Origin of the sequence: Acidovorax delafieldii (genome assembly GCF_007993815.1) — a bacterium.
GTDB lineage: Bacteria > Pseudomonadota > Gammaproteobacteria > Burkholderiales > Burkholderiaceae_C > Acidovorax > Acidovorax delafieldii.
Genome location: NZ_VJWE01000011.1, coordinates 1,405,020 through 1,447,170, shown reverse-complemented (window position 1 = coordinate 1,447,170; position 42,151 = coordinate 1,405,020). Strand labels below are relative to the sequence as shown.

At 66.1% G+C, this 42,151-nt stretch carries 41 protein-coding genes; 14 read left to right on the top strand and 27 right to left on the bottom strand.

Annotated elements, in window-relative coordinates; genetic code table 11:
* Window positions 1-7: 7 nt before the first annotated feature.
* The 3 genes from ATF69_RS09375 to holA form a co-directional block, all read right to left on the bottom strand.
* Entirely contained in the window at window positions 8-976 is a 969-nt protein-coding gene (locus ATF69_RS09375) for an IS1595 family transposase (protein WP_099729449.1), read from the bottom strand.
* Window positions 977-1,082: 106 nt separating this feature from the next.
* Window positions 1,083-2,456, bottom strand: a complete 1,374-nt coding sequence (locus tag ATF69_RS09370) for an NAD(P)/FAD-dependent oxidoreductase (protein WP_244303683.1) — start codon at window positions 2,454-2,456, stop codon at window positions 1,083-1,085.
* Entirely contained in the window at window positions 2,429-3,484 is a 1,056-nt protein-coding gene (gene holA / locus ATF69_RS09365) for a DNA polymerase III subunit delta (protein ID WP_146870698.1), read from the bottom strand. The genes ATF69_RS09370 and holA overlap by 28 nt, the downstream gene beginning before the upstream one ends.
* Window positions 3,485-3,671: 187 nt before the next feature.
* On the opposite strand from holA, the gene rocF reads away from it, so the two are divergent.
* The gene (gene rocF / locus ATF69_RS09360) at window positions 3,672-4,649 is read left to right on the top strand and encodes an arginase (protein WP_146870697.1); all 978 of its coding nucleotides are present in this window, start codon (window positions 3,672-3,674) and stop codon (window positions 4,647-4,649) included.
* Window positions 4,650-4,784: 135 nt separating this feature from the next.
* On the opposite strand, the gene ATF69_RS09355 is transcribed toward rocF, so the two are convergent.
* From ATF69_RS09355 to ATF69_RS09330, 6 genes are all read right to left on the bottom strand, one after another.
* A complete protein-coding gene (locus tag ATF69_RS09355; protein ID WP_056068079.1) occupies window positions 4,785-5,282 on the bottom strand; it encodes an LPS-assembly lipoprotein LptE in 498 nt (165 codons plus the stop codon).
* 4 nt (window positions 5,283-5,286) lie between these two features.
* Window positions 5,287-7,980: a leucine--tRNA ligase gene (leuS, locus tag ATF69_RS09350; protein ID WP_146870696.1), complete on the bottom strand. Its 2,694-nt coding sequence runs from the start codon at window positions 7,978-7,980 to the stop codon at window positions 5,287-5,289.
* Window positions 7,981-8,079: 99 nt separating this feature from the next.
* Window positions 8,080-8,532, bottom strand: a complete 453-nt coding sequence (locus ATF69_RS09345; RefSeq protein WP_108498735.1) for an ExbD/TolR family protein — start codon at window positions 8,530-8,532, stop codon at window positions 8,080-8,082.
* A gap of 23 nt (window positions 8,533-8,555) precedes the next feature.
* Window positions 8,556-9,236 carry a MotA/TolQ/ExbB proton channel family protein gene (locus ATF69_RS09340; protein ID WP_108498734.1) on the bottom strand — a complete coding sequence of 227 codons (681 nt, stop codon included), beginning with the start codon at window positions 9,234-9,236 and terminating at the stop codon, window positions 8,556-8,558.
* Between the two features lie 13 nt (window positions 9,237-9,249).
* Window positions 9,250-10,089: a 4-hydroxy-tetrahydrodipicolinate reductase gene (dapB, locus tag ATF69_RS09335; protein WP_146870695.1), complete on the bottom strand. Its 840-nt coding sequence runs from the start codon at window positions 10,087-10,089 to the stop codon at window positions 9,250-9,252.
* A gap of 63 nt (window positions 10,090-10,152) precedes the next feature.
* On the bottom strand, window positions 10,153-10,716 hold the full coding sequence (locus tag ATF69_RS09330; protein ID WP_146870694.1) for an outer membrane protein assembly factor BamE: 564 nt from the start codon (window positions 10,714-10,716) through the stop codon (window positions 10,153-10,155).
* An 89-nt stretch (window positions 10,717-10,805) separates the two neighbouring features.
* Here ATF69_RS09330 and fur point away from each other — a divergent pair, with 89 nt between their 5' ends.
* On the top strand, window positions 10,806-11,222 hold the full coding sequence (gene fur / locus ATF69_RS09325; protein ID WP_056068069.1) for a ferric iron uptake transcriptional regulator: 417 nt from the start codon (window positions 10,806-10,808) through the stop codon (window positions 11,220-11,222).
* Window positions 11,223-11,341: 119 nt separating this feature from the next.
* On the opposite strand, the gene hprK is transcribed toward fur, so the two are convergent.
* The 4 genes from hprK to ATF69_RS09305 form a co-directional block, all read right to left on the bottom strand.
* On the bottom strand, window positions 11,342-12,298 hold the full coding sequence (gene hprK, locus ATF69_RS09320; RefSeq protein WP_056068067.1) for an HPr(Ser) kinase/phosphatase: 957 nt from the start codon (window positions 12,296-12,298) through the stop codon (window positions 11,342-11,344).
* A 44-nt stretch (window positions 12,299-12,342) separates the two neighbouring features.
* Entirely contained in the window at window positions 12,343-12,810 is a 468-nt protein-coding gene (locus ATF69_RS09315) for a PTS sugar transporter subunit IIA (protein ID WP_056068066.1), read from the bottom strand.
* Between the two features lie 113 nt (window positions 12,811-12,923).
* Window positions 12,924-13,259: a ribosome hibernation-promoting factor, HPF/YfiA family gene (gene hpf, locus ATF69_RS09310; RefSeq protein WP_015016131.1), complete on the bottom strand. Its 336-nt coding sequence runs from the start codon at window positions 13,257-13,259 to the stop codon at window positions 12,924-12,926.
* Window positions 13,260-13,502: 243 nt separating this feature from the next.
* Window positions 13,503-14,732, bottom strand: coding sequence for an MFS transporter (locus ATF69_RS09305; protein WP_146870693.1), 1,230 nt, complete (start codon window positions 14,730-14,732; stop codon window positions 13,503-13,505).
* Window positions 14,733-14,952: 220 nt separating this feature from the next.
* On the opposite strand from ATF69_RS09305, the gene ATF69_RS09300 reads away from it, so the two are divergent.
* Window positions 14,953-15,873, top strand: coding sequence for a phosphoribosylaminoimidazolesuccinocarboxamide synthase (locus tag ATF69_RS09300; RefSeq protein ID WP_146870692.1), 921 nt, complete (start codon window positions 14,953-14,955; stop codon window positions 15,871-15,873).
* Window positions 15,874-15,948: 75 nt separating this feature from the next.
* Here ATF69_RS09300 and trxA read toward each other — a convergent pair whose 3' ends face one another.
* Entirely contained in the window at window positions 15,949-16,857 is a 909-nt protein-coding gene (gene trxA, locus ATF69_RS09295) for a thioredoxin (RefSeq protein WP_146870691.1), read from the bottom strand.
* Window positions 16,858-17,013: 156 nt separating this feature from the next.
* Here trxA and purE point away from each other — a divergent pair, with 156 nt between their 5' ends.
* The 4 genes from purE (at window position 17,014) to ATF69_RS09275 (ending at window position 20,734) form a co-directional block, all read left to right on the top strand.
* Window positions 17,014-17,508: a 5-(carboxyamino)imidazole ribonucleotide mutase gene (purE, locus tag ATF69_RS09290; protein WP_055395445.1), complete on the top strand. Its 495-nt coding sequence runs from the start codon at window positions 17,014-17,016 to the stop codon at window positions 17,506-17,508.
* Window positions 17,505-18,674 (top strand): 5-(carboxyamino)imidazole ribonucleotide synthase, encoded by a 1,170-nt coding sequence (locus ATF69_RS09285; RefSeq protein ID WP_056068058.1) that lies wholly within the window; start codon window positions 17,505-17,507, stop codon window positions 18,672-18,674. Before purE ends, ATF69_RS09285 begins: the two co-directional genes overlap by 4 nt.
* Before the next feature lie 14 nt (window positions 18,675-18,688).
* Window positions 18,689-19,705: an L-threonylcarbamoyladenylate synthase gene (locus ATF69_RS09280; RefSeq protein ID WP_146870690.1), complete on the top strand. Its 1,017-nt coding sequence runs from the start codon at window positions 18,689-18,691 to the stop codon at window positions 19,703-19,705.
* 75 nt (window positions 19,706-19,780) lie between these two features.
* Window positions 19,781-20,734, top strand: a complete 954-nt coding sequence (locus ATF69_RS09275) for an SGNH/GDSL hydrolase family protein (RefSeq protein ID WP_146870689.1) — start codon at window positions 19,781-19,783, stop codon at window positions 20,732-20,734.
* An 85-nt stretch (window positions 20,735-20,819) separates the two neighbouring features.
* Here the strand turns inward: ATF69_RS09275 and ATF69_RS09270 are convergent, their stop codons facing one another.
* The 5 genes from ATF69_RS09270 to dacB all read right to left on the bottom strand — a co-directional run bounded on the left by ATF69_RS09270 (window position 20,820) and on the right by dacB (window position 26,048).
* On the bottom strand, window positions 20,820-21,506 hold the full coding sequence (locus ATF69_RS09270; RefSeq protein ID WP_208758706.1) for an OmpW/AlkL family protein: 687 nt from the start codon (window positions 21,504-21,506) through the stop codon (window positions 20,820-20,822).
* A 25-nt stretch (window positions 21,507-21,531) separates the two neighbouring features.
* Window positions 21,532-22,674, bottom strand: coding sequence for an SGNH/GDSL hydrolase family protein (locus ATF69_RS09265; RefSeq protein ID WP_146870688.1), 1,143 nt, complete (start codon window positions 22,672-22,674; stop codon window positions 21,532-21,534).
* 165 nt (window positions 22,675-22,839) lie between these two features.
* Complete coding sequence (locus tag ATF69_RS09260; protein ID WP_146870687.1) at window positions 22,840-24,138, bottom strand: lipase family protein; 1,299 nt, start codon at window positions 24,136-24,138, stop codon at window positions 22,840-22,842.
* Between the two features lie 133 nt (window positions 24,139-24,271).
* Window positions 24,272-24,541: a SemiSWEET transporter gene (locus ATF69_RS09255; RefSeq protein WP_015016142.1), complete on the bottom strand. Its 270-nt coding sequence runs from the start codon at window positions 24,539-24,541 to the stop codon at window positions 24,272-24,274.
* Between the two features lie 31 nt (window positions 24,542-24,572).
* The gene (dacB, locus tag ATF69_RS09250) at window positions 24,573-26,048 is read right to left on the bottom strand and encodes a D-alanyl-D-alanine carboxypeptidase/D-alanyl-D-alanine endopeptidase (RefSeq protein WP_146870686.1); all 1,476 of its coding nucleotides are present in this window, start codon (window positions 26,046-26,048) and stop codon (window positions 24,573-24,575) included.
* A 90-nt stretch (window positions 26,049-26,138) separates the two neighbouring features.
* Here dacB and ATF69_RS09245 point away from each other — a divergent pair, with 90 nt between their 5' ends.
* The 5 genes from ATF69_RS09245 to corA all read left to right on the top strand — a co-directional run bounded on the left by ATF69_RS09245 (window position 26,139) and on the right by corA (window position 30,459).
* On the top strand, window positions 26,139-27,119 hold the full coding sequence (locus ATF69_RS09245) for a DMT family transporter (RefSeq protein ID WP_146870685.1): 981 nt from the start codon (window positions 26,139-26,141) through the stop codon (window positions 27,117-27,119).
* 46 nt (window positions 27,120-27,165) lie between these two features.
* Complete coding sequence (gene tsaB, locus ATF69_RS09240) at window positions 27,166-27,879, top strand: tRNA (adenosine(37)-N6)-threonylcarbamoyltransferase complex dimerization subunit type 1 TsaB (RefSeq protein WP_146870684.1); 714 nt, start codon at window positions 27,166-27,168, stop codon at window positions 27,877-27,879.
* A 21-nt stretch (window positions 27,880-27,900) separates the two neighbouring features.
* Window positions 27,901-28,401, top strand: coding sequence for a ribosomal protein S18-alanine N-acetyltransferase (rimI, locus tag ATF69_RS09235; RefSeq protein WP_146870683.1), 501 nt, complete (start codon window positions 27,901-27,903; stop codon window positions 28,399-28,401).
* A gap of 54 nt (window positions 28,402-28,455) precedes the next feature.
* Entirely contained in the window at window positions 28,456-29,250 is a 795-nt protein-coding gene (locus ATF69_RS09230; protein ID WP_146870682.1) for a uracil-DNA glycosylase family protein, read from the top strand.
* A gap of 222 nt (window positions 29,251-29,472) precedes the next feature.
* Window positions 29,473-30,459, top strand: coding sequence for a magnesium/cobalt transporter CorA (gene corA / locus ATF69_RS09225; RefSeq protein ID WP_015016148.1), 987 nt, complete (start codon window positions 29,473-29,475; stop codon window positions 30,457-30,459).
* A 194-nt stretch (window positions 30,460-30,653) separates the two neighbouring features.
* Here the strand turns inward: corA and ATF69_RS09220 are convergent, their stop codons facing one another.
* From ATF69_RS09220 to ATF69_RS09185, 8 genes are all read right to left on the bottom strand, one after another.
* On the bottom strand, window positions 30,654-31,406 hold the full coding sequence (locus tag ATF69_RS09220; protein ID WP_146870681.1) for a 5'-methylthioadenosine/adenosylhomocysteine nucleosidase: 753 nt from the start codon (window positions 31,404-31,406) through the stop codon (window positions 30,654-30,656).
* 118 nt (window positions 31,407-31,524) lie between these two features.
* A complete protein-coding gene (locus ATF69_RS09215) occupies window positions 31,525-33,204 on the bottom strand; it encodes a long-chain-fatty-acid--CoA ligase (protein ID WP_056068036.1) in 1,680 nt (559 codons plus the stop codon).
* 94 nt (window positions 33,205-33,298) lie between these two features.
* Window positions 33,299-34,711, bottom strand: a complete 1,413-nt coding sequence (pntB, locus tag ATF69_RS09210; RefSeq protein ID WP_099731870.1) for a Re/Si-specific NAD(P)(+) transhydrogenase subunit beta — start codon at window positions 34,709-34,711, stop codon at window positions 33,299-33,301.
* 35 nt (window positions 34,712-34,746) lie between these two features.
* Window positions 34,747-36,345 carry a Re/Si-specific NAD(P)(+) transhydrogenase subunit alpha gene (locus tag ATF69_RS09205; protein WP_146870680.1) on the bottom strand — a complete coding sequence of 533 codons (1,599 nt, stop codon included), beginning with the start codon at window positions 36,343-36,345 and terminating at the stop codon, window positions 34,747-34,749.
* 63 nt (window positions 36,346-36,408) lie between these two features.
* Window positions 36,409-37,134 carry a hypothetical protein gene (locus tag ATF69_RS09200; protein ID WP_056743039.1) on the bottom strand — a complete coding sequence of 242 codons (726 nt, stop codon included), beginning with the start codon at window positions 37,132-37,134 and terminating at the stop codon, window positions 36,409-36,411.
* Between the two features lie 317 nt (window positions 37,135-37,451).
* Window positions 37,452-38,516 (bottom strand): class II fructose-bisphosphate aldolase, encoded by a 1,065-nt coding sequence (gene fba, locus ATF69_RS09195; protein ID WP_099731867.1) that lies wholly within the window; start codon window positions 38,514-38,516, stop codon window positions 37,452-37,454.
* A 91-nt stretch (window positions 38,517-38,607) separates the two neighbouring features.
* Complete coding sequence (locus tag ATF69_RS09190) at window positions 38,608-39,999, bottom strand: histidine kinase dimerization/phospho-acceptor domain-containing protein (protein WP_146870679.1); 1,392 nt, start codon at window positions 39,997-39,999, stop codon at window positions 38,608-38,610.
* Complete coding sequence (locus ATF69_RS09185) at window positions 39,996-40,700, bottom strand: response regulator (protein ID WP_056743258.1); 705 nt, start codon at window positions 40,698-40,700, stop codon at window positions 39,996-39,998. Before ATF69_RS09185 ends, ATF69_RS09190 begins: the two co-directional genes overlap by 4 nt.
* Before the next feature lie 92 nt (window positions 40,701-40,792).
* Between ATF69_RS09185 and ATF69_RS09180 the strand changes: the two genes are divergently transcribed.
* A complete protein-coding gene (locus tag ATF69_RS09180) occupies window positions 40,793-41,554 on the top strand; it encodes a phosphatase PAP2 family protein (RefSeq protein ID WP_082564866.1) in 762 nt (253 codons plus the stop codon).
* Complete coding sequence (locus ATF69_RS09175; RefSeq protein ID WP_146870678.1) at window positions 41,547-42,110, top strand: phosphatase PAP2 family protein; 564 nt, start codon at window positions 41,547-41,549, stop codon at window positions 42,108-42,110. Before ATF69_RS09180 ends, ATF69_RS09175 begins: the two co-directional genes overlap by 8 nt.
* The last annotated feature ends 41 nt before the right edge of the window (window positions 42,111-42,151 follow it).

Below are 42,151 nucleotides of genomic sequence, written 5' to 3'. Positions count from 1 at the left end.
GGCTCTTCTAGCGAATGCTAGTGACGCCTTGACTCCCCATAGCCGCCTCCAGCACCAGTGCGGGCTGCGGCCCCATGGGGCCTGATCGGTCCAACATCCTGAACCAGCCCAGGTACGAATCAAGGTATTTCGTTGCAACGCCCTTGAAGCGCTGCATCCACCCGCGCAGCCTGCTGACATAGGCATTGACGTTTTGAACATGCCAGGGGCCTCTCACACGCCTACCCCGGCTCACGTTCACCGCCTGGTGCTGCACGCCCAGGGCCCGCGCAGCGCTGGCCAGTGTGACGCTGCCGTCGGTGCATAGGATGGTGTCTGGTGGCAGCAAGGGTTTGAGTGCAGTTTGCACACTCACCGCTTGGTTCGTCTGCAGGATGAGGTTGGCCGTTGCTCCGGCCCGGTCTCGCGCCATCAGCACCGGGGTGTATTCCAAGCCCTTGCAGCCAGCCAGCGCCTTACCGCCGCGTCGGCGAGGACGACGCAGCAAGCCTCTGTGTCCCTTGCAGGAGGCCAGGAAGTAAGACTCATCGGCCTCGGCGATGCCCACAAGCTGGCGTGCCTGCACGCTCTTGGGGCAGGCCAGGAAGCGGTGGCGCCAGCGAAAGGCGGTGCTTTGCGCCACACCCAGGCGCAGGGCCACCTGGTTGAGTGAGAGTCCTTCGCTCAAGACCTGCGCCTGGCCCATCCACTTATCCCGCAGATGCAGGCGTGCCAGCGGTGTTCCAGTCAAGGCGTTGAAGGTGCGCGCGCACTGGCGGCACTTGAAGCGTTGCAGCCCGTTGGCCGAGCCATTCTTGACAAGCTGCGGGCTGCCGCAGTGCGGACAGGTTCGGTGGGCGCTGCCATGTGCTTCTACAACGGCGATGGCTTGACTGTGATCGAGCAGCGCCTGCAGGCAGCTTGCCAGTTGCTGGCGCTGGTGGTGCGTCAGCTGGGGCAGGCTGTGGATCAAGCGCGTCATCTGTTGCTGTCGCATGGCCTTCTCCTGGGGCAGACGCAAGCGCGTCATGCTGGGGAGATGGGGGCGTAGCGCTACGGTTAAAGACTCATCACTAGCATTCGCTAGAAGAGCCCAAAAATAATCAAACCTCCGCCCGCCCCAACCACTTCTCCCGCGCAATATACGCCCGCACCCCCAGCCCCATGAACGGCTGCGGCGGCATGCGCGTCGGCCCACCCAAAGCCAAGGCATGCGCCAACAACGGATGGTCCTGCCCCAGCGCCAAATCCGCTGCCAAAGCCCCCAGCGCAGTGAACTTCACCACCCCCGCCCCATTGCACCCCGCCACGCCATGCACCTGCGGGGCCAGCCGCCCCCAGCGCGGTGCGCCATTGCGGGTGATGGCAATCGAGCCTTCCCAGAAATGCTCCAACGCCACATCACCCAGCTGCGGAAAACGCGCCGCAAACACGGCCGCATGCTCGCGCCGCACGCGCTCGCGCACCGCAGGCCTGACGCGGAACTGCGGCGCATATTCAAAGCCCTGGCGCACCAGAATGCGGTGGTCGTCCGTGTAGCGCAGCGTGGCCCCCGTGACGGCGCTGGCGGGCGTCACGCCCCAGCCCTCGGGCGCGCCCAGGCGGCTGCGCTGCTCGGGCGTGAGTGGCGCCGTGAGCGAGCCAAAGGTGACCAGCGGAAACGTCTCCGCTCCCCAGGCGCTGCCGAACAGCCCCAGCTGCTGCGCAAACCCATTGGCCGCCAGCAACAGTTGCGGCGCACGCACACGGCCCTGCGGGGTGTGCGCCACCACCTTGCAGCCTGACAGGTCCAGCCGCTGCACCGGCGTTTGCTCGTACAGGATGACGTTGGCGGGCAGCGCATCGGCCAGGCCCCGGCACAGCGCGGCGGGATTGAGCAGCACGGTGCCCGGCGTGTAGAGCCCGGCGGCAAAGTAGCGGGTGCCCAGGCGCGCGGCCAGGGCGCTGCGGTCCAGCAGCTCGTGCGGCGCACCCAGGGCGCGCAGCTCCTGCACATGGTGCTGCAGCGTGCGCTCGGCAGCAGGCGACACGGCGCAGTGGTACTTGCCTGCGCGGCGCCATTGGCAGTCGATGCGGTGCTGCCCTACCAGTTGCTCAAGCTCACTCAAACCAGCCGTGAGCAACGCCTGGTAGTGCGCGGCCTGTCGCAGTTCTTCGAGCGAGCTGCCGATGTTGTGCGGCACATCAATAGCAAAGCCCGAGTTGCGGCCCGATGCGTTGTTGCCCACGGTGCCTGCATCCACCACCACGATGTGGGCGTGGGGGCGCAGCTCGGCCAGGCGGCGCGCGGCGGCCAGGCCCGCAAAGCCCGCGCCCAGCACCAGCCAATAGGCCTGCACATCGCCCAACAGCGCAGGGCGCGGCGTGCGCGGGGGCAGGATGGCGGACCAGCCGTTGGTGGCGTCGTCGTTGGGCAGGCGCAAAGGCGGGGAGGCAGCAGCGGCCGCCATCACCGTGCCGCGCTGGTCAGGCGGCACAGCTGAAAGGCCAGGCGCTGCAGGGCCTGCCAGCCGTCTTGCGGCCAGTCGGGCTGCTTGAGGCCTTTGACGATGCCATCCACCGTGTGGGCCGACTGCAGCAAGCGCGCCAGGGCGGCGTCGCTGGCCTTGGGCAGGATGCGTTCAAACAGCCGCTCCTTGGGGCCCCAGATGCGGTTTTCGCGCAGCGCCATGGGCAAGGGGCGGCCGGCGTTCATCGCGTCTTTCACGCGCTTGAGGGCGCGGATGTCTTCGGCCAGCGCCCAGTGCACCAGCACTTCGGCTTCGCCCTCGGCCTGCAGGCCATCCAGCATGCGCTGCACGCGGGCCGTCTGCCCGGCCAGCACCGACTCTGACAGCTTGAACACGTCATAGCGCGCCACGTTGAGCACGGCGGCTTCGACCTGGGCTTGGGTCAGTTCACCCGCCGGGTGCAACAACGCCAGTTTCTGGATCTCCTGGTGCGCGGCCAGCAGGTTGCCTTCCACGCGATCGGCAAAAAACTGCAGGGTGCGCTGGCCTTCCTCCCCCGCGACCACACGCTGGCCCTGCGCGGCCAGGCGCGCTGCGATCCACTGTGGCAGTTGGCCGCGCTCGATGGGGTCGATCTGAATCGACGTGCCGTTACCCTCCAGCGCGGCAAACCAGGCACCGGTTTTGGTGGCTTTATCGAGGCGCGGCAGCATGACCATGGTGAGGGTGCTGTCGTTACCCCGGGCCGATTCGGCGATCTGCTGCAGCGCCACGCTGCCGTCCTTGCCGGGCTTGCCCGAGGGAATACGGATCTCGACGATCTGCTTGTCGGCAAAAAGGCTGAGTGACCCGCCGGCCGCCAGCACCGCACTCCAGTCGAAATGGGCACCGGCCACGGTGTAGCTGCTGCGCTCGGTGTAGCCCTGGGTGCGGGCGGTGGCGCGGATGGCGTCGGCCGCCTCTTGCTGGAGCAAGGGCTCGTCGCCATGCAGGACATAAAGCGGCGACAGGCCCCGTTGAAGATGCTGAGAGAGTTGGGCCAGGGCGACTTGCATGCGGCAAAGTTTATCGCCTGGGCAGACCCGGCATTGCGCAAATTGCCAGCGTATGCCCTCACAGTGCACAAGAGAGGTCACGAACCGATCAGCTGCGGCGCTGTTCATTGGCGCCCAAAGCCCTGAGAATTCCCCCGGGCGCCCGCGCCCTTCCCGCTCACTGCCAAACCCAGAAAGTCAGACCGCCATGCCCCCCACCGCCCTGCGCAGCGCCCAGCCCACCAGCCTGATCGGCGCCCCCACCGACATCGGCGCCGGCGCACGCGGCGCCTCCATGGGGCCCGAGGCCTTGCGTGTGGCCGGCCTGCAGGCGGCGCTGGAGTCCCACGGGCTGCAGGTGTTTGACCGGGGCAACCTGAGTGGCCCCGCCAACCCGTGGCAGCCACCCGTAGACGGCTACCGCCACCTGCCCGAGGTGGTGGAATGGAACCAGCGCGTGTTCGACGCGGTGTATGCAGAACTGCAGCTGGGCCACCTGCCCGTCCTGCTGGGTGGCGACCACTGCCTGGGCCTGGGCAGCATCAGCGCCGTGGCCCGCCATTGCGCGGAGGTGGGCAAAAAACTGCGGGTGCTGTGGCTCGATGCCCATGCCGACTTCAACACCAGTGCACTGACCCCCAGCGGCAATGTGCATGGCATGCCCGTGGCCTGCCTGTGCGGTTTCGGCCCCGAGGCGCTGACCGGGCTGGCCCGCATGCCGGGCGGTGGCCCGGCTCTGCACCCCTCGCAGATCCGGCAGATCGGCATCCGCAGCGTGGACGCGGGCGAAAAGCGTTTTGTGCACGAGCAGGGCCTGGAGGTGTTCGACATGCGCTACATCGACGAGGTGGGCATGCGCCAGACCATGCAGCAAGCGCTGGCCGGTCTGGATGCACACACCCACCTGCATGTGAGCTTTGATGTGGACTTTCTGGACCCCGACATTGCCCCCGGGGTGGGCACCACGGTGCCCGGTGGCCCCACTTACCGCGAGGCGCAGTTGTGCATGGAGATGATTGCCGACAGCGGGCGCCTGGCATCTCTGGACATTGTGGAACTGAACCCCGCACTGGATGTGCGCAACCGCACGGCCGTGCTGGCGGTGGACCTGGTGGAGTCGCTGTTTGGCAAGAGCACGCTCATGCGCGTGCCCTCGCACGGCCAGGGGCCGACGCTGAGCGCGTGAGCGCCTGAGCGCGCATATTCTTAGAGCAGCTCACAAAACTCAGCGAAGCGGCCATGGCCAGGCGTTTCGCCGCAGGCAGCACGACTAGTACGACAAGGCGAGACAACGACGCCAGGGGAGTTCTGTGAGCTGTTCTTAGCGCTTGGCTGCTGCGAGCCGGCGCATGAGCTGCTGCACCAGGTCGGTCCGCATGTCGCGGTAGAGCAGCGCCTCTTCGGCCTCCTTGGCCAGCGCAATGGTTTCGTTGTAGCTGATGTCGCGCTGCTGCAGCAGCTCGGTGTCCGGGATCAGCTCCACGCCGGTGGGCGTGCGCAGGCGGAACTTGATACGCAAGCGCAGTTGCAGCTCGCGCACCTGTCCCGACGCATTGAGGCCCACCACCACACGCTCCTGCTGCTCCTGCAGCAGATCGAAGATGGCCTCTGCCGTCGGCATGCTGGCCGGGTCGCGCAGCAGTTTGAGCTGGCTGCCCGATCCGTCGAGTGTGCGCTGCAGCTCACGCGCCAGCGGCGAGCTGGCAGGGGCCGCGATGTAGAGCGAGCCAAACCCGAACTCCGGCACGCCACGCAGCCGGAATCCGCAGGCAGACAACAGGGCCACCGGGGCCAGACTGAGCAGTGTGCGTTTGTTCATGGGGTCAGACCACCACGTTCACCAGGCGACCTGGCACCACGATCACGCGTTTCGGATGAGCACCTGCGGCCTGGGCCACAAAGGCCTCGCTGGCCAGCGCAATGCGCTCGATCTCGGCCTTGTCGGCCTGGGCGGGTACATGGATGGATCCGCGCAGCTTGCCGTTGACCTGCAGCATGAGTTCGATCTCGTCCTGCACCAGCGCACCGGCATCCACCTGCGGCCAGGGCGCATCGAGCAGGTCGCCCAGCGCACCGGCGTAGCCCAGGCCCGTCCACAGGCTGTGGGCGATGTGGGGTGTGGCGGGGTACAGGCAGCGCAGCAGGATGCCAAAGCCTTCGATCAGCGCCACCTGGGCACCGGCCGAGTCCATGGCCTTGAAATCTTCGAGCGCGTTGATCATCTTCATCGCGCCGGAGACCACGGTGTTGTACTGCATGCGCTGGTAGTCGTAGTCCACCTGCTTGAGCACGTTGTGGATCTCCAGGCGCAGGGCCTTGGCGTCCTTGCCAAACTGCACGTCCTGCAGGCTGCTGGCACCGGCCACGCTGGCCATGGCAGCCTCGCGGTCGATGGCCGAGAGCTTGAGGCCGAAGTTCCACACCCGGCGCAGGAAGCGGTAGCTGCCTTCCACCGCCGCGTCGTTCCACTCCAGCGTGGCCTCGGGCGGGGCAGTGAACATGGTGTACAGGCGGGCGGTGTCGGCGCCGTACTTCTCGATCAGGTCCTGCGGGTCCACGCCATTGTTCTTGGACTTGGACATGGTGCCCACGCCCTCGTAGTCGATGGGCGTGCCCACGGGCAACATACCGTCGCCGCTGGTGGCTTCGTTCTTCAGCTTGGCGCCGATGATCTTGCCGCCTTCGTCCAGCACGTGCTCCACATCGTGCGGCCAGAAGTAGTCCTTGCCGCCCTTGGCGGTGCGGCGGCTGTAGATGTGGTTGAGCACCATGCCCTGCGTGAGCAGCTTGGTGAAGGGCTCATCGACCTTGACCAGGCCCAGGTCGCGCATGACCTTGGTCCAGAAGCGGGCGTACAGCAAGTGCAGGATGGCGTGCTCGATGCCGCCGATGTACTGGTCCATCGGCATCCAGTAATCGGCGCCGCCAGCGACCATGGCTTCACTGTTCTTTGGGTCGCAGTACCGCATGAAGTACCACGAGCTGTCCACGAACGTGTCCATGGTGTCCGTCTCGCGGCGGGCAGCCTTGCCACACACGGGGCAGGTCACGCCCGCGTGGAAGCCTTCGTGCTTGTGCAGCGGGTTGCCCGAGCCGTCGGGGATGCAATCTTGCGGCAGCACCACGGGCAGGTCTTTTTCGGGCACGGGCACGGCGCCGTGTTCGTCGCAGTGGATGATCGGGATCGGCGTGCCCCAGTAGCGCTGGCGGCTCACGCCCCAGTCGCGCAGGCGCCAGGTGGTCTTCTTCTCGCCCAGGCCCTTTTGCTCCAGCGCGTGGGCCACGGCGTTCACGGCTTCCTTGTACGACAGGCCACTGAAGCTGTCGGAGTTGATGGTCACGCCGCGTTGCTTGTCGCCGTACCAGTCCTGCCACTGGTGGTAGTTGAACGTTTCGCCGTCCACCAACACTACTTGCTTGATCTCGATGCCGTACTTCAGGGCGAACGCGAAGTCGCGCTCGTCGTGGGCGGGCACGCCCATCACGGCGCCGTCGCCATAGCCCATCAGCACGTAGTTGCCGACCCAGACCTCGACCTTTTCGTCGGTGAGCGGGTGCGTGACGAACAGGCCCGTGGGCACGCCCTTTTTCTCTTGCGTGGCCAGCTCGGCTTCGGTGGTGCCGCCGCTCTTGCATTCTTCGATGAAGGCCTTGAGCGCGGGGTTGGTCTTGGCGGCATGGGCGGCCAGCGGATGCTCGGGCGCCACGGCGCAGAAGGTCACGCCCATGATGGTGTCGGCGCGCGTGGTGAACACGTACATCTTGCCGTCGCCGATGAGCGCGCCGTCGTCGCCGGCAATGTCGTGCGTGAACGCAAAACGCACGCCTTCGCTCTTGCCGATCCAGTTTTCCTGCATCAGCTTCACACGCTCGGGCCAGCCGGGCAGCTTGTCGCCGGTCACAAAGCCCAGCAGCTCTTCGGCGTAGTCGGTGATCTTGAGGTAGTAGCCAGGGATTTCGCGCTTTTCCACGGTGGCGCCGGTGCGCCAGCCCTTGCCGTCAATCACCTGCTCGTTGGCCAGCACGGTCTGGTCCACGGGGTCCCAGTTCACGACCTGGGTCTTGCGGTAGGCAATGCCCTTGTCCAGCATCTTCAAAAACAGCCACTGGTTCCACTTGTAGTACTCGGGGTCGCAGGTGGCGACTTCGCGGCTCCAGTCGATGGCCAGGCCCATGGCCTGCATCTGCTTTTTCATGTACGCGATGTTTTCGTACGTCCACTTGGCCGGTGGCACGCCGTTCTTGAGCGCCGCGTTTTCGGCTGGCAGGCCGAAGGCGTCCCAGCCCATGGGCATCAACACGTTGTAGCCATTCATGCGCAGATAGCGCGTGAGCATGTCGTTGATGGTGTAGTTGCGCACGTGGCCCATGTGCAGCTTGCCGCTGGGGTAGGGCAGCATGGAGCAGGCGTAGAACTTCTTCTTGCTCGTGTCTTCCGTCACGCGGTAGGCGTCGGTGGCGGTCCAGTGGTCGTGCGCCGCGCGTTCGACGTCTTGGGGAGAGTATTTGTCTTGCATGGGGGCTCGGGGGTGAGAGAAGAGTGCAGCCGCAGGGCCGCGCTGCAGGGATTTTAGGCGGTCAGGGACTGGCACCGGCGTGCCAGCAGCCGGGGTGGGTCAGCGGGACGGGGCTGGAGACGCAGGCGACACAGGATTCGCCGCAGGTTCGGCCACAAATCCGATGCGCTGCAGCCCAGCCAGGTGGGCCGCGCCCATGACTTCGACCACGCGGCCATAGGGCACGGCAGCGTCGGCGCGCAGTTGCACCTCGGTGTCGGGGCGCTCGGCGCCAATGCGGCGCAGGCGCTCGGCCAGCGCAGCCTGCGACAGGGGCTGGTCATCCAGAAACGCCTGGCCCGAGGCATCGACCACCAGCGTGACGAATTGCGGGGCCGTGCCGGGCGTGGCGCCTTCGGTGCGCGGCAGGTCCAGCCGGATGGAGCTGGCCAGCAGCGGTGCCGTGAGGATGAAGATGACCACCAGCACCAGCATTACGTCCACCAGCGGCGTCATGTTGATGTCGCTCATGGGCTGCGGCCCGGTGGTGCGTTCAAGTCTTCCGAAGGCCATGGCGCGGTCAAGCTTCCTGGAGCTCAGGGCCGAGGATCGGCGGGGACAGAGGTGTCAATGATCAGCTCTCGCAGATCGCGCGCAAACCCTTCCAGGTCAGCCTCAATGCGACCGAGCAAGCGGCCAAATACGTTGTAGGCCAGCACGGCAGGGATTGCCACGGCCAGCCCAGCCGCCGTCATGACCAGGGCCTCGCCCACCGGGCCGGAAACGCGATCAATGGTGATCTGCCCCGCGCCTGCCATGGCGGTGAGCGCATGGTATATGCCCCACACGGTGCCCAGCAGCCCCACAAAAGGCGCCGTGGAGCCCACCGTGGCCAGCAGCACCTGGCCAAACTGCAGGCGTCCCAGCACATCGTGCAGGGCATCGCGCAGCACCCGCGTGAGCCGCTGCGACAGGCTGCCAGCCGTGGCCAGCGTGGACTGGGCCATGCTGTCGTGATTCGCTATCAAATTTGCAGCAACCACCAAAGGAAGCACTAGCGCATCCCGGTCAAAAGACTGCAAACGTTGCTGCGCGAGGGCCAGCGAGGGCGCCTGCCAGAACGCGGCCGTGCAACGGGCCACGTCGGCACTGGCGCGGCGCATGAGCCGCAGCTTCCACACAATGACCACCCAGCTTGCCACCGACATGGCCAGCAAGACCAGTGCCGCACTTTGCGTCACGGCATCGCCCTGGCGCCACCAGTGGAGCGCGTCCATGGGAGTCGGCGGATCAGTGCAAGCCCAGCACGTCGAACATGTCGAACATGCCAGTCTTGTGGGCCGCCAGGAAGCGCACGGCGCGCAAGGCGCCCTGCGCGTACGTGGCGCGGCTGGAGGACTTGTGCGTGACCTCGATGCGCTCGCCGATGCCCGCAAACAGCACGGTGTGGTCGCCCACGATGTCGCCACCACGGATGGCAGCAAAGCCGATGCTGGAGGGGTCGCGCTCGCCCGTCACGCCTTCGCGGGCGTACACGGCGCAGTCCTTGAGGTCGCGGCCCAGGGCCTCGGCAATCACCTCGCCCATCTTGAGCGCGGTGCCCGAGGGTGCATCGACCTTGTGGCGGTGGTGGGCTTCGATGATTTCGATGTCGTACCCCGTGGCCATGGCCTTGGCGGCCATTTGCAGCAGCTTGAGCGTGACGTTCACACCCACGCTCATGTTGGGCGAGAACATGATGGCGGTGCGCTGTGCGTAGGCGTCGAGTTCGGCCTTTTGTGCATCGGTGAAACCGGTGGTGCCGATGACGGCCTTCACGCCCAGCTGGCTGCACACGGCCATGTGGGCCAGCGTGCCCTCGGGGCGGGTGAAGTCAATGAGCACCTCGGCGTTCTTCAGGCCAGCCGCCAAGTCGGCCGTGATGGCCACACCGCTGGCATAGCCCAGAAAGGCCGTGGCGTCCGAACCGATGGCCGGGCTGGCGGCCACATCCAGTGCACCGGCCAGCACGCAGTCGTCGCTGGCGCGGATGGCCTCGATCAGCATGCGGCCCATGCGGCCCGAAGCCCCGGCGACGGCTACACGGAGGGGGGATGCCGCGGGAGCCGCAGGCGAAGAAGTCGCGGTCATGAAAAGGTCCTGTTCATAGATAGGGCAGCCAGCGCACCGGGCTCACTGCCAGGGCCGCAAGGTTCAGCGCGCGGGCGCTTCGAGCGGCGGGTAACTGGTGGCGGCAGGCAATGCCGACGGTGTGGCCGCTGCTGGCGCGGGGCGCTCCTTGACCGGGTACTTGGCCAGTTGCTCCGGCGTGGCTTCCAACGCCGGCACCTTGCCCTTGGCACCGTCGCGCGCACCCAGCGTGGCGACGAACTCGGTCTCGGTCGGCATTTCATCGCCTTCGGATCGCTCCAGGGCATCGCCCTTGAAGAACACGGTCAGCTTGCGGGTCTGAATCTCTTCGCCAGGGCGTTTGAGCGTGAACACGTACTCCCAGCGGTCCGCATGGAACAGGCTGGTGACCAGCGGCGTCCCGAGAATCTCGCGCACTTGCTGGCGGCTCATGCCGGGCTGCAGGGCTTCGACCTGCTCGCGGGACACGAAATTGCCCTGCACCACGTCCACCCGGTAGGGCTTGACGATGTTGGCGATGCGGCTGCTGGCGCCATCCAGACTGCCGCAACCGGTCAGGGCGGCCATGCTGGCACCGATCAACACAACCAGGCCCAGACGGGCGCTGTAACGGGCTTGGACGGGCATGGGTAAAAGGCCAAAGGATATGATCGTCCCATTGTAGCGGCAGCCCCTCCGGACCCTGAGCCGGTTGCCCGCCCCCGAAAGAGCCAGCCATGACCAATATCGACGAACTCAAAAGCACGGGACTCAAGGCCACACTGCCCCGACTGAAGATTCTGGAGATTTTCCAGAAGGGAGCGCAGCGCCACATGACGGCCGAAGACGTGTTCCGCGTGCTGCTGGAAGAGCGCTCGGACATCGGCCTGGCCACCGTGTACCGGGTGCTCACACAATTCGAGCAGGCCGGCATCCTGATCCGCAGCAATTTCGAGAGCGGCAAGGCGGTGTACGAGCTCAACGAAGGGCAACACCACGACCACTTCATCTGCACTTCGTGTGGCAAGGTGGAAGAGTTTTACGACCCCGAGATCGAAAAGCGGCAGCACGCTGTGGCCAAAGCCAAGGGCTGGCTGGTGCAGGACCACACCATGGCCCTGTACGGGCAGTGCGCCGACTGCGCTAAGAAATGACTCTCCCCTGAGCCACCTTCGGCGTCTTCCCACCGAGGGGGACGCTCCCGGCGCGGCGCGGCGGCCCTAGCGCGACAGCGCTGGTATGGGCCGCGCCAGTTTTGGTGGCCTGAGCGCCGCTAGCCGCCCGTATCGCGCTCCATGGCACGGCGATGGCGTTCGACAAACTCTTGGTAGGTGTCGATGCCGCGCAGTTGCAGGATGGTGTTGCGCACGGCGGCCTCGACCAGCACGGCGATGTTGCGGCCGGCGACCACCTGGATCACGACCTTGAGCACCGGCACGCCCAACACGTCCTGCGTAAGCGGCTCGTAGGGCAGACGCTCGTAGTCACGCTCCAGCGTCTCCTTACGCACCAGGTGCACGATGAGCTTGAGGCGCATCTTGCGGCGCACCGCCGTCTCGCCAAAGATGGCGCGGATATCGAGCAGGCCGATGCCGCGCACTTCCAGCAGGTTTTGCAGCAGCTCGGGGCACTTGCCCTCGATGGTCGTCTGGTTGATGCGGAACAAATCCACGGCATCGTCGGCCACCAGACCGTTGCCACGCGAGATCAGCTCCAGGCCCAGCTCGCTCTTGCCCAGGCCCGACTCGCCGGTGATCATCACGCCCAGGCCCAGAATATCCATGAACACACCGTGCATCGTGGTGCGGTCAGCGAAGTGCTTGGACAGGTAGGCGCGCAGCACGTCGATGACAAACGCCGACGACTCGTGCGTGGAAAACATCGGAATCTGCGCACGCTCGCACATCGACACCAGCGCGTCGGGTGCGGTCTGGTTGTCGGCCAGCACCAGAACGGGGGGCTCCAGCGTCACGATACGGGCGATGCGGCGCTTGCAATCGTCAGGGGAGGCGTTGCTCAGGTACGCAATCTCGCGCTCGCCGAGGATCTGGACCCGGTACGGATGGATGTAGTTGAGATAGCCGACCAAATCGGCGCCGGAACGTGCGGAGCGCACGGCCACTTCGTCAAAACGGCGCTCGGAGGCTCCGAGACCTGCCACCCACTCCCACTTCAGGGGGCCGCGAAATTCCTCGAAAAGAACGTCGGCGCTGACAACATTGGGCTTCACGGCAGGTCAGTCAGGGTGATCAGCGCAGGCGGCGGGGAAAGCACTCAGGCCGTTTGGGTGGATTGCCAGCCCGCGATCATGCCGTGCAGTTCGGCGGCATCAGCGCAGGCCTTGAGCTTTTCGCGCAATGCAGAGTCGCTGAGCAACTCGGCAATCTCGGAGAGGATTTCCAGGTGTTTTTGCGTGGCCGCCTCGGGCACCAGCAAAAAGATCAGCAGACCCACCGGCAACTCGTCCGGCGCATCGAACCCAATGGGATTGAGCAACTGAAACACGGCCGCCATCGGGGCCTTGAGGCCTTTGATGCGCCCATGGGGAATGGCCACGCCATGACCGAGCCCGGTGGAGCCCAGGCGTTCGCGAGCAAACAGACTGTCGGTGATCAGCGCCCGGGAGAGGCCGTGCTGGCTCTCGAACAGCAGACCCGCTTCTTCAAAAGCACGCTTCTTGCTGGTGGCGTCCACGCTCACAAGCACTTGAGCGGAGGGCAGGATGGAGGCGAGTCGGTTCATGGTCAAGGGTAACAATTATGCACATATTGGCGAAAACCCTGAGCGCGGCGCGTCAGGCAACAAAAAAACCGCCCGAGAGGGGCGGCTGCTGTGCCAGGCTCAGGGCTGGCGCATCAAGCGTGCAGTTCGCGCTTGGCGGCTTCGTGGTGGTGATCTTGCAAACGGTCCTTGTGGCGGACCACCTGGCGGTCCATCTTATCGACCAGTTCGTCCACAGCCGCATACAGGTCGGCGTGGGAGCTTTCGGCAAACAGGTCGCTACCCTTGACGTGGATGTTGCATTCCGCTCGCTGTCTCTTTTCCTTTTCCTTTTGCTTCTCTACCGTCAGCAGTACCTTGACATCGACAACTTGGTCAAAATGGCGGGTGATCCGGTCCAGCTTGGTGGTGACGTAGTTGCGCAAGGCGGGAGTAACTTCGAGGTGGTGACCGCTGATCGTCAAGTTCATAAATAAGTCTCCTGTGGCTCTCGGTGGAAAAACGCCGTCCTGGATCAGAGGAGCGGCTCGGCGAACTTGGATGCATCTGTTGTTGACGTCGTGGGTTCACTATGCCCCTGCCCTCCCTGAAATGCAATCCCATACCGCCGCAGGCCGCTGGGTTATGCCCGGCAAGGTGCCAAGCACCCGAAAAGCGCGCACAATGGGCGGATTGAAGGGACTGGCCAAAGTGCAGCGCAAGCCCCTTTCTTGTCACCGTGCCGACGGCGTCGCGCCATGCAGCGTGAGGCGCCCCACCACCAGCATCGACAGCAGGCTGGCGCCGATGCCCACCAGCGCAGCCACCCAGTAGTTCTGTACCAGCCCCTGCGCATCGCGGCTGATCAGCACCCCTCCCACAAAAGACGCAACACCCATCGCCGCCGATTGCACGGAGGCGTTCAGCGTCATGAAGGTCCCCCGCAAAGGCGCGTGCGCCGCAGAGGCAATGATGGCCATGCCGGGAATCATGCGGCCACTGACGAAAGTGAACATCAGCGTGGACACCATCAACACGCCCCACAGCGGCAACCCCTGCACCAGCGTGATACCCAGGATGCAGGGAAGACCTGCGAGGGCCAGCCACCGGAAGGTGGGCACCTTGCCATGCCGGTCTGTCATGCGCCCGAACAGGCGTGCCGTGAACAAGGTCACCACCCCGCCACACAGGTACACCAGCGGCACCTGATCGGCGCGCACACCCGCATTGGTCTGCATGTAAATGGTGATGTAAGGAATCACCGTAAAACCTGTAAACATCAGCAACGCCGAGAACAGAAATGCCCACCGGTGGTTGCCATCCGCCAGCACCTGGGCGATACCGCTCAGCACAGACCGCCCGTTGGCAGCCTGGACATGGCCCGCCATGGTCGGTAGCGTGCGGGCCGCCTGCACGGCCAGCACTCCCACCATAGCGGCAATGCCAATGAACGGCAGGTTCCAGCCCCCGTACTGCGCGAGGATCAGCCCCAGGGGCACGCCAGCCACCGTGGACACGGAAAACGACGTCATCACGATGCCCATGGCACGCCCTCGCCGCTCGAAGGGCACCACGTCCGCCACGATGGTCTGCGACAAGGCCGACAGCACGCCGCCAAAAGTCCCCGCGAGAATGCGTGCCACCATCAGCGTGCCGTACGTGGGCGCGAGGCCACAGGCCAGCGTCGCCAGCCCAAACAGGCCATAGAGCACCAGCAGAAGCCGCTTGCGACCGAAGCGATCGATGTAAGTCGAAGCCAGCAGGCCTGACGCCCCCGCCGACAGCGTGTAGGCAGACACCAGCAAACCAAACTGCGCGTCGGTGATCGCAAACAGCTGCGTGAGCTGCGGACCCAGCGGCATCATGATCATGAAATCCAGGATGTGGGTGAACTGGATGCCTGCCAGCGTCAGCAGCAGCCACAGTTCGCGGCGGGGGGAAAGCTCAGGCGTAGAAGAAGACACAGCAGACGGCCGCGGGGGCCCAGGCAGGTTCAGGGCCGCCCAGTGTGCCGCATGCCTGCCCGGAACACACCCTTCTCGGCGCATTCCCCGCGGAAACCGCCGCCCTTCAGAGCGGCGCGTAAAATCCATTGGTTGCGTCCAGGCCTCCCCTGCCGCGCCCCCCTTTCCCCTACGTTCTTCGGACTGCCCGCAGCGGACACCCACCGCCCACACCGACACCATGACCCAGCCCAGCTCCACCGCCCTGCACACTTCGGCCCTGACTTCGCTGCCCCTGCTGGCACGCGGCAAGGTGCGTGACAACTACGCCGTGGGCGATGACCGCATCCTGATGGTGGCCAGCGACCGCCTGTCGGCCTTCGACGTCATCATGGGCGAGCCTATCCCCGGCAAGGGCGAGCTGCTCACCCAAATGGCCCTGTTCTGGTTCGACAAGCTCGGCCACATCTGCCCCAATCACCTCACAGGTGACGCACCCGAGAGCGTGGTGAGCCCCGAGGAAGCCCCTCAAATCCGTGGCCGCTCGATGCTAGTGAAGCGCCTCCAACCCATTCCGGTCGAAGCCGTGGTGCGCGGCTACCTGGCTGGCAGCGGCTGGAAGGAATACCAGGAATCGCGCTCGGTCTGTGGCGTGCCCCTGCCCGAAGGCCTGACCAACGCCGCCAAGCTGCCCGACCCCATCTACACGCCCGCCGCCAAGGCCGCCATGGGCGAGCACGATGAGAACATCACCTTCGAGCGCACGGTGGAGATGATTGGCCTGGACCTGGCCACCCGCATCCGCGATCTGAGCATTGCCATCTACAAGGCCGCGGCCGACATCGCGCTCACCAAGGGCATGATCATTGCCGACACGAAATTCGAGTTTGGCCTGGCCCCTGACGGCACGCTGGTGCTGATGGACGAGGTGCTGACCCCCGACAGCTCCCGCTACTGGCCAGTGGAGGGCTACGCTGAAGCCCTGGCCAAGGGGGAGAACCCGCCCAGCTACGACAAGCAGTTTGTGCGCGACTGGCTGGAGCAGGCCCAGGTCAACGGCAAGCCCTGGGACAAGACCCCTCCATCGCCCCGCCTGCCCCAGGCGGTGATTGAAAAGACGGCGGCGAAGTACCGTGAGGCACTGGAGCGGCTGACAAGCTGACCTGCGCTGCCGCCAACGCCCGTGCAGCTATAAAAAAGGCCCTTGAAGGGCCTTTTTTCTTTGGAGTGCGCCTTCTCAGCTCAGCACCACACTCGACAACCGCCGGCGGTAGGTGGCCACCACCGGGTCTTCGGGGGGGATCTGGCCCTCGGCTACCTTGGGCTTGGGCGCCTCGATCAGTTCGAGGATGGCGACGTAGGTCTTTCGGGCGATCTCTTCGCTCCACGCCTTATCGCGCATGAGGATTTCGAGCAGTTCGTCCATGGCGTCGGTCCAGCGCTGCTGGGTGATGAGCCAGCGGGCGCGGGCATAGCGGGTGTCAAAATCCCGCTTGTTCGCGGCGATTTTTCCCTCAAATCCGGCCTCAGCGCTAGTGTCATATGTGCCAGACGCTACAAAATCCAGAGCATCCATCCATGTCTTGAGGGCCCCCAGCTTGCGCGACATGGCGGCCTTGGCAATCACGGGAGCAAAAGCCACCTTGGCATCGTCCTCGCGCCCCAGCTGCAGCAGCAGCTTGACGTAGTCAAAGCGCGCGTCATCGTTGGCGGGGTCGGTCACGACGGCATGCTGCAGCTTCTCCAGTGCGGTGCCGGTATCACCTTCGGCCAGAGCTTCCTGCGCCTCTTCTTCCTCGGCCTCGGCCACCATCTCTTCAGCGGTGGGGACGTGCTTGTCGAGGAAGGCGCGCACCTGGCCTTCGGGCAAGGCGCCCATGAAACCATCGACAGGCTGACCGTTCATCAGCAGCACGCAGGTAGGAATGCTGCGGATTCCGAACATGCCCGCCAGCTGCTGTTCCTGGTCGGAGTCGATCTTGGCGAGCTTGAAGCGGCCCGCGTATTCCGTCTCCAGCTTCTCCAGCACCGGCCCCAGGGACTTGCAGGGGCCACACCAGGGCGCCCAGAAGTCCACCAGCACGGGCACGTTCATCGAGGCGGCAACCACCTCGGCTTCAAAGTTCTCTACGGTGACGTCAATCATGATGGTGTGGGGCCCGAGGCCTATGGAGCGGTTTGCGCGCTATTTTGGCCCATCGAAACAGCCCCACACCCGCCAGGGAGGCGCAAAAAGTAAAATCGCGGGTTCTACCTACAGCGGCTGGGCAGGCAAGGCCTGCCGGCCAGCACCTTCCACACCATGAAACCCATCCAGATCGGCGTGGTCATGGGTTCCAGCAGCGACTGGGACACCATGCAGCATGCAGTGCAAATCCTTGAACAGTTCGGCATCGCGCACGAGGCCCGCGTGGTGTCGGCCCACCGCATGCCCGACGACATGTTTGCCTACGCCGAGGCCGCCGCCGGCCGGGGGCTGAAGGCCATCATCGCCGGGGCCGGCGGTGCTGCCCACCTGCCCGGCATGATCGCCGCCAAGACCACCGTGCCCGTGCTGGGCGTGCCCGTGGCCAGCCGCCACCTGCAGGGTGTGGATTCGCTGCACTCCATCGTACAAATGCCCAAAGGCATCCCCGTGGCGACGTTTGCCATCGGCACCGCCGGCGCGGCCAACGCAGCCCTGTTTGCTGTGGCCCTGCTGGCCAATGAGAGCCCCGAGCTGCGCCAGCGCCTGGAAGCCTTCCGCGCCGAGCAGACGGAAGTGGCCCGCAACATGACCCTGCCGCCCGCCGCATGAGCGCCGCCACGCAACCCTTGCTCCCCGGATCGACGTTGGGTGTTCTGGGTGGCGGCCAGCTGGGCCGCATGTTCGTCCACCAGGCCCAGGCTATGGGCTACTTTACGGCCGTGCTCGATGCCGACCCCACCAGCCCTGCCGGGCTGGTGAGCCACCACCACATCCAGACAGGTTACGAAGACCCGCAGGGCCTCGCAGAGCTGGCCCGCCTGTCGGATGCGGTGACCACCGAGTTCGAGAACGTACCCGCCGCTGCACTGGCCACCCTGGCCTCGCAACGCCCCGTGTCGCCCGCCGCCAGCGCCGTGTCGGTGGCGCAGGACCGTGCACGCGAGAAGGCGCACTTTGTGGCCTGCGGTGTGCCCTGCGCGCCCTTTGCCGTGATCGAAACCGCAGAGCAACTGGCCGCCGTATACCCCCACCTTTTGCCCGGCATCCTCAAGACGGCCCGCATGGGCTACGACGGCAAGGGCCAGGTGCGCGTGAAGACGCCCGCCGATCTGGCCCCCGCCTGGGATTCGGTTGGCCAAGTGGCCTGCGTGCTGGAGAAGATGCTGCCGCTGCAGCTGGAATGTTCCGTCATCGTGGCGCGTGGTGCCGATGGGACGATGGTGCACCTGCCGGTGCAGCGCAACCTGCACCGCGACGGCATCCTGGCCGTGACCGAGGTTTATGAAGGAAATCTGCCGCAAGCGCTAGTGGATCAAGCGGTAGCCGCTGCAAAATCTGTAGCAGAAGGCCTGCAGTATGTGGGCGTGCTGTGTGTGGAGTTCTTCGTGCTGCAGGACGGCAGCCTCGTGGTCAACGAGATCGCCCCTCGCCCGCACAACAGCGGTCACTACAGCCAGAACGCCTGCGATGTGTCGCAGTTCGAGCTGCAGGTGCGCACCATGGCCCGCCTGCCGCTGACGCAGCCGCGCCAGCACAGCGCCGCCGTCATGCTGAACCTGCTCGGCGACCTGTGGTTTGCCCACGGCGACGCGGCGCAGACCCCGCCCTGGGCCCAGGTACTGGCCCTGCCCGGCACCCACCTGCACCTGTATGGCAAGCGCGACGCCAAGCGCGACCGCAAGATGGGGCACCTGAACATCACCGCCGCCACCCCCGAGGCTGCGCGCGCCACAGCCCTGCAGGCTGCAGCGCTGCTGGGCATCGAGCCCTTCTGAGCCAGGCTGTTTCCATGATTCTCGACGGCAACGCCCCCCAGGCCATCGCCACCGCTGCACGCGCAGTGCGCAGCGGCGCCCTGCTGGGGCTCCCCACCGAAACGGTGTATGGCCTCGCAGCCGATGCCAGCAGCGATACCGCCGTGGCGCAGATCTTCGCGGCCAAGGGGCGGCCCAGCGACCACCCGCTGATCGTGCACGTGGCCAATGCCGAGGGCATTGCGCATTTCGCCAGTGAAGTGCCCGGCTTTGCACAAAAGCTCGTTGATGCCTTCTGGCCCGGCCCACTCACGCTCATACTGCCGCGCTTGCCCGGCGTAGCCAACGCCGCCACCGGCGGGCAGGACAGCGTGGGATTGCGCTGCCCCGCACACCCCGTGGCCCACGCCCTGCTGGTGGCCTGCGCGGCCGCTGGCGACAGCAATGAGGCTGGCGGCCCTCCCGTGTGGGGCGTTGCAGCCCCCAGTGCCAACCGTTTTGGCCGCGTGAGCCCCACCACCGCCCAGCATGTGCAGGACGAGCTGGGCGACGACCTGCTGGTGCTGGACGGCGGGCCCTGCGATGTAGGCATTGAAAGCACCATCGTGGACTGCACGCGTGGTGTGCCCGTGCTGCTGCGGCCCGGAGCCATCACCCGGGCGCAGATTGCGGCCGCTTGCGGCATGGCCCCGCTGTCCAAGGAAGACCTCCCCACGGCCACACCCCGCGCCTCGGGCACGCTGGAGGCTCACTATGCTCCTAGCGCCAAGGTGCGGCTGATGGACGCGAAGGCGCTGCAGACCAGCCTGGACCTGCTGGGTACCGATGCCGCCCACATTGCGATCTATGCCCGCGCTGCGTTGCGCAGTCGGTCCTCCAAGCTGGTCATGCGGCGCATGCCCGATGACGCGGCTGCCACAGCGCAGCAGCTGTTCGCCGTGCTGCGCAGTTTTGACGACGAAGGCGTGAAGCTGATCTGGATCGAGACCCCGCCCGCCAGCCCCGATTGGGAAGGCGTGCGCGACCGCCTGCAGCGCGCATCCGCCGCCTGAGCCTGCGCGATGGCGCCGCTTTACATCCGTTGACTTTGCGTCGTTAAACTACCCCCCACTTTTCTGGAGAAATACATGGCAGCAAATTGGATGCGCCGCACCATCATGGTCGCCGCATGTGCGTCGGCCGCGTTGCTCGCGGCCTGCGGTTCCAGCACCACCGAATCGGCCATCTCGCCCCAGCGCTTTATTGCGTTCGGCGACGCCATGAACGATGTGGGGCAAAACGGCTCGCGTTACACCGTCAATGACGGCAGCGTCAACAACTGGACCCTGCAACTGGTGGCCAACTACGGCAAGTCGCTTGCCCCGGTCTCCGCAGGCGGCCTGAGCTACGCCACTGGCAACGCCCGCGTCAGCGCCAAGCCCGACGCCGCAGGCAATGCCAGCACCCGGACCGTCACCGAACAAATCGATACCTTTCTGGCCAGTGGCAGCTTTGCGGCCACCGACGTGGTGATCGTGAGCGGCGGTATCAGCGACGTGATCGCCGGCATGGCCGCTGTGAACGCAGGCACCCAGACCCAGGACGCCATGGTGGCCGCCGCCCGCAAGGCCGGGGAGGACCTGGCTGCACAGGTGCGCCGCCTGGTGACGGCGGGCGCCAAGTATGTGGTGGTGACCGGCACCTACGACCTGAGCAAGACCCCCTGGGCCAAGACCATTGGCCGCGAAGCCCTGCTGAGCAACGCCAGCAGCCGCTTCAACGAAGGCCTGCTGGTGGGCATCGTGGACCTGGGCGCCAACGTGCTGTACGTGGACTCGGCCTACTACGTGAACCTGTACACCAGCGTGCCTGGCAACTACGGCTTCAACAACTCCACGGCGGCAGTGTGCACGTCGGTGGACGCGAACAACGGTATCGGCATCGGCGCGGGCCAGGTCAATTCGGCCCTGTGCACGTCGTCCACGCTGCTGTCGGGTGCCAATGCCACCTCGTTTGTGTTTGCTGACAGCGTGTACCTCACGCCGTCGGCCCAGCGCCAGTTTGGCACCTACGCCTACGACCGACTGCGCGCACGCTGGTAAGCCGGCGCGCTCCGCGCTCCACCCAGCAAAAAAGCCGCCCAGTGGGCGGCTTTTTTGTGGGCCATCGATCTGCCCCGGATGAAGGTCAGAACCGATACACCACGCCCAGCGCCACCACGTTGGGGTTGAGCTTGACGTCGATGGTCTGGCCTGTGGACAGGGTGTTGCGGGTCTTCACAAAAGTCTTGTAGTACGCCACGTCCAGCGACCACTGGTCGTTGAGCGCAATGCTCACCCCCACCTGAGGCGTGAGGCCAAACCGCGATTCAGCGCTCAGCGTAGTGGGACGGGAGGGACTGCCACCGGTCAGACCGGTCAGCGCGGCGGTCCCCCGCTCCTTGAAGAACTTGGCGTAGGTCACGCCCAGGCCCACGTAGGGGCGCACCCGCGCATTGGCCTCCAGAAAGCGGTACTGCGCGAACACGGTCATGGGCAGCACCTTGACCTCGCCGATCTTGCCCACGCCGCCGATGGCTCCGGCGCCCATGATGTTGTGCTTGAAAGGCAGTGCCAGGGGCACGTCCACCGCCCAGTGGTCGGTGAGCATGTAGGTGATGCCGCCAGCCAGCTGCGTGTCGGCATGCACGTCCACCTTGGTGCCCGTGAAGCTGGGCGCGGACAGGTCGCCACTGGTGACCTGGGGCGCGATTTGCGTGGCGCCCGCGCGCACCAGCCAGCTGCCAGCGGTCTGGGCCTGCGCGCCGCCGGACAGGGTGAGCGCCAGTGCGACCACAACGCCAGCCAGGGAAGGGGTGATGGTTTTGTTTTGCATGGTGTATGAACCCTTCAACTGCCGATTACAGCCAGCCCGCGCGGGCCAGCGAACGCGATACCAGCTGGCTGACCAGCTGGTGGCCATACGGCGTGGGGTGGAAGCTATCGGAGAACGCATAGGTCTTCCACCAGTCCGCGCCGCCCGTGGCGCCTGCGGGCGGCGTCTGTGCCGACAAAGCTGCCGCCGTGCACGTGGGGAAGGTATAGGTGGGCAGGCCGTCAGCACCTTGGCCGGTGATGGGGCACGCGGTGTTCTTGGCATTGGTCAGCCCGAACTGCGCGGGGTTGGCCACCTGGTCGTTGAACGAGGTGTAGAAGTCCACCACCACCACCTTGCTGTTGCCCGCAAAACGTTTGGCCAGCTGGGCGTTGAAGGCTTCGAGCCAGGCCTTGAGCAGGCCCTGCACCTGCGCGCTCGCGGCGGCGCCGGCCGACGCCGTGATGCCACCGAGCACCTGCTGCAGGCGCGGCGTCTTGTCGATGGCGGGCATGTTGAGCACCGCCACACGCTGCGCGCCCTTGCTCAAGGCATTGGCTTCGATCGCGTCGTGGAACTTGTCAGCCAGCGCCACCATGTAGGCGCCGCCCACCTGGGCCTGGCCCGTAGCACCGCCCGCCAGGCCGGCGTTCACCGTGGCCGCAGGCAACAGGGTGGAGAGCACCGCACCGAAGGCCTTGCCGCCATCCTTGGAGGCCGACAGGTAGGCACCGATGAGGTCCGCAGCGTCGTTGCCGCCACCGTCGATCAGCAACAGGTCCCCCGCGCTGAAGCCGTCAGCCCCTGCGTCGGTCAGCTGCTTGACGATGGAGACAGGCGATGCAGGCGCCGTGAAGTTGTTGATGCGACCGCCACCAATGGCGTAGTTGGTGCAGCCCGCCGCGTTGTTGAACGCGCTGCCGGTGGACACATAGCGGGGGCAGAGCGTGTTTGCGTAGCTGCTGGCCACCAGCTCGGGCCAGATGGGTGTGGACGCTGGGCCTGTGGGTGCGCTGCCTTGCACCGTGAACTTGAAGCCGAACGTGCCGCTGTCGGCGATGCTGTCACCCATGACCTTGACGGTCTTGATGGGCGCCACCGGCGAGGTGTCGGCACCGCCGCCCCCACACGCCACCAGCAGCGATGCTGCCGCCAGAGAAACCCACAAAGCCTTGCGCTGAAAAACCATCGGTATCACTCCTGTTATCGTAAAAATAGAACGACCGTGCTATTCCTCGCAAATCATATTCGCCAACGCAAAAAAGCCCCACCGGGTAAACACCGGTGGGGCTTAGGTGGCGGGTTCTAAAAGCCTGTGGGACCCGTTCAGCGCTTCACACAGGCATCACGGCTGTCATTTGACGGTGTCGAACACGGCCTTGGCCTGCGCATGGCAGAACGGCGGCTCGTAGGTGCCATGGTAGCTGCCGTAGTAGGTAGCAAAGGCTGCCGAGTTAGGGTCGGTGGGTGCCTTGCCGCCAGGGCCGTAGGTGGCCTGGATGGCAGCGTCCACATCGACTGTGTTGACGTTCGTGACACCCCGGCTGTCAAAGTCGGCTTTCATGACGACCATGTGAACGGCCGGCGGCACGGTGGGGTCGCCAGCACCGCCACACAGCATCACACGCGCCTTGGGGGTCCAGCCCAGCAGGTCGTTCTTTTTGGCGGCCAGGTACAGCGGGTGGGTGGTGCTGGTCTGGGAGCCGGTGATGAACGCCGACTGGAACAGCGCGTCACGCGCCTGGTTGGGTGTGCCCGACGGCAGCGTGCCCGTGGTCACCAGGGTGGTGTAGTTGAGCGTGGGGTTGGGCAGCAGGTTCTCGATGTAGCCGGAGTACGGCGCCTTGAACACATCCTTCACGTCGGTATAGACGTTGCCATAGACCTTCTGCCAGGCCGTGACGAGGTAGGGCACAAAGAACTGCACGCCCGCGATCGCATCCGGAAGGCGCAGCGAGCCCGACAGGTTGTAGGGGCCTGCCAGGTGCGCGCCTGCGACCACATTGAATTCGTTGCCGTAGTCCCGCTCGGCTGCGCGCTGCGCTGCCATGGACGAGTGGCCGCCCTGCGAGTACCCGGTGAACATCACCTTGCCCGACAGCGTAGCACCCACCGTGCCTGCCGCATTGCGTGCAGCACGCACCGAGTCGATGACCGAGGTGGCTTCCGAGTCGGCATGCAGGTAGGGGTGATAGCTGTAGCCCGACTTGGCAAAGCCCAGGTAGTCGGTGGCCACCACGGCATAACCCTGCGCGGCGTACATGGCAGCCAGCAGGAAGGTTTCGTTGTCCTGCGGGTTGGCCAGGGTGCGGGGCTTTTGCACATCGGTGCCCTTGGCATAGGCCACCAGCGGGGCTGCGGTGGTGCAGGCGCCGGCAGGCACCAGCATCACGCCCGAGGCGTTGGTGTTTTCGCCGCTCTTGGCACCCACGGTCGCATAGTTCAGCGACACCACCTTCACATCGCACTTGGCCTTGCCGCTGATCGCCTGCAGGCCGCTGCTGGCCGTGGCCGCGTCGATCTGCGCCACGGTGAGCGTCGTGAGCGTGGCGGGGGGGTCGATCAGTGCGCCGCGCGCCGGGTCGTCAGAGCCACCGCAGGCGACAAGCAGGACCGCTGCAGCGGCCACACAGGTAAGGCGGAAATAGGTCATGGATGGATACCTCGGTCAGTGAAGAACGACGCATCGTGCGCGCACCTGCGCTGCAGCATCCATAGGGGATAACGCGGGAGGACGGGCGCCGCCAGACACCTAGGCGACAGCGCGCGCAGGCCTGTTAGACCAGTCAGTCGGGACGTCGCACGCCGTACAAAACCTTCATGCCCAGGATGGTGCCGGCCAGGGCCAGGGTGATGGCATTGGCCACCACGATGGGCCAGGCCGCCAGCGCCAGGCCGTAGGCCAGCCACAATGCCACCCCCACCGTGAAAACGCTGTACATGCCCAGCGAGATACCGCTCACGTCCCGCGTGCGAAAGGTGTGCAGGGCCTGCGGCACAAAGCTGCAGGTGGTCAGGCAGGCGGCCAGATAGCCGATCAGTTCATGGAGTTGCATGGTGGGGAAAACGCAGGGCAGCAGCGATTATTCACTGCTCACGTGCCGTCCAGTCGATGAGGCTGTCGAGCACGGGCCGCGCAGCCCCTGCGTTGGGGTGGTTGACCACCGCCACCAGCACATAGCGGCGCCCGCTGGCGGCATGCACATAGCCCGCCACAGCCATCACGTCGCGCAGGCTGCCTGTCTTGAGGTGGGCGGTGCCCGCCCGGCTCTGGCTGCGGCGCAGCGTGCCATCCACCCCCGTGATCGGCAGCGACGCCACCAGTTCCGGCATCACGGGCGATACCCAGGCCACCTGCAGCATGCGGGCCAAGGCCTGCGCCGTCAGGCGCGCATCGCGGCTGAGCCCGGCGCCGTTGTCTACTTGCGGCAAGTCCGCATCGCCCACGCGGGCCTGCCACCACTGGCGCAGCACCTCGCGGGCGCCGTCGAACGTGGCCACGCCGTTTTTTTGCAGCGCCAGGGTCAGAAAGACCTGCTGCGCCATCACGTTGTTGCTGTACTTGTTCACGTCGCGCACCACCTCGGACAGTGCGGGGGATGTGACCACAAACGCGGGCTTGAGGCCCGGGGGCACCTTGCCGTCTCGCACGCTGCCCGTGAGCTTGCCGCCCAGATCGCGCCACATGCCCTCCACCGCCCGCGCCGCAAAGCCGCGCGGGTCGGCCGCCGCCACCGGCCACACGCGTTCGCCACAGGCAGCGGGGTACACGCCCTGGAACGACACCTTCGAGGGGTCCGACAACTCCGCACGCAGGGCAGTACGCCAGTCCCCACAATCCGCGCCCGGCGCCGCCAGCGCCACGGTGGGCTGGCGCTGCACTCCGGCCAGTGGCGGGTCGTACTGGATGCGCGCCAAGCCCGCGGCCGCATCGGGCACAAAGGTCATCACCGACGACTTGTAATTCAGCAGCAGGGCCTCGGGGGATGCGTTATGGGGCCGCAGCGGCTCGCCATCAAACCGCGCCGGGTCCTGGTCGGGCACATCGAACGCCGTGCGGTCCAGCACGATGTCGCCCACGATGACCTGGATGCCCTGGCCCTGCAGTCGCCGCATCAGCAGCCACAGCCGCTCCATGACCAGCTTGGGATCGCCCTGGCCCTGGATGTACACATTGCCGCGCAGGCTGCCGTCCTGCACCGTACCTTGCACATACACCGGCGTGTTCCAGACATAGGCGGGGCCCAGCTGTTCCAGCGCTGCATAGGTGGTCACCAGCTTCATCACCGACGCGGGGTTCACCGGCACCTGGGCACGGTGCGCAAGGCGCGGGCTGGCCTTGCCGGTAGCTTGCGCGTCCACCACCATCACCGACAGGGACTCGCGCGGCAATTTGGTGCGTGCCAGGGCGGCCTCCACCTCGAGCGGCAGAGTGCCCGCGGCGGGTGCCGCCGTCTGCGCCCCCGCCGAGCCCACCCCACCCGCAGCCACCAGCCACGCAGCACCCCAACCCACCACACCACGCAGCACACGGCGGCGCCAAAGAGCAGAAACAGACAACATGGCGGGGAGTCTATCGCCCGCGCACCTGCACCAAGCGCCGCTTTGCACCCAGCGCCAGCACGGCCTGCGGTGGGCGCCGATAATCGCCCGATGCGTTTTTCTCCCCGCACCATCGGCCTGCTGGCGGCCGTGGTCACCGTCACCATCTGGACGGGCTTCATCATCATCGCCCGCGCCTCAGCCCAGCGCACGCTCACCCCGTTCGACATTGCGCTGCTGCGCATCGTGGGCGCCAGCCTGGTGTTGCTGCCCTGGGGCTGGTGGATCGTGCGACGGCGCCACGCGGCGCCGGGGGCCTCGGCACCGGCGTCCAGCCTGGCGGGCATCTCGCCCCTGCCCTTGCGCACCACGGCGCTGCTGGGCAGCTTTGGCGGGCTGCTGTACGCGCTGCTGGCCTATTCAGGGTTCTTCCATGCACCAGCCACCCATGCGGCGGTGCTCATGCCGGGCAGCCTGCCACTGTGGACGGCGCTGCTGGCCGCCTGGCTGCTGCGCGACCACATCACGCCGTTGCGCGCTGCCGGCCTGGCGCTGATCGTGGCGGGCGACCTGCTGGTGGGCGGGCGCAGCCTGCTGGCGGCGTTTTCGGGCGGGGACGTGTGGAAGGGCGACCTGCTGTTCATGCTGGCCGCATCGTCCTGGGCCACCTACAGCGTGCTGGCACGGCGCCACGCGGTCGATGCGGTGCAGGCCACCATCGCCATCACCGCGTTTGCCTGCATGGTGTACCTGCCCAGCTATGCGCTGCTGGTCTGGCTGGGTGCAGTCACCAGCCATCTGGCCCAGGCGCCGTGGAGCGAGATCGCGTTCCAGATGCTGTTCCAGGGCGGGGGCTCCGTGGTGGTCTCGGGCATTGGCTTCACGCGCATGATCCAGCACTATGGCCCCGTGCGCTCCACCATGATCACGGCCCTGGTGCCCGGCCTGTCGGCCATCGGGGCAGTGGTGTTTCTGGATGAGCCGATGCACTGGAACCTGGTGGCCGGCCTGCTGCTGGTCACCGCCGGTATCCTCGTGGGGGTGCTGCGCAAAAGCCAGGCCCCCGCAGCCGCTGCCAAAGCGGCGTCCTGAGCGCCTTTGTCCCCGCCGCGCCACCCCATACCTCCCGACCCTGCCCATGAATCTGCTTGCCTTTGACACCAGTACCGACACCCTCTCCATCGCTGTGCAGCATGGCGATGGGGTCTGGCAGCACCGGGGGCCCGGGGGCGCGCAGGCCTCGGCGGCGCTGATCCCTGCGGTGCGCGCGCTGATGGCGCAGGCGGGCCTGACGTTCGACACCTTGGACGCGGTGGTGTTCGGGCGTGGCCCCGGCTCTTTCACCGGGCTGCGCACCGCCTGCGCCGTGGCCCAGGGCCTGGCCTTTGGTGCCAAGGGCGGACAGGGAGTGCCCGTGCTGCCGGTGGACACCCTGCTGGCCGTGGCCGAGGAGGCCCGCCAGCAACACGGCTGCACGCAGGTGGTGGCGGTGCTGGATGCGCGCATGGACGAGGTCTACCACGCGCGCTGCGAGTGGCTGCCCGCCGAAGCCCGCTGGCAGGCGGACGAGGACTTCGGCCTGGGTGCACCCGAATCGGTGCAGCCGCCCACAGGCTGGACGGTGGCAGGCAATGCCGGCGCGCCCTATGGCGACCGGCTGGCGCCCACCGCGCCACACGTCACGGCCCTGCCCACCGCCACGGCCCTGCTGCGCCTGGCGCCCGCCCTGATGGCGGCGGGCCATGCCGTGGCAGCGGGCGATGCCCTGCCGCGCTACATCCGCGATAAAGTGGCGCAAACCACCGCCGAACGTGCCGCGCTGCGCACCGCCCAGGCGGCGGCCACTCCCTGAGATGTGGTGAATGAATCCCCCATGAGCGCACTGCCCACTTCTTCTGCATTGCCGCCCGGCGCCAGCCCCGCCCGCCCCGAGGCGCGCTTCGAGACACTGACCCTGGCCCGGCTGGATGCCGTGCTGGCGGTGGAGCAGCGCGCCTATTCGCACCCCTGGACCCGTGGCAACTTCACCGACGCGCTGGCGTCTGGCTACGAGGCGCAGCTGCTGATGGCGGACGACCACCTGCTGGGCTACTTTGTGGCCATGCTGGGGGTGGATGAAGTGCACCTGCTCAACATCACCGTCACCCCCGAATACCAGCGCCAGGGCTGGGCCCGCGTGCTGCTGGACGCCCTGGCCCTGTGGTCACGCGGGCGCGGGGCACAATGGCTGTGGCTGGAGGTGCGGGCGAGCAACCTGCGCGCCCAGCAGATTTACCAGACCCATGGATTCCGCCGCGTGGGCGACCGCAAGCGCTACTACCCCGCCGCGCACGGGCAACGCGAAGACGCCGTGGTCATGAGCCTGGCGCTCTGACCCCACGCCGCACCCCGACCCTGCTGAACCACCGATGGCCTGTTTTCTTTCTGTATGAGCCTCCACCTCGATGCGCGACAGCGCGCCATGCTGCAAGAAATGGGCGTCACCGTGTGGGCCCCCTCACCCGCCCAGGAGGCCACGGCGCAGCCCCCGGCAAGCGCTCCTTCCGCCCCTGCGGCCGTGGCGGCACCTGCCGTCGCGCCGCCGCGCGCACAACCCCAGGCGCCCTCTCCCGCGCCGTCCCCCGCGCCTGCCGAACGTCACCCAGCGCCCCAGGCCCACACCACCAGCCGCAGCGCACCGCCCGCTCCTGCACCGGCCACCACAGGCACGGCCACGCCCGCCCTGCGCCTGCACCCGGCACAGGCGCTCTACCCCACCGCCGACCCGGCGCAGACACCTGCGGGATTGGGCCGGGGCTGGCTCATCGTGGCCGAGAGCATGACGCCCGCCGAGCCCCTGGGTGGCGATGCGGGCCGCCTGCTCGACAACATGCTGCGGGCCATGCAATTGCACCGGCACCCGCGCGTGTTCATGGCGGCGCTGGAACGGTCTGCGCCCGGCACGGAAGCCAGCGCCGATATCCCGGCCACCCTTGCCGACACCGTGGCCCACCTGCAGCCCGCCATGGTGCTGGTGCTGGGCCATGTGGCGGCACGCGCGGCGCTGGGCCGCACCGAGCCCCTGGGCCGCCTGCGCGCAGGTCCGCATGTGCTGGCCGGGTGCCCGGCGGTGGTGACCTACGACCCCGCCTTTTTGCTGCGCTCGCAGGACAACAAGGCCGCCGCCTGGGCCGACCTGTGCCGGGCGCTGGCCATGGTGCGCAGTGCCGAGGCCGAGGGCTGAGAGCCTGTTGGCAGGGCCCCAGCCCCCTTCCATGCCCCCCGCCGGACCGGCGAGATCATCGCCCGGTGCCATAATCCGCCGCTTGCCTAATTTTTACGGAGACAGCTCCTTGGAAACCTACCCGAGTTGGTAGCTTTCAGCTCCCGGCGCATTTGACTGCTGTGGGGTTGAAAGCACCCCTACCCCCACACCGCAGACGCCAAAAAACAAGGGAGTGAGCCCATGCTCAACATCTTTACGCTCGCCAATGGCCGGCTGTTCCAGGAAGAAATCGAGTCCCTGGAAGAGCTGACCAAGTTCCAGCCGATCTGGGTGGACCTGGAAGCCCCCACGCTCGAAGAGAAGCGTTGGATCAAGCAGCACTACGGCCTGTCCATCCCCGAGGATGCGATGGACGAGGACATCGAGGAATCCGCCCGCTTCTACGAGGAAGACAACGGCGAGCTGCACATCCGCAGCGACTTCTTGATCGATGACGACGAAGACCCCCGTTCGGTGCGCGTGGCCTTCATCCTGAACCAGCACAACACCAACCTGAAAAGCCGGGGCGTGCTGTTCTCCATCCACGATGAAGACGTGCCCGTGTTCCGCCTGCTGCGCATGCGCGCGCGCCGCGCGCCCGGCCTCATCGAAGATGCCAAGGAAGTGCTGCTCAAGCTGTTCGACGCCGACGCCGAATATTCGGCCGACACGCTGGAGAACATCTACGACGAGCTGGAGGCCGTGAGCAAACAGGTGCTGGCGGGCGACGTGACCGACACCCGCGCCGGCGAGGTGCTGGCCGCCATCGCGCGCCAGGAAGACTTGAACGGCCGCATCCGCCGCAACGTGATGGACACCCGCCGCGCCGTGAGCTTCATGATGCGCTCCAAGATGCTCAACTCCGAGCAGTTCGAGGAAGCCCGCCAGATCCTGCGCGACATCGAGTCGCTGGACAACCACACAGCGTTCCTGTTCGACAAGATCAACTTCTTGATGGACGCCACGGTCGGTTTCATCAACATCAACCAGAACAAGATCATCAAGATCTTCTCGGTGGCCAGCGTTGCCTTGCTGCCGCCCACGCTGATCGCCAGCGTGTACGGCATGAACTTCAAGTTCATGCCCGAACTGGACTGGTCGCTGGGCTACCCGTATGCGCTGGGCCTGATGCTGGCCAGCGCGCTCGGGCCCATGTGGTACTTCCGCAAACGGGGCTGGCTGAAGTAGCCCCCCTGTGGCGCTGCGCGCCTTCCCCCCGAGGGGAGACGCCTCCAGCGGCCCGGCAAAGCCGGTTCCGCGGTGGCGCTGGTAGAGCGTTGCGCCGGTTTAGAGCATTGTGGCAAATGGCATGCGTCGGAGTCCTCTTTAGAGGAGCAATCTGCCGCAAGCGCTAGTGCAAAAAGCCTTAGCCGCTATCAATTTCATAGTTTTTGTAAAAACGACAGCACCATGTGCTCGGCGTACCGACTGGCCACGGTCTGCACGAATTGGGCGAAGTCGCCGTGGGCGTCGTCGTCGGCGCGGTCGGAGATGGTGCGCACCGCGGCAAAGGGCAGGCTGTAGTCATGGCACACCTGGGCGACGGCGGCACCCTCCATCTCCACGGCCAGCACATCGTGCCCGGCCGCGCGCAGGGCGGTGCACAGGCGCTCGGACTCTTGTGCGGTGGCCACAAAACGATCGCCGCTGGCCACCAGGCCCTGGTGCGCCTGGTGGGCACCCCCATGGATATTTTTCAAGCCCCAGAGGCTGCTTGCGCCAGTGACGCATAGGTTGGCAGCTTCCAAAAGCATAGCAGTCAGTACCGGATCGCACGCCAGGCGGGTGCGTGCGTATCCCGGCAGCTCCCACCGAGGGAACAGCGGCGAGGCATCCATGTCGTGCTGCACATAGTCTTGCGCCACCACCACATCGCCCCGGTACACCCCATCGCCGACACCACCCGCGACGCCCGTGAAGACGATGCGCGCCACCCCAAAATGTTCGATCAAGGCTGTGGCCGTGGTGGCAGCAGCCACCTTGCCGATGCCCGACAGCGCCAGCACCACCGGGCGGTCGTGCAGCTCTCCGCGCCAGAACGCGCGGCCAGCGTGCATCAGCCGCTGCGGGTGCGCCAGCTGTTGCACCAGCGAGCTCTGTTCTTCGGGCAGCGCACTCAGGATGGCAGTGCTCATGCAAAGGTCCTTGGGGTCATGTCATGGGGCCACAAAACACCCGCGCCACCCTGGGCAGCGCGGTCGCAAAAAAGGCGGCCGAAGCCGCCTGGGGATTGTGACGTGCCAGCAGGCCGCGTCACTTCTTGTCGCGCAGTTCGCGGCGCAGGATTTTGCCCACCGGGGTCTTGGGCAGCTCGGTGCGGAACTCGATCACCTTGGGCTGCTTGTAACCCGTGAGCTCGTGGCGGCAGAACTCCTTGACCTGCGCTTCGGTGAGCGCCGGGTCCTTCTTCACGATCACGAGCTTCACGGCTTCGCCCGTCTTTTCGTCGGGCACGCCCACCACGGCGCATTCGAGCACGCCAGGGCAGTTGGCCACCACTTCTTCGACCTCGTTGGGGTACACGTTGAAGCCGCTGACCAGCACCATGTCCTTCTTGCGGTCCACGATCTTGAAGAAGCCGCGCGCATCCATCACGCCGATGTCGCCCGACTTGAAGTAGCCGTCTTCGGTCATGACCTTGGCGGTTTCATCGGGGCGCTGCCAGTAGCCGGCCATCACCTGAGGGCCCTTGATGGCGATTTCGCCCGGCTCGCCCAGCGTGGTGACCTCGCGGCCCTCATCGTCCAGCAGCTTCATGGAGGTGCTGGGCAGCGGCACGCCGATGGTGCCGGTGTATTCGGTGCTGGTAGTGGGGTTGCAGCTGGCCGAAGGGCTGGTCTCCGACAGGCCATACCCTTCGCAGATGGGGCAACCCGTCTTTTCGAGCCAGAGCTTGGCCACAGCGCCCTGCACCGCCATGCCGCCGCCCACCGAGACCTTGAGGTTCTTCCAGTTGACGGTGTTGAAATCGGGGTGGTTGGCCAGGCCGTTGAACAGCGTGTTGACCGCCGGGAAGCTGTGGAAGGTGTGCTTGGACAGCTCCTTGAGCACCGCAGGCAGGTCGCGCGGGTTGGGGATCAGGATGGTCTTGCCGCCCGTGCGCATGCTCAGCATCATGTTCACCGTGAACGCGAAGATGTGGTACAGCGGCAGCGCGCAGATGCTGGTGGGCTGCTCGCCCGCCGGCACCTTCTTCATCACGGGCTCGTTCCAGGCCTCGGACTGCAGCACGTTGGCGATCACGTTGCGGTGCAACAGCACCGCGCCCTTGCTCACCCCCGTGGTGCCGCCGGTGTACTGCAGCAGCGCGATGTCGTCCGGCTTGATGTCGGGCTTCTTGAGGGTGCCGCGCGTGCCCTGGGCCACGGCGTCATTGAAGCGCACCGCACCCGGCAGGTTGTAGGCGGGCACCATCTTCTTGACGTTGCGCACCACGTAGTTGACCAAGGTCCCTTTGAGCAGACCGAGCTGGTCGCCCATGGCGCACAGCACCACGTGCTTGACGGGCGTGTGCGCGATGCACTGCTCCAGCGTGGTGGCAAAGTTCTCGATGATGACGATGGCCTTGGCGCCCGAATCCTTGAGCTGGTGCTCCAGCTCGCGCGGCGTGTACAGCGGGTTCACGTTGACGACCACGAACCCGGCACGCAGCACGGCCGCCACGGTCACAGGGTACTGGGGCACGTTGGGCATCATGATGGCCACGCGGTCGCCCTTGACCAGCCCCAGGCCCTGCAGGTAGGCAGCAAACGCACTGGAGAGCGAATCGGTCTGGGCGTAGGTCACGTCCTTGCCCATGAAGCTGTAGGCCACGCGGTTGGCGTACTTCTTGAACGCCTCGTCCATGAGCGCCACAAGGGAGCTGTACTGCGTGGTGTCGATGTCTGCGGGAACACCTTGTGGATAGGCGGCCAGCCACGGGCGGTCGGTCATTGGGATTGTCTCCTGGTAGGTTTTATGGGGGTCCTGCAAGCACGTCGATGTTTTTCAGCACGATCGTGCTTTTATTGTGGAGGAATTATGCCCGTCAGCTCTTGAGCGCGGTCAGTACCTCATCCAGCATTTTCTTGGCATCGCCAAACAGCATGCGGTTGTTGTCCTTGTAGAACAAGGGGTTGTCCACTCCGGCATAGCCCGAGGCCATCGAGCGCTTCATCACGATGGAGGTCTTGGCCTTCCACACTTCGAGCACCGGCATGCCAGCGATGGGGCTGGACGGATCGTCCAGCGCGCTGGGGTTCACGATGTCGTTGGCGCCAATGACCATGGCCACGTCGGCATCGGGGAAGTCCTCGTTGATCTCGTCCATCTCCATCACGATGTCGTAGGGCACCTTGGCCTCGGCCAGCAGCACGTTCATGTGGCCGGGCATGCGGCCTGCCACGGGGTGGATGGCAAAGCGCACATCCACGCCCTTCTCGCGCAAGGTCTTGGTGATCTCGTACACCGTGTGCTGCGCCTGGGCTACGGCCATGCCGTAACCGGGCACGATGATGACGCTCTTGGCGTCGCGCAGCAGCTCGGCCGTCTCAGCGGAGCTGACGGGTACGGCCTCGCCCTGAGGCTCGGCAGCTTCGCCCTTTTTGGCGGGCGTGCCCGCGCCCGAACCAAAGCCCCCCGCAATCACGCTGATGAAATTGCGGTTCATCGCATTGCACATGATGTAGGACAGGATGGCGCCCGAAGAACCCACGAGCGCGCCGGTCACGATGAGCAGGTCGTTGGACAGCATGAAGCCCGTGGCCGCCGCCGCCCAGCCCGAGTAGCTGTTGAGCATGGACACCACCACCGGCATGTCGGCACCACCAATGGCCATGACCATGTGGATACCGAACAGCAGCGCAATCACCGTCATCACCATGAGCGGCACCATGCCTTGCTCGACGGTCTCGGCGCGCAGGAACTCGCGGCCGAACCAGATCACGATCAGCAGCGCAGCCAGGTTGAGCCAGTGGCGGCCAGGCAGCAGCAGCGGCTTGCCGCCGATCTTGCCGTTGAGCTTGCCAAAGGCAATCAGCGAGCCGCTGAAGGTGACGGCACCAATCAGGATGCCCACATAAATCTCCACCTCGTGGATGATCTTCTCGGCACCCTGCAGCTGAATCGAGGTATCGACATAGCTGGCAAACCCCACCAGGCAAGCCGCAAGGCCCACCAGGCTGTGCATGAGCGCGACCAGTTCGGGCATCTGGGTCATCTTGACGACCTTGGCCGCATACAGGCCGATGCCGCCGCCAATGACCAGAGCGCCGACGATCCAGGCCACACCTGCAGGGCTCACGCGCGGGCCGAACACCGTGGCCAGCACGGCCAGCGCCATGCCGACCATGCCGAACAGGTTGCCCCGGCGCGAGGTTTCAGGGTTGGAGAGCCCACCCAGGCTCAGGATGAACAAAATGGCCGCGCCCAGGTAGGCCACGGTAGCGAGACTTTGGGACATGTTCTGTGCTCCTCGTTGTTCTTGTCGTTATCGGATTACTTGCGGAACATGGCGAGCATGCGGCGCGTGACCGCAAAGCCGCCGAACATGTTGATGGCCGTGAGCACCAAGGCCGCAAAGGCCAGCCACAGGATCAGACCGTCCGGGCGCCCGTTGATGCCCGCATCGGGCGGCGCAATCTGCACCAGCGCGCCGATGGCGATGATGCTGGAGATGGCGTTGGTCACGCTCATCAGCGGCGTGTGCAGCGCGGGTGTAACGTTCCACACCACCATGTAGCCGATGAAGCAGGCCAGCACGAACACCGTGAAGTGCCCCAGGAAGGCCACGGGCGCGTAGGCACCGATGGCCCAGAACAGCACAGCCAGCACGGAAAAAACGATGGTCAGCGTCTTGGCGGACATGGGTGCGCCTGTGCCGTGGCTCGATTTCTTCTCGGCCACCGGGGCTGCCGCCTTGGGCGCGGGTGCCGGCGCCTGCTTGAGCGGCGGCGCAGGCCAGGTGATCGAGCCTTCCTTGACCACAGTGAGGCCGCGGATCGCGTCGTCCTCCATGTTGACCACGGCCACGCCGTCCTTGGCCTTGCACAGCTCTTCCGTCAGGCGCAACAGGTTGGTGGCATACAGCGTGGACGACTGCTTGGCCAGGCGCGAGGCCAGGTCGGTGTAGCCGACGATGGTCACACCATGGCGCACCACGGCCTGGCCGGGCACGGTCAGCTCGCAGTTGCCACCTTGCTCGGCGGCCATGTCCACGATCACGCTGCCGGGCTTCATGCTCTGCACCATTTCAGCGGTGATGAGCTTGGGGGCAGGTTTACCCGGAATCAGTGCGGTGGTGATGATGATGTCAACGTCCCTGGCCTGCTCCGCATACATCTTGCGCTGTGCGGCCTGGAAGCCCTCGCTCATGACCTTGGCGTAGCCGCCGCCGCCCGAGCCTTCTTCCTCGTAGTCCACTTTGACGAACTCACCACCCAGCGACTTGACCTGGTCGGCCACCTCGGCGCGCGTGTCGTTGGCGCGCACGATGGCGCCCAGGTTGGCTGCCGTGCCGATGGCAGCAAGCCCCGCCACGCCAGCGCCTGCGATGAAGACCTTGGCCGGCGGCACCTTGCCCGCGGCAGTGATCTGGCCGTTGAAAAAGCGGCCGAAGGCATTGGCCGCCTCAATGACAGCGCGGTAGCCACTGACGCCTGCGGTGGAAGTGAGCGCGTCCATCTTCTGGGCGCGCGACAGTGTGCGCGGCAGGCAGTCGATGGCCAGCACCGTGGCCTTGCGGGCCGCCAGCTGCTGCATCAGTTCAGGGTTCTGGGCGGGCCAGATGAAGTCGATGAGCGTCGTGCCCTCGCGCATCAGCGCCACTTCATCGCTGCTGGGCGGGCGGACCTTGAAGACGATATCGGATGCAGCCCACAGCGAGGCAGCGTCGCCCACGATCTCGGCGCCCGCAGCGCGGTAGGCATCGTCACTGAAGTTGGCGGCATCCCCAGCCCCAGACTCCACCGCGACAGTGAAGCCCAGCTTGATCAGCTTCTCCACCACATCGGGCACGGTGGCCACGCGCTTTTCACCGGGAAAGGTTTCCCTTGGCACGCCGATACGCTGCGGCTGCGGGACGGGGCTTGTCTGCATCAGAGGTCTCCTCGAGTTTCGTAATCGTTATGCAAGGCCGCCAGGCAGGGGAGGACTGGCGCGCTAGGGTTTGGATGTGGGCGCAGGGAACGGGAAGGGCGGAATGGCCAGGTGGCCGTCCACCATGCCGGAGCTCAGGCGCACGGCCTGGGCCAGGTCATAGGCCCACTGCTGTGCGGGCCGGCCCGCCACCAGGAATTCTTCGTTATTGCGCGGACGGGAGCTCAACAACCGCTGATCGACCAGGGCATCCACCACCACCCATACACCCGCTTCAGTGACGTAACCATAGGCAACATGCGAATAGGGTGCTTTCAACGCGATCTGGCGGCTGGCCATCCATTGAACGAGGTCGGGCCGGTTCTTTTCAAGCCACTTGGGGCTGCTCGCCCAAAGCTTGAAGCGCAGGCAATCGGCCCGCACAGGGCTGCCATCGGCAGAATCCTTCACCATGACGTCCTGTTGTGCCGGGCAATACCCCACCCCTTGCGGAGACCCACGCAGGTCGCTGGTGCGGTTGGTCTGCACGCGCAGCGCAGCCAGCCATTCGCCTTGCGCACCACGCAGCCCCACGTCACGTGTTTGAAGTGAGGTACGGCCTCCGGAACCCGCAACGGCTTCCTCCGAAGTGCCCAGGTCCTGCCAGGCCCCCGGCGGCAGTACAAGGCGGGCACGCCCGACTGGATATTCGGACTTGGGAGGAACGGTCAGGGGCGCGCACGCCACCGTGAACACCGTCACAGCCAACACAGGCAACAGCCGCCGGAACTTTGAAATGGTCAGAGTCATAGAGAAAGGTTCATACGAATTCGCCTTCAATCATCCCACGGCACCCAAGTCCGTCCCTCGACGGCTTCTGCCATGCAACAACCAGCTCGGTGTAGCTGGTGAAAAATGTGTTGAAAGCGCCCTGGTATCGGACACTTCTTGCGGCGCTGCCGGTGGGCAAGCTGACCGCGAGCTTACATGAAGAAAATCTTGTCGCTGTCGCCTTTGTCTGCAGTAGAGGGAACTCCCCAGTCTCCCTCCGGAAACAGGCAAAAAAAAGCCTGGCAGCACAAAGCAGCCAGGCTGGGCAGCGGCCCCGCAGGGCCTGGTGCCAACGATCAGTTCACCACTTGCGCCAGCGCACCCGAGGCGTACTGGGCCGCCACAGCCTGCAGGCTCAGGCCCTTGATCTTGCTGCCCTGGCCTTCGCAGCCGAACTCCAGGTAGCGCTGCTTGCAGACCTGCTTGGCCGCTTCGCGGGCGGGCTTGAGCCATTCGCGGGCGTCGAACTTGTCGGGGTTCTCAAACAGGAACTTGCGCACCGCGCCCGTCATGGCCAGGCGAATGTCGGTGTCGATGTTGATCTTGCGCACGCCGTGCTTGATGGCTTCCTGGATTTCCTCGACGGGCACGCCGTAGGTTTCCTTCATCTTGCCGCCGTACTGGTTGATGATGGCCAGCAGTTCGGCAGGCACCGACGAGGAGCCATGCATCACCAGGTGGGTGTTGGGGATGCGCTGGTGGATTTCCTTCACGCGGCTGATGGCCAGGATGTCGCCCGTGGGCTTGCGGCTGAACTTGTAGGCGCCATGGCTGGTGCCGATGGCGATGGCCAGGGCGTCCAGCTGGGTGGCCTTCACAAACACGGCGGCTTCTTCGGGATCGGTCAGCATCTGGCTGTGGTCGAGCTTGCCGACGGCACCAATGCCGTCTTCTTCGCCCGCGTCCCCGGTTTCGAGGTTGCCCAGGCAGCCCAGTTCGCCTTCGACCGTAACGCCCACCTTGTGCGCCATGTCCACCACCTTGCGCGTCACTTCAACGTTGTAGTCGAAGGACGAAGGGGTCTTGCCGTCTTCCATCAGCGAGCCGTCCATCATCACCGAGCCAAAGCCCAGGTCGATGGCACCCTGGCAAATCTTGGGCGAGGTGCCGTGGTCCTGGTGCATCACCAGCGGGATGTGGGGGAAGGCCTCGACCGCCGCCTGGATCAGGTGCTTGATGAAGGGCTCGCCCGCGTACTTGCGTGCGCCAGCGCTGGCCTGCAGGATGACGGGAGCGCCCACTTCGTCCGCAGCAGCCATCACGGCTTGCACCTGCTCCAGGTTGTTGACGTTGAAGGCAGGGATGCCATAGCTGTTGGCAGCGGCATGGTCGAGCAGTTCGCGCATCGAAACGAGGGGCATGGTCGTGGGGTCCGTGGTGGGTTGAAGAAGGAGGGCGCGAGGCGCTGTAGCACCTGGCAACGCGGCGGTAACCGCTTGGTAACTCGTAATTTTAACCGGGGGCCGATACGGGCGGCGATGGCAAATCCAACCGGTAGCAGGTGGTAAACGGCGCCGGTGCAGGTGCTGCGCCAAAGTGCCCCCCATGGATGTCCGCCACCCGGCGCAGGATTTCATGCCCCAGATGCAGGCTGTCCACCGGCACCGCTGCTGTGCGACCCGCCGCGCTCCCCACCTGGTGGCGTGCCCCGTCGTCACACACCTGCAGCCACGCGCCAACAGCTTCGGCGGAGCCCAGCTGGACCGCAATCTGCGTGCCTTCGGGCGTGTGCTTGAGCGCGTTTTCCACCAGATTACGCACTGCGATGTCCAGCAACACCGCATGGCCGGGCACGGTGAGCGCGGGCGGGGCCGACAGGGCCAGGTCGTCGCCGCGTTTCCACGCCGCCTGGGCATAGTCGGCGCACACCGACCGCGCCAGTGCGCTCAGGTCCACGGGCGCCTTGGCTTCGTGCAGCTCGGCCCGGCTGGCGCGGGCCAGGGCCAGCAGCTGGTTGAGAACGTGACCCGCACGCAGAGCATCCTGGCCGATGCGCGCCAGCGACTGGGCCCGGGCCTCTTCCGTCAGCTCCCCCGCGAGGGCGCTGGCCTGCAGCGCGATGGAGGACAGCGGGGTGCGCAATTCGTGGGCCACCTCATTGGCCAGGCGGCGCTCGCGCACCATGGCGACCTGCTGGCGGTCCAGCAAGGTGTTGATCGATGCCACGACCGACTCGAACTCGTTCCAGGCATGGCGCGAGGCCAGGCGCTGGGCATTGGTGGGATCCAGCGCCGCCACGTCGGCCGACAGCGCATACAACGGCCGCAAGCCCCGCCACAGCGCGAGCCCCAGGGCCAGAGACACCACAGGCAGCAACCACAGACCAGGCTCGATGAGCTGTCCGGCAATGTCATCCGCCAGCTCGTCCCGCTCGCGCAGCTCCAGCATCACCATGATCTTGCGGGTGCGCTCCGCATCCCATTGCGAGAAGCTGCGCCAGGCCACCTTGTCCAGGCCCAGCGTGAGGTCGGCAAACCCCTCGGCATCGCTGAAAGGCGGCTCGGGCACCGAACCCGTGAGGGATAGCACCCGCCCCTGCGCATCCCACTGCACCACGCTGATGGTCTGCTGGTAATCGTGCGATTTGAGCCAGGGCGTGGGGGTGCGCTCGGTACGCTGCGGGCCTTGCATCGCCTCGGTGGCCCGCAGGTTGAGCAGCAGCGCGGCCACGCTGGCCAGGTGCCCGTCGGTCAGCTCGTCGGCCTCGTGCACACCGGTCTGGTAGCCAATGAAGACGAAGCTGCCCCAGACAATGGCCAGTGCCCCCAGCGACCATAGCAACAGTTGCCGGGTCAGCGATGGGCGACGCGCTGGCGCCGGGCGAGGAGCGGTGGGTGCGTTCACGCCGGTTTCTCCTGCGGCATGAAATAACCCACCCCGCGCATGGTCTGGATACAGGCACTGCCCAGCTTGCGGCGCAGGTGGTGGATGTGGACCTCGACCGCATTGCTCTCCACAGCGGCATCCCAGCTGTACAGGCGTTCCTCGATCTGCTGGCGCGACAGCACCCGGCCCCGCGCCTCCAGCAGCACCAACAACACGGAAAACTCGCGCGGAGACATTTCCACGGGTTTGCCTTGCTGGCGCACCGTGCGGGTCGCTGGATCCAGCTCGATATCGCCCAGACGGATGGTGGGCGACGTCCGTCCCGCCGCGCGCCGCAGTAGCGCCCGCAAACGCGCGTCCAACTCATCCACATCAAAGGGTTTGGTCAAGTAGTCATCTGCGCCCTGGTCCAGCCCAGCGATGCGCTGGTGCACCTGGTCACGCGCCGTGACGATGAGGACCGGCGTAGCGGGGTCCGGCAGAGCTGCCGATGCAGCCCCGGTGGCGGGCGGGCTCAGGCGCAGACGCCGTAGCAGTTCGCTACCGTCACCGTCCACCAACCCCAGGTCCAGCAGCACAGCGTCAAAACGCTCGGCGCGCAGGGCACTCCAGGCACTGGCGACGCCGTCACTGACATCCACCGCATAGCCGCGTTGCTGCAGATTGCTGCGCAGGCCACTGGCTATGCCCGCATCGTCTTCGACCACGAGTATTCGCATGCAGGCATTGTCGCAGCCCATCGGACAGGGGCGGGACAAGGGCGGCACCGGCTTTAAGACGGCGTTAAGTACGCCCGCCTATCTTCCGGCACATGCAGCCTTCGCCCGTCGCGCCGTCCACCGCGCCCATCACACCCCACGCCCCCTCTCACCGCCACACGCTGCTTTTCTGGACCCTGGGCGCTCTGGCCTGTGTGGTGGCCTGGGATGCCGCAGGGCAGGACTTGGCGTTTGCGCAGGTGTTTGGATCGTCCAACGGGTTTCCGATGCGGGACCAGTGGTTTTTCGTACAGGTGCTGCATGAAGGCGCCCGCCGTCTGGGCTGGCTGCTGGTGCTCCTGCTGGCGCTGAGCGTGTGGTGGCCACGCGGCTTTCTGCGCAAGCTGGACGCCAGCGAGCGCCTGCAGATGGCCGTGAGCGCCCTGCTCTCGCTGGCCGTGGTCAGCATCACCAAGAACCTCAGCGCCACCAGTTGCCCGTGGGACCTCGCACAATTTGGCGGCGTGGCGCGCCATGTGTCGCACTGGGCGCTGGGTGTGCTCGATGGCGGTAGCGGTCGCTGTTTTCCGGCGGGCCATGCGTCGGCGGGATTCGCCTTTTTGGGAGGCTACTTCGCATTGCGCCACAAGCTACCGTCGGCCGCACGCTGGTGGTTGGCGGGTGCGTTGCTGGCGGGGTTCGTCTTGGGTGCGGCCCAGCAGGTACGGGGCGCCCATTTCATGAGCCACACACTGTGGACGGGCTGGCTGTGCTGGGTCACCGGCTGGCTTTGCGACCTGGCGGCCACGGCTCTGCGTCCACGCTTCCCGCATTTCGCCAGCACCACCACGCCACCGGACAGCTCCCATGCTTGAACTCGATCTGGCCCTGTTTCAGGCCCTCAATGCCGACGCCGCGACCTTGCCTGCCGTGGTGGCGGTGGCACGGTGGGTGTCACAGCAACTACCCACCGCCATGGGCGGCCTGCTGCTCGGCAGCTTTGTGCTGGGCAACGCAGCGCAGCGGCGCGCCCTGGTGCTGGCGCTCGCGTCCATGGCCCTGGCGTGGGTAGGAGTACAGCTGTTGCGACTGGCGGTGCCGGCGCCGCGGCCTGCGCAGCTGGGCATTGGCGTCCAGTGGATCGAGCACGCAGCGCGCGCAGGCTTTCCCAGCATGCATGTGGCAGGCGCCGCCGCGCTGGCGGCGAGTCTTGCCCTGCGGCCGGTTCGCGGGCTGACCTGGCTGGCCGCGGCGGTCACAGCCGCCATGGTCTGGAGCCGCGTCTGCCTGGGAGTGCACTTCCCGTCTGATGTGCTGGCGGGCCTGGTCACCGGGGGGCTGGCAGCGGCGGCCATCCACGCACTGGCCGCGCGCGCACCGCGCTGGCAAGCAGCCCTGGAGCACAAGTCGCCACAAGGCAACGCGCACTGACCGCCGCCCAGCGCCGCCGGACTCCCGCCCGGGACGCTGAC

What these genes read in the sequence shown, in the direction of transcription:
- pntB (WP_099731870.1), bottom strand. Translation starts at nt 34,711, where the DNA reads ATGTCCCAAAGTCTCGCTACCGTGGCCTACCTGGGCGCGGCCATTTTG.
- ATF69_RS09215 (WP_056068036.1), bottom strand. Translation starts at nt 33,204, where the DNA reads ATGACCGACCGCCCGTGGCTGGCCGCCTATCCACAAGGTGTTCCCGCA.
- leuS (WP_146870696.1), bottom strand. Translation starts at nt 7,980, where the DNA reads ATGCAAGACAAATACTCTCCCCAAGACGTCGAACGCGCGGCGCACGAC.
- holA (WP_146870698.1), bottom strand. Translation starts at nt 3,484, where the DNA reads ATGCAAGTCGCCCTGGCCCAACTCTCTCAGCATCTTCAACGGGGCCTG.
- ATF69_RS09375 (WP_099729449.1), bottom strand. Translation starts at nt 976, where the DNA reads ATGCGACAGCAACAGATGACGCGCTTGATCCACAGCCTGCCCCAGCTG.
- ATF69_RS09230 (WP_146870682.1), top strand. Translation starts at nt 28,456, where the DNA reads ATGAGCCTCCACCTCGATGCGCGACAGCGCGCCATGCTGCAAGAAATG.
- ATF69_RS09285 (WP_056068058.1), top strand. Translation starts at nt 17,505, where the DNA reads ATGAGCGCCGCCACGCAACCCTTGCTCCCCGGATCGACGTTGGGTGTT.
- trxA (WP_146870691.1), bottom strand. Translation starts at nt 16,857, where the DNA reads ATGATTGACGTCACCGTAGAGAACTTTGAAGCCGAGGTGGTTGCCGCC.
- dacB (WP_146870686.1), bottom strand. Translation starts at nt 26,048, where the DNA reads ATGTTGTCTGTTTCTGCTCTTTGGCGCCGCCGTGTGCTGCGTGGTGTG.
- ATF69_RS09245 (WP_146870685.1), top strand. Translation starts at nt 26,139, where the DNA reads ATGCGTTTTTCTCCCCGCACCATCGGCCTGCTGGCGGCCGTGGTCACC.
- ATF69_RS09180 (WP_082564866.1), top strand. Translation starts at nt 40,793, where the DNA reads ATGCAGCCTTCGCCCGTCGCGCCGTCCACCGCGCCCATCACACCCCAC.
- ATF69_RS09355 (WP_056068079.1), bottom strand. Translation starts at nt 5,282, where the DNA reads ATGAACAAACGCACACTGCTCAGTCTGGCCCCGGTGGCCCTGTTGTCT.
- ATF69_RS09185 (WP_056743258.1), bottom strand. Translation starts at nt 40,700, where the DNA reads ATGCGAATACTCGTGGTCGAAGACGATGCGGGCATAGCCAGTGGCCTG.
- fur (WP_056068069.1), top strand. Translation starts at nt 10,806, where the DNA reads ATGACCAATATCGACGAACTCAAAAGCACGGGACTCAAGGCCACACTG.
- ATF69_RS09340 (WP_108498734.1), bottom strand. Translation starts at nt 9,236, where the DNA reads ATGGACGCGCTCCACTGGTGGCGCCAGGGCGATGCCGTGACGCAAAGT.
- fba (WP_099731867.1), bottom strand. Translation starts at nt 38,516, where the DNA reads ATGCCCCTCGTTTCGATGCGCGAACTGCTCGACCATGCCGCTGCCAAC.
- ATF69_RS09265 (WP_146870688.1), bottom strand. Translation starts at nt 22,674, where the DNA reads ATGGTTTTTCAGCGCAAGGCTTTGTGGGTTTCTCTGGCGGCAGCATCG.
- corA (WP_015016148.1), top strand. Translation starts at nt 29,473, where the DNA reads ATGCTCAACATCTTTACGCTCGCCAATGGCCGGCTGTTCCAGGAAGAA.
- ATF69_RS09260 (WP_146870687.1), bottom strand. Translation starts at nt 24,138, where the DNA reads ATGACCTATTTCCGCCTTACCTGTGTGGCCGCTGCAGCGGTCCTGCTT.
- ATF69_RS09280 (WP_146870690.1), top strand. Translation starts at nt 18,689, where the DNA reads ATGATTCTCGACGGCAACGCCCCCCAGGCCATCGCCACCGCTGCACGC.
- ATF69_RS09220 (WP_146870681.1), bottom strand. Translation starts at nt 31,406, where the DNA reads ATGAGCACTGCCATCCTGAGTGCGCTGCCCGAAGAACAGAGCTCGCTG.
- hpf (WP_015016131.1), bottom strand. Translation starts at nt 13,259, where the DNA reads ATGAACTTGACGATCAGCGGTCACCACCTCGAAGTTACTCCCGCCTTG.
- ATF69_RS09205 (WP_146870680.1), bottom strand. Translation starts at nt 36,345, where the DNA reads ATGCAGACAAGCCCCGTCCCGCAGCCGCAGCGTATCGGCGTGCCAAGG.
- ATF69_RS09315 (WP_056068066.1), bottom strand. Translation starts at nt 12,810, where the DNA reads ATGAACCGACTCGCCTCCATCCTGCCCTCCGCTCAAGTGCTTGTGAGC.
- purE (WP_055395445.1), top strand. Translation starts at nt 17,014, where the DNA reads ATGAAACCCATCCAGATCGGCGTGGTCATGGGTTCCAGCAGCGACTGG.
- ATF69_RS09200 (WP_056743039.1), bottom strand. Translation starts at nt 37,134, where the DNA reads ATGACTCTGACCATTTCAAAGTTCCGGCGGCTGTTGCCTGTGTTGGCT.
- ATF69_RS09255 (WP_015016142.1), bottom strand. Translation starts at nt 24,541, where the DNA reads ATGCAACTCCATGAACTGATCGGCTATCTGGCCGCCTGCCTGACCACC.
- tsaB (WP_146870684.1), top strand. Translation starts at nt 27,166, where the DNA reads ATGAATCTGCTTGCCTTTGACACCAGTACCGACACCCTCTCCATCGCT.
- ATF69_RS09175 (WP_146870678.1), top strand. Translation starts at nt 41,547, where the DNA reads ATGCTTGAACTCGATCTGGCCCTGTTTCAGGCCCTCAATGCCGACGCC.
- ATF69_RS09330 (WP_146870694.1), bottom strand. Translation starts at nt 10,716, where the DNA reads ATGCCCGTCCAAGCCCGTTACAGCGCCCGTCTGGGCCTGGTTGTGTTG.
- ATF69_RS09345 (WP_108498735.1), bottom strand. Translation starts at nt 8,532, where the DNA reads ATGGCCTTCGGAAGACTTGAACGCACCACCGGGCCGCAGCCCATGAGC.
- ATF69_RS09300 (WP_146870692.1), top strand. Translation starts at nt 14,953, where the DNA reads ATGACCCAGCCCAGCTCCACCGCCCTGCACACTTCGGCCCTGACTTCG.
- rocF (WP_146870697.1), top strand. Translation starts at nt 3,672, where the DNA reads ATGCCCCCCACCGCCCTGCGCAGCGCCCAGCCCACCAGCCTGATCGGC.
- ATF69_RS09275 (WP_146870689.1), top strand. Translation starts at nt 19,781, where the DNA reads ATGGCAGCAAATTGGATGCGCCGCACCATCATGGTCGCCGCATGTGCG.
- rimI (WP_146870683.1), top strand. Translation starts at nt 27,901, where the DNA reads ATGAGCGCACTGCCCACTTCTTCTGCATTGCCGCCCGGCGCCAGCCCC.
- dapB (WP_146870695.1), bottom strand. Translation starts at nt 10,089, where the DNA reads ATGACCGCGACTTCTTCGCCTGCGGCTCCCGCGGCATCCCCCCTCCGT.
- ATF69_RS09270 (WP_208758706.1), bottom strand. Translation starts at nt 21,506, where the DNA reads ATGCAAAACAAAACCATCACCCCTTCCCTGGCTGGCGTTGTGGTCGCA.